Origin of the sequence: Pseudomonas frederiksbergensis (assembly GCF_900105495.1) — a bacterium.
GTDB classification, from domain to species: Bacteria; Pseudomonadota; Gammaproteobacteria; order Pseudomonadales; family Pseudomonadaceae; genus Aquipseudomonas; species Aquipseudomonas frederiksbergensis.
Genome location: NZ_FNTF01000001.1, coordinates 1 through 54,157, shown reverse-complemented (window position 1 = coordinate 54,157; position 54,157 = coordinate 1). Strand labels below are relative to the sequence as shown.

At 56.0% G+C, this 54,157-nt stretch carries 65 protein-coding genes and 3 pseudogenes (1 of these 68 cut by a window edge); 39 read left to right on the top strand and 29 right to left on the bottom strand.

Features of this window, described 5'->3' with window-relative positions:
• Positions 1–211, bottom strand: partial view of a naphthalene 1,2-dioxygenase system ferredoxin--NAD(P)(+) reductase NdoR gene (gene ndoR / locus BLW70_RS00340; RefSeq protein WP_011117469.1) — the start only. Its footprint begins 776 nt before the window's first position; 211 of the gene's 987 nt are visible here — the first part of the coding sequence; it begins with the start codon at positions 209–211; the stop codon falls past the left edge of the window.
• A gap of 382 nt (positions 212–593) precedes the next feature.
• Between ndoR and BLW70_RS00335 the strand changes: the two genes are divergently transcribed.
• The 3 genes from BLW70_RS00335 (at position 594) to BLW70_RS00325 (ending at position 2,229) form a co-directional block, all read left to right on the top strand.
• On the top strand, positions 594–1,340 hold the full coding sequence (locus BLW70_RS00335; RefSeq protein ID WP_080690697.1) for an ATP-dependent DNA ligase: 747 nt from the start codon (positions 594–596) through the stop codon (positions 1,338–1,340).
• Between the two features lie 118 nt (positions 1,341–1,458).
• A complete protein-coding gene (locus tag BLW70_RS00330; RefSeq protein ID WP_019694519.1) occupies positions 1,459–1,668 on the top strand; it encodes a hypothetical protein in 210 nt (69 codons plus the stop codon).
• A gap of 144 nt (positions 1,669–1,812) precedes the next feature.
• Positions 1,813–2,229, top strand: a complete 417-nt coding sequence (locus tag BLW70_RS00325) for a hypothetical protein (RefSeq protein WP_011117398.1) — start codon at positions 1,813–1,815, stop codon at positions 2,227–2,229.
• A 100-nt stretch (positions 2,230–2,329) separates the two neighbouring features.
• Here the strand turns inward: BLW70_RS00325 and BLW70_RS00320 are convergent, their stop codons facing one another.
• Together BLW70_RS00320 and BLW70_RS00315 are read right to left on the bottom strand one after the other, a co-directional pair.
• On the bottom strand, positions 2,330–3,589 hold the full coding sequence (locus BLW70_RS00320; RefSeq protein WP_011117397.1) for a tyrosine-type recombinase/integrase: 1,260 nt from the start codon (positions 3,587–3,589) through the stop codon (positions 2,330–2,332).
• Positions 3,586–3,993 (bottom strand): hypothetical protein, encoded by a 408-nt coding sequence (locus tag BLW70_RS00315; protein ID WP_011117396.1) that lies wholly within the window; start codon positions 3,991–3,993, stop codon positions 3,586–3,588. The genes BLW70_RS00320 and BLW70_RS00315 overlap by 4 nt, the downstream gene beginning before the upstream one ends.
• A 635-nt stretch (positions 3,994–4,628) precedes the next feature.
• Between BLW70_RS00315 and BLW70_RS30650 the strand changes: the two genes are divergently transcribed.
• Positions 4,629–6,239 carry a Y-family DNA polymerase gene (locus BLW70_RS30650; protein WP_228409389.1) on the top strand — a complete coding sequence of 537 codons (1,611 nt, stop codon included), beginning with the start codon at positions 4,629–4,631 and terminating at the stop codon, positions 6,237–6,239.
• Here the strand turns inward: BLW70_RS30650 and BLW70_RS00305 are convergent.
• The 12 genes from BLW70_RS00305 to BLW70_RS00255 all read right to left on the bottom strand — a co-directional run bounded on the left by BLW70_RS00305 (position 6,236) and on the right by BLW70_RS00255 (position 14,240).
• Positions 6,236–6,631 (bottom strand): hypothetical protein, encoded by a 396-nt coding sequence (locus BLW70_RS00305; RefSeq protein WP_011117394.1) that lies wholly within the window; start codon positions 6,629–6,631, stop codon positions 6,236–6,238. The genes BLW70_RS30650 and BLW70_RS00305 overlap by 4 nt on opposite strands.
• Before the next feature lie 43 nt (positions 6,632–6,674).
• The gene (locus BLW70_RS31390) at positions 6,675–7,139 is read right to left on the bottom strand and encodes a DUF1173 family protein (protein WP_080690698.1); all 465 of its coding nucleotides are present in this window, start codon (positions 7,137–7,139) and stop codon (positions 6,675–6,677) included.
• On the bottom strand, positions 7,140–7,943 hold the full coding sequence (locus BLW70_RS31385) for a DUF1173 family protein (RefSeq protein ID WP_011117392.1): 804 nt from the start codon (positions 7,941–7,943) through the stop codon (positions 7,140–7,142).
• 158 nt (positions 7,944–8,101) lie between these two features.
• Positions 8,102–8,599, bottom strand: coding sequence for a hypothetical protein (locus BLW70_RS30955; protein ID WP_011117391.1), 498 nt, complete (start codon positions 8,597–8,599; stop codon positions 8,102–8,104).
• 143 nt (positions 8,600–8,742) lie between these two features.
• The gene (locus BLW70_RS00290; RefSeq protein ID WP_011117390.1) at positions 8,743–9,504 is read right to left on the bottom strand and encodes a hypothetical protein; all 762 of its coding nucleotides are present in this window, start codon (positions 9,502–9,504) and stop codon (positions 8,743–8,745) included.
• A 39-nt stretch (positions 9,505–9,543) separates the two neighbouring features.
• A complete protein-coding gene (locus BLW70_RS00285; RefSeq protein WP_011117389.1) occupies positions 9,544–10,113 on the bottom strand; it encodes a helix-turn-helix domain-containing protein in 570 nt (189 codons plus the stop codon).
• Positions 10,114–10,560: 447 nt separating this feature from the next.
• Complete coding sequence (locus tag BLW70_RS00280) at positions 10,561–11,190, bottom strand: recombinase family protein (protein WP_011117388.1); 630 nt, start codon at positions 11,188–11,190, stop codon at positions 10,561–10,563.
• 267 nt (positions 11,191–11,457) lie between these two features.
• Positions 11,458–11,778: a hypothetical protein gene (locus BLW70_RS00275; protein ID WP_012727769.1), complete on the bottom strand. Its 321-nt coding sequence runs from the start codon at positions 11,776–11,778 to the stop codon at positions 11,458–11,460.
• Positions 11,779–11,878: 100 nt separating this feature from the next.
• On the bottom strand, positions 11,879–12,184 hold the full coding sequence (locus BLW70_RS00270) for a hypothetical protein (protein WP_011117387.1): 306 nt from the start codon (positions 12,182–12,184) through the stop codon (positions 11,879–11,881).
• A 4-nt stretch (positions 12,185–12,188) separates the two neighbouring features.
• The gene (locus tag BLW70_RS00265) at positions 12,189–12,530 is read right to left on the bottom strand and encodes a TrfB-related DNA-binding protein (protein WP_011117386.1); all 342 of its coding nucleotides are present in this window, start codon (positions 12,528–12,530) and stop codon (positions 12,189–12,191) included.
• On the bottom strand, positions 12,527–13,453 hold the full coding sequence (locus BLW70_RS00260) for a ParB/RepB/Spo0J family partition protein (protein WP_011117385.1): 927 nt from the start codon (positions 13,451–13,453) through the stop codon (positions 12,527–12,529). The genes BLW70_RS00265 and BLW70_RS00260 overlap by 4 nt, the downstream gene beginning before the upstream one ends.
• 13 nt (positions 13,454–13,466) lie before the next feature.
• A complete protein-coding gene (locus BLW70_RS00255) occupies positions 13,467–14,240 on the bottom strand; it encodes a ParA family protein (protein ID WP_019694514.1) in 774 nt (257 codons plus the stop codon).
• Positions 14,241–15,177: 937 nt separating this feature from the next.
• Here BLW70_RS00255 and BLW70_RS00245 point away from each other — a divergent pair.
• Genes BLW70_RS00245 through BLW70_RS00170 form a run of 16 tightly spaced genes read left to right on the top strand, consistent with a single transcriptional unit; the run spans position 15,178 to position 27,616 of the window.
• The gene (locus BLW70_RS00245) at positions 15,178–15,639 is read left to right on the top strand and encodes a TrbC/VirB2 family protein (protein WP_011117467.1); all 462 of its coding nucleotides are present in this window, start codon (positions 15,178–15,180) and stop codon (positions 15,637–15,639) included.
• Positions 15,640–15,642: 3 nt separating this feature from the next.
• Positions 15,643–15,936 carry a VirB3 family type IV secretion system protein gene (locus BLW70_RS00240; RefSeq protein ID WP_011117466.1) on the top strand — a complete coding sequence of 98 codons (294 nt, stop codon included), beginning with the start codon at positions 15,643–15,645 and terminating at the stop codon, positions 15,934–15,936.
• 28 nt (positions 15,937–15,964) lie between these two features.
• Positions 15,965–18,607 carry a VirB4 family type IV secretion/conjugal transfer ATPase gene (locus BLW70_RS00235; RefSeq protein ID WP_019694561.1) on the top strand — a complete coding sequence of 881 codons (2,643 nt, stop codon included), beginning with the start codon at positions 15,965–15,967 and terminating at the stop codon, positions 18,605–18,607.
• Positions 18,604–19,293, top strand: a complete 690-nt coding sequence (locus BLW70_RS00230) for a TrbJ/VirB5 family protein (protein ID WP_011117464.1) — start codon at positions 18,604–18,606, stop codon at positions 19,291–19,293. The genes BLW70_RS00235 and BLW70_RS00230 overlap by 4 nt, the downstream gene beginning before the upstream one ends.
• Positions 19,294–19,320: 27 nt before the next feature.
• Positions 19,321–19,533 carry a hypothetical protein gene (locus tag BLW70_RS00225; protein ID WP_011117463.1) on the top strand — a complete coding sequence of 71 codons (213 nt, stop codon included), beginning with the start codon at positions 19,321–19,323 and terminating at the stop codon, positions 19,531–19,533.
• On the top strand, positions 19,526–19,930 hold the full coding sequence (locus BLW70_RS00220) for a hypothetical protein (protein ID WP_011117462.1): 405 nt from the start codon (positions 19,526–19,528) through the stop codon (positions 19,928–19,930). Before BLW70_RS00225 ends, BLW70_RS00220 begins: the two co-directional genes overlap by 8 nt.
• On the top strand, positions 19,918–20,781 hold the full coding sequence (locus BLW70_RS00215; protein ID WP_011117461.1) for a TrbL/VirB6 family protein: 864 nt from the start codon (positions 19,918–19,920) through the stop codon (positions 20,779–20,781). The genes BLW70_RS00220 and BLW70_RS00215 overlap by 13 nt, the downstream gene beginning before the upstream one ends.
• A gap of 3 nt (positions 20,782–20,784) precedes the next feature.
• On the top strand, positions 20,785–21,450 hold the full coding sequence (locus BLW70_RS00210) for a VirB8 family type IV secretion system protein (RefSeq protein ID WP_011117460.1): 666 nt from the start codon (positions 20,785–20,787) through the stop codon (positions 21,448–21,450).
• Positions 21,451–21,474: 24 nt separating this feature from the next.
• Positions 21,475–22,266, top strand: coding sequence for a TrbG/VirB9 family P-type conjugative transfer protein (locus tag BLW70_RS00205; protein WP_011117459.1), 792 nt, complete (start codon positions 21,475–21,477; stop codon positions 22,264–22,266).
• Positions 22,267–22,268: 2 nt separating this feature from the next.
• Positions 22,269–23,552: a TraB/TrbI/VirB10 family type IV secretion system protein gene (locus tag BLW70_RS00200; protein ID WP_011117458.1), complete on the top strand. Its 1,284-nt coding sequence runs from the start codon at positions 22,269–22,271 to the stop codon at positions 23,550–23,552.
• Between the two features lie 9 nt (positions 23,553–23,561).
• A complete protein-coding gene (virB11, locus tag BLW70_RS00195; RefSeq protein WP_011117457.1) occupies positions 23,562–24,590 on the top strand; it encodes a P-type DNA transfer ATPase VirB11 in 1,029 nt (342 codons plus the stop codon).
• Positions 24,574–25,479 carry a lytic transglycosylase domain-containing protein gene (locus BLW70_RS00190; protein ID WP_011117456.1) on the top strand — a complete coding sequence of 302 codons (906 nt, stop codon included), beginning with the start codon at positions 24,574–24,576 and terminating at the stop codon, positions 25,477–25,479. Before virB11 ends, BLW70_RS00190 begins: the two co-directional genes overlap by 17 nt.
• Positions 25,480–25,508: 29 nt before the next feature.
• Positions 25,509–25,838, top strand: a complete 330-nt coding sequence (locus BLW70_RS00185; protein ID WP_011117455.1) for a TrbM/KikA/MpfK family conjugal transfer protein — start codon at positions 25,509–25,511, stop codon at positions 25,836–25,838.
• Entirely contained in the window at positions 25,828–26,433 is a 606-nt protein-coding gene (locus BLW70_RS00180; RefSeq protein ID WP_011117454.1) for a phospholipase D family nuclease, read from the top strand. The genes BLW70_RS00185 and BLW70_RS00180 overlap by 11 nt, the downstream gene beginning before the upstream one ends.
• Positions 26,434–26,447: 14 nt before the next feature.
• Positions 26,448–26,930, top strand: a complete 483-nt coding sequence (locus tag BLW70_RS00175) for a KfrB domain-containing protein (protein ID WP_011117453.1) — start codon at positions 26,448–26,450, stop codon at positions 26,928–26,930.
• 47 nt (positions 26,931–26,977) lie between these two features.
• Positions 26,978–27,616 (top strand): KfrB domain-containing protein, encoded by a 639-nt coding sequence (locus BLW70_RS00170; RefSeq protein ID WP_011117452.1) that lies wholly within the window; start codon positions 26,978–26,980, stop codon positions 27,614–27,616.
• Between the two features lie 328 nt (positions 27,617–27,944).
• On the opposite strand, the gene BLW70_RS00165 is transcribed toward BLW70_RS00170, so the two are convergent.
• The 4 genes from BLW70_RS00165 to BLW70_RS00150 form a co-directional block, all read right to left on the bottom strand.
• Complete coding sequence (locus BLW70_RS00165) at positions 27,945–28,373, bottom strand: hypothetical protein (RefSeq protein ID WP_128872254.1); 429 nt, start codon at positions 28,371–28,373, stop codon at positions 27,945–27,947.
• Positions 28,374–28,602: 229 nt separating this feature from the next.
• On the bottom strand, positions 28,603–31,548 hold the full coding sequence (gene mobF / locus BLW70_RS00160) for a MobF family relaxase (protein ID WP_011117450.1): 2,946 nt from the start codon (positions 31,546–31,548) through the stop codon (positions 28,603–28,605).
• 10 nt (positions 31,549–31,558) lie between these two features.
• Entirely contained in the window at positions 31,559–33,115 is a 1,557-nt protein-coding gene (locus BLW70_RS00155; protein WP_011117449.1) for a type IV secretion system DNA-binding domain-containing protein, read from the bottom strand.
• Entirely contained in the window at positions 33,108–33,500 is a 393-nt protein-coding gene (locus BLW70_RS00150) for a hypothetical protein (protein WP_011117448.1), read from the bottom strand. The genes BLW70_RS00155 and BLW70_RS00150 overlap by 8 nt, the downstream gene beginning before the upstream one ends.
• Before the next feature lie 428 nt (positions 33,501–33,928).
• Between BLW70_RS00150 and BLW70_RS00145 the strand changes: the two genes are divergently transcribed.
• From BLW70_RS00145 to BLW70_RS00130, 4 genes are all read left to right on the top strand, one after another.
• Positions 33,929–34,384, top strand: coding sequence for a hypothetical protein (locus BLW70_RS00145; protein ID WP_011117447.1), 456 nt, complete (start codon positions 33,929–33,931; stop codon positions 34,382–34,384).
• A complete protein-coding gene (stbB, locus tag BLW70_RS00140) occupies positions 34,381–35,100 on the top strand; it encodes a StbB family protein (protein WP_011117446.1) in 720 nt (239 codons plus the stop codon). Before BLW70_RS00145 ends, stbB begins: the two co-directional genes overlap by 4 nt.
• Positions 35,101–35,103: 3 nt before the next feature.
• The gene (locus BLW70_RS00135; protein WP_019694541.1) at positions 35,104–35,490 is read left to right on the top strand and encodes a hypothetical protein; all 387 of its coding nucleotides are present in this window, start codon (positions 35,104–35,106) and stop codon (positions 35,488–35,490) included.
• Positions 35,491–35,627: 137 nt separating this feature from the next.
• Entirely contained in the window at positions 35,628–36,413 is a 786-nt protein-coding gene (locus tag BLW70_RS00130; protein WP_011117444.1) for a SprT-like domain-containing protein, read from the top strand.
• Between the two features lie 510 nt (positions 36,414–36,923).
• Here the strand turns inward: BLW70_RS00130 and BLW70_RS00125 are convergent.
• The 7 genes from BLW70_RS00125 to BLW70_RS00095 form a co-directional block, all read right to left on the bottom strand.
• Positions 36,924–37,187 (bottom strand): hypothetical protein, encoded by a 264-nt coding sequence (locus tag BLW70_RS00125; RefSeq protein ID WP_019694540.1) that lies wholly within the window; start codon positions 37,185–37,187, stop codon positions 36,924–36,926.
• A gap of 266 nt (positions 37,188–37,453) precedes the next feature.
• Positions 37,454–37,726 carry a hypothetical protein gene (locus BLW70_RS00120; protein ID WP_019694539.1) on the bottom strand — a complete coding sequence of 91 codons (273 nt, stop codon included), beginning with the start codon at positions 37,724–37,726 and terminating at the stop codon, positions 37,454–37,456.
• Positions 37,719–38,048 (bottom strand): TrfB-related DNA-binding protein, encoded by a 330-nt coding sequence (locus BLW70_RS00115; protein ID WP_011117442.1) that lies wholly within the window; start codon positions 38,046–38,048, stop codon positions 37,719–37,721. The genes BLW70_RS00120 and BLW70_RS00115 overlap by 8 nt, the downstream gene beginning before the upstream one ends.
• 23 nt (positions 38,049–38,071) lie before the next feature.
• On the bottom strand, positions 38,072–38,494 hold the full coding sequence (locus BLW70_RS00110) for a hypothetical protein (RefSeq protein ID WP_011117441.1): 423 nt from the start codon (positions 38,492–38,494) through the stop codon (positions 38,072–38,074).
• A gap of 54 nt (positions 38,495–38,548) precedes the next feature.
• Positions 38,549–39,376: a DUF932 domain-containing protein gene (locus tag BLW70_RS00105; protein ID WP_011117440.1), complete on the bottom strand. Its 828-nt coding sequence runs from the start codon at positions 39,374–39,376 to the stop codon at positions 38,549–38,551.
• 194 nt (positions 39,377–39,570) lie between these two features.
• Positions 39,571–40,056 (bottom strand): single-stranded DNA-binding protein, encoded by a 486-nt coding sequence (locus BLW70_RS00100; protein WP_011117439.1) that lies wholly within the window; start codon positions 40,054–40,056, stop codon positions 39,571–39,573.
• A gap of 50 nt (positions 40,057–40,106) precedes the next feature.
• Positions 40,107–40,511, bottom strand: a complete 405-nt coding sequence (locus tag BLW70_RS00095; RefSeq protein WP_011117438.1) for a hypothetical protein — start codon at positions 40,509–40,511, stop codon at positions 40,107–40,109.
• 209 nt (positions 40,512–40,720) lie between these two features.
• Between BLW70_RS00095 and BLW70_RS00090 the strand changes: the two genes are divergently transcribed.
• From BLW70_RS00090 to BLW70_RS31260, 4 genes are all read left to right on the top strand, one after another.
• Positions 40,721–41,023, top strand: a complete 303-nt coding sequence (locus BLW70_RS00090; RefSeq protein ID WP_011117437.1) for a type II toxin-antitoxin system RelE/ParE family toxin — start codon at positions 40,721–40,723, stop codon at positions 41,021–41,023.
• Positions 41,020–41,316, top strand: a complete 297-nt coding sequence (locus BLW70_RS00085) for an addiction module antidote protein (RefSeq protein ID WP_011117436.1) — start codon at positions 41,020–41,022, stop codon at positions 41,314–41,316. The genes BLW70_RS00090 and BLW70_RS00085 overlap by 4 nt, the downstream gene beginning before the upstream one ends.
• A 585-nt stretch (positions 41,317–41,901) precedes the next feature.
• Complete coding sequence (locus tag BLW70_RS00080; RefSeq protein ID WP_011117435.1) at positions 41,902–42,297, top strand: LexA family protein; 396 nt, start codon at positions 41,902–41,904, stop codon at positions 42,295–42,297.
• An 18-nt stretch (positions 42,298–42,315) separates the two neighbouring features.
• The gene (locus tag BLW70_RS31260) at positions 42,316–42,855 is read left to right on the top strand and encodes a Y-family DNA polymerase (RefSeq protein ID WP_011117434.1); all 540 of its coding nucleotides are present in this window, start codon (positions 42,316–42,318) and stop codon (positions 42,853–42,855) included.
• 343 nt (positions 42,856–43,198) lie between these two features.
• On the opposite strand, the gene BLW70_RS00065 is transcribed toward BLW70_RS31260, so the two are convergent.
• The 3 genes and pseudogenes from BLW70_RS00065 to nahR all read right to left on the bottom strand — a co-directional run bounded on the left by BLW70_RS00065 (position 43,199) and on the right by nahR (position 45,685).
• Complete coding sequence (locus BLW70_RS00065; RefSeq protein ID WP_011154427.1) at positions 43,199–44,155, bottom strand: tyrosine-type recombinase/integrase; 957 nt, start codon at positions 44,153–44,155, stop codon at positions 43,199–43,201.
• A gap of 188 nt (positions 44,156–44,343) precedes the next feature.
• Positions 44,344–44,735, bottom strand: a pseudogene (locus BLW70_RS00055) (IS30 family transposase); the annotation flags it as partial.
• Positions 44,736–44,782: 47 nt separating this feature from the next.
• Positions 44,783–45,685 (bottom strand): HTH-type transcriptional activator NahR, encoded by a 903-nt coding sequence (gene nahR / locus BLW70_RS00050; protein WP_011117383.1) that lies wholly within the window; start codon positions 45,683–45,685, stop codon positions 44,783–44,785.
• Between the two features lie 151 nt (positions 45,686–45,836).
• Between nahR and salA the strand changes: the two genes are divergently transcribed.
• The 11 genes and pseudogenes from salA to BLW70_RS31330 form a co-directional block, all read left to right on the top strand.
• Entirely contained in the window at positions 45,837–47,141 is a 1,305-nt protein-coding gene (gene salA, locus BLW70_RS00045) for a salicylate 1-monooxygenase (RefSeq protein WP_011154425.1), read from the top strand.
• Positions 47,142–47,640: 499 nt separating this feature from the next.
• Entirely contained in the window at positions 47,641–47,958 is a 318-nt protein-coding gene (locus BLW70_RS00035) for a 2Fe-2S iron-sulfur cluster-binding protein (RefSeq protein ID WP_011117432.1), read from the top strand.
• A gap of 20 nt (positions 47,959–47,978) precedes the next feature.
• Positions 47,979–48,902: a catechol 2,3-dioxygenase gene (locus BLW70_RS00030; protein WP_011117431.1), complete on the top strand. Its 924-nt coding sequence runs from the start codon at positions 47,979–47,981 to the stop codon at positions 48,900–48,902.
• A 34-nt stretch (positions 48,903–48,936) separates the two neighbouring features.
• Positions 48,937–50,397 carry a 2-hydroxymuconic semialdehyde dehydrogenase gene (locus tag BLW70_RS00025; protein ID WP_011117430.1) on the top strand — a complete coding sequence of 487 codons (1,461 nt, stop codon included), beginning with the start codon at positions 48,937–48,939 and terminating at the stop codon, positions 50,395–50,397.
• 7 nt (positions 50,398–50,404) lie between these two features.
• Positions 50,405–51,286 carry an alpha/beta fold hydrolase gene (locus tag BLW70_RS00020; RefSeq protein ID WP_011117429.1) on the top strand — a complete coding sequence of 294 codons (882 nt, stop codon included), beginning with the start codon at positions 50,405–50,407 and terminating at the stop codon, positions 51,284–51,286.
• Between the two features lie 11 nt (positions 51,287–51,297).
• The gene (gene dmpE, locus BLW70_RS00015; protein ID WP_011117428.1) at positions 51,298–52,083 is read left to right on the top strand and encodes a 2-oxopent-4-enoate hydratase; all 786 of its coding nucleotides are present in this window, start codon (positions 51,298–51,300) and stop codon (positions 52,081–52,083) included.
• A gap of 19 nt (positions 52,084–52,102) precedes the next feature.
• Positions 52,103–53,025, top strand: a pseudogene (locus BLW70_RS00010) (acetaldehyde dehydrogenase (acetylating)).
• Between the two features lie 11 nt (positions 53,026–53,036).
• Positions 53,037–53,261, top strand: a complete 225-nt coding sequence (locus BLW70_RS30945; protein WP_083383318.1) for a hypothetical protein — start codon at positions 53,037–53,039, stop codon at positions 53,259–53,261.
• A 374-nt stretch (positions 53,262–53,635) separates the two neighbouring features.
• Positions 53,636–53,833 (top strand): hypothetical protein, encoded by a 198-nt coding sequence (locus BLW70_RS30940; RefSeq protein ID WP_235864978.1) that lies wholly within the window; start codon positions 53,636–53,638, stop codon positions 53,831–53,833.
• A 49-nt stretch (positions 53,834–53,882) separates the two neighbouring features.
• A complete protein-coding gene (locus BLW70_RS30935; RefSeq protein WP_268877098.1) occupies positions 53,883–54,056 on the top strand; it encodes a hypothetical protein in 174 nt (57 codons plus the stop codon).
• A pseudogene (locus BLW70_RS31330) lies at positions 54,053–54,157 on the top strand (4-oxalocrotonate decarboxylase); the annotation flags it as partial. The gene BLW70_RS30935 and the pseudogene BLW70_RS31330, both read left to right, overlap by 4 nt.

Here is a 54,157-nt window from a genome sequence, read left to right as displayed (position 1 = left end):
GCACATACTGCTTGTCGGTGAGGTTTGATTGCCCATTTTCCGCCCCAGAATCAATGACACTGCCATCTATAACCCGGCAGCGACAGGTTCCGCAACGCCCAGACAAGCAACTGTAGGAAATAGCTACACCGTTCTCGCGAAGCACTTCCAGAAGGTTGGCACCGGCACTGAAGGGAATTATGCGATTGTTCGGTTGTATGAGGAGTTCCATAATATGGCTTCGTTATTATAAGACTTATATGGTAAATAATCGTGAATACGACGTTATATGTCAATAACGCATAAGTGAGGTTGTTTATCACCAATGTGAATACTCATAACCTGGCTCCCCTTTCAGAAAATTACGCACTCCACCCTGAAGGAATGTTCCTGATAGCGAGGTGGCGATAGTGAAACCGCCCAAGGCACCAAACCCGTGTTGGATCGCGCCACAACTGGTTACTCTACTGACACTGTCGTCGGCAGGAGCATGGCGATACGAGATCAAGTACGACTGGTATCGTCTGTTAGCACGGATCGATGGTGACCAGGTGCAGCTTTTCACCAAAAACGGGTTTGACTAGATCGATCATATGCCACTCCTGGCCAAATAGCTGGGACGCCTAGCCGTCCATTCAGCCTGGCTCGACGGTGAGGTCGTATTCCAGGAAGACGACGGTCGACCAGCATTTCAAGCCCTGCAGTCAGCGTTCGCCGCACGGTGTACCGACAAATTTGTGTACGTGGCGTTCGACCTGCTCTACCTCGACGGTGCAGATCTGCGGGGAGAGGGCGTTGAACTGAGCCGCCAGGTACTTGAGGCGCTCCTCGAGCACTGCCCATTGGAGCGCGTACGCTTCAGCGATACCCTGGAAGCTTACCCAGTGCAGCTGCTGGCCAACGCTTGCCGGATGCAGCTGGAGGGAATCGTGGAGAAGCGTGATGGCCGCCGCTACAGCAGCGCAAGGAACGGCGCTTGGGTGAAATTGAAATGCGATAATCGCCAAGAATTTGTGATCTCAGGATTCACGCGCGCAGCTACCGGCGTCGGTTCGCTGTTACTGCGGGCTCCCCTTTACGAACTGATTACGGCCTTGCTGGCGCAGACGGCGTGGAATAATTGGTCGAAATCAGCGATCAAGGTTCCCCTTTCAATGAATGCTCTGTCGAAAGGCCTACTCGGGTTGGGAGCTATGCCCCTCACGCTGCTGGGCTCATTTGCTGTGTTTCCGGTTTTCAATGCGCCCAGCCAGGGAAACTGGATAGTCGCCGGCACCGTCGCTGCTGCTGGCGCTCTCGGGGCCTGGTTTATTGAGTGGACGGAGCGGAAAGTGGTGGCAATCGCGTCGTCATCGACCTGAAGCCGAATCAAGTGATCGTCGGCGGAGTGCCGATCGACTGCCCATTTTCCTCCATGACTCATTTTTCAGGAGCCGCGATGCGCTTGCCGAGGCTGTTGGTATCGCCGTCAACGAGGCCATGCTCAAACAGGAGAAATTCCTTGTCGCACGAAAATCGGCACTCATCAGGATCTGGCCGGGGAGCTTTCAGGTGACCGACTTCGAGCTGAAGGCGCTGTCCGCTGCCATTACGGCCGAGTTCATTTCACCGGCGTTTGAGCTGATGAGGCAACCGATGCCTCCCCAGGAACACCGCAACCTTTCCAGTGCTACGGCAGCGAATCGCTGAGCAACACAACGCCTTCCGGACAGAGGAATCGAACGGTGGCCATCAACGAAGAAATTCAGGCGGTACTCAGCAACCCTGGAACCAGTGCCTGAGTACGGGCAGGAAGAGTTCGCGGAGCTGCGATCGTATTACCCTGAGCTGTCCATGGTTTCGGACGGCTCTCTCTACTCGTTGTTCGATGTGTTCCAGATGGAGTGCCGCTTCGTTAACGGTTGGTCGGCAAACCGAGACGATGACTTCCTGTTCTACCTGCTCGGCAAGGTAGCAGACAGCAAGAACGACCACGAAACGGCCAAAGAGGTCGGTGAGTGGGTGGCCGACGCCCTGTTGCATGGCGCAACCTTGGATGCTGCCCTGGAGACCGGGCGAAGTGCAGACGGGTACAACCAGGCGATCGGCAAGCTCGCGCACCGGATTGCCGATGCCATGCGCTTCCTGGCTGATGACAAGAAGGCAACGGATCTCCGTGGTCGTCCCATTACGACCATGGGGGACACGATGCGGCTTGGCCGGAAGTTCAACGCCACAGCTATGGTGGTGGAGCAGAAACTTCCATTCTGATCGCACCTGCGAAATATAGGAACTGCGAGGGAGGGGGCAAAGTTCAGGCAAAATTGGTTGTTGTTAGGGCGCTTCTGGCAGAGCGCCCTCATCTCGGTGGTCAAGCGGCCGGCTGAACCTTGGCCAGATCTGACCCAGCATCAGGGGCAAGCTCCGAAACCAGATCCGATACTTCACCGTTCACCTGGGGAGCGTTAACGACAAGAAAGTCTCCCCAATCCTTCATCAGGGCGCGACGCTTATCCAGCAAGTCGCCGCGGTTATAAGCTGCTTCAACCTTACTGTTGAGGGTATGCGCGAGAGCCATTTCGCAAACCTCTCGCTGGTGATCGGTTTCTTCCGCGGCCCACGTCCGAAAAGTAGATCTGAACCCATGCGGTACGACGCCATCGACCTGGAGCTGATCGAGTACCCTTGCCATGGCATTGCCGGGAATAGGGCCTGTTCGCCAGGAGTTGAGAAATATCCATTTGTCATGCTTTCCGATCTGCTGCCGTAGCACCTCGAGCATTTGCTCCGTAAGGGGTACCCGGTGAGCCTTGCCCGCTTTCATGCGTTCTGCTGGGATGTACCAGACTTTCTCCTCCCAATCTATTTCCGGCCACTGGGCCCCGCTTACCTCTTGGTTACGGGTCGCAGTCAGAATTGCGAATTCAACAGCACGAGCTGCTGCCCCATCCAGGGAATCGAGCCTGGCCAACAGCTCGGCAGTGCGTGAAGGTGTCGGAGACGGGAAGGGGACTACCGTATGCGATTGCTTGGGCAAGAGCTTGTCGAGATGACCACGCCACCGTGCGGGGTTTTCACCTTGCCGAAGCTTCAGTGCCTTGGCTGCATCGAGCACGAGCTCTATGCGATTCCGGACGCGGTTCGCCGTGACGGGGATCTTGCTCCAGATCGGCGTTAGCACATCCAGGATATCGTCCGTGTCGACCTCGGCTATCCGAAATCCGCCTATGACAGGGTAGACATGCTTCGTGAGGGAATTCTGCCATTGCTGGTGGTGTCTCTTGGACCAGCTCGACGAATGCGTGCGTATGTACCTTTCTGCCGACGCCCGAAATGTGTGGCTCGTTGTGGCTCGCGAGGCTTTGGCAGCTTTGGCCTTCACGCGCTCAGCGACTGGATCGACGCCACGGGCGATATCGAGTCGGTACTTGTCAGCCTCCAGTCTTGCGTCTCTGAGGCTCAAAGCAGGGAATGTCCCCAGGGCAAGGTCGTGCCGTTGTTTCGCCAGCATATAGCGAAAGACCCAGCTTTTCCGCAGGGTAGCTGATACACGAAGAATCAACCCTCGGCCGTCCTGGTAGGAGCCGGGCTGGTCGACATCCTTGACGAACTTAGGGGTTAGTTTGCTCATGAGGTACCCCCGGTCTCCGGGCCGCTCTTTTCATCTGCCGGCACGTCATCCTGAAAAGCGAGAGAAATGTTCTCCGGCCGAATGAGGTGAGGGCACGCAAGCTCGTACCCACCATCTGAAACGAGGTGTAAACCGGAGCGATCGACGGCGAGAACGGAAATCGCTCCAGGCTCGTCATCGAGCGCTTCACCCAGCCAGTTACTGAGTGCGTCTTCAACTGCCAGCATCGACCCAAAGAAATAGACCATTTCCTTGGCCTCACCGAGTAGAGCGGAGCGAGGTCCAATCTGCGGCCGTAAACCGTCACGGAAGATGGAGTCAAGATTATGGGTTGGCGTGACGTGGTAAATCTCACCTGAAATAGGCTCGTTTTGAGCGTGCTCATTCGAATCATGGTTTTTCACTACGGATTCCTCGCGGCTCGTTTGTTCGCAGGCGCTGATACTGAAATCGCGCCAGATCTCGCCGCAATGTAGGAGGATAAGATATCCCCATACAAAACGGCTATAGGCCAAAATCTATAAGGAATTCCAGAAAACCGAAATATTACGTCCCACACCATAGCCCACAGTTGCTATCGAGCAGAATGACCCTTCCAGGAAGCAGAGGAGGCAGACCGGCGAGAGCATGAGTATCTGGACCAGGTGAGGTAGGGAGAGGAGAGGGGGGAATCGCCCACCCGGCAGCAGGTCTGAAGGCTTGGGTAACCAAAGGGTGCTGCCGCTGACCTAAAAATGACCCATTGGTCAGTTTTCAATCAGCGCCAACAGGCCAGGTCTTAGTAGTGCCTGAGGCATGATCAAAAACACAGCGAGCCCCGGCCGGTGACCCCACCAGCCGGGGCTTTGCTTTTTCAGGCGATTTTGTTGCCTGAAACCGCGCCATCATTTCTCACCCTTCCCATAGCATCGAAGCATCCCCATTTTTGGACATGCGATCGATGCGACAACCACTCAAAACAACCCTGAGACGGCTGGTCAACGTGACCGTGATCGGCCTGTATCTCAACAGCATGACCTTCAACGCCTAGGCCGACGCTGTGACCGCTGGATCTTCGGCCGGGCAATCTGTAGGCCAGCAGGTACTTCAGGTGTTCGATGGCGGGGACGCCTCGGTCACGCTTCAGGACCTGTTCCCTGAAACTGGAGACACTGCCTCGCTCGAGAACGTCTACGGCGACGATGTGAAGACGATCGATCTCGGGTTGCGAGCAAACACCCGTCTTCAATCGGAATCGTCCTCTGAGGGAGAGGCATACCGAACCCTGATCGACAGCGGCAACCGCATGTCGGTAGATCTCTCCAACGACCCTATGCTCAATCAGGCTGATCAAGTTCGTTCCCCTGACTTCATGGATGGGTTTAAGCAGAACTTCGCGGACTGCACCTCTACCGAAGTTTTTGAGAACGTGACGAAAAACGCCCATGTTGCCAATTACAAAACATGTGAGCGCGTCGTGGATCAAGGCGGAAACGTTGAGTTCCTGCATGACTACAAGGTAGGTGTAATCGAATACGTTTCCGGGCAGCCAAACTTTCAGTCGTGCGGACCAGGTTGCTTGTACATCTGGGTCGGCATGGTAGGGGACAACTACTGGAGCGGGAACTGCAAAATCTATGAGGAGTACACCCGATTCCGCGTGATAGCCAAGGACGCCATTATTTCAGCTACCGTCGACAGAGCTGTTTTCGACGAATCCTTCGTACGCTTAGAGGACCAGCGCGAACCATTGGTGGACGTGGGCCGAGCTATTCAGGCGCGCGTGCTGCAGTGGGTTGCGTTGCCGGTCGGTGTGGGCATCGGCCACACCAAAACCCTCGCCAAGGCAGCACAACATGCCTCGAAGATCTGGCGTGAGAAAACCGGTGGTGTTGTAGACCTGCGCAAGCCGGAGGCTGTTGAGTGGTTGTTGCGCCGGATGCCTGTCGAAGAAGTGTGGGGCATTGGCAGGCGTATGCGCGATAACCTGGCCGGTGAAGGCATTAAAACAGCGTGGGAGCTATCCCACGCTGAGCCGCGAACAATGGGCCGCAAATACTCAGTGGTCTTGGAACGAACGATCAGGGAGCTTCGCGGCGAGTCCTGCATCGACATGGAACAAAGCCCACCGGACACACAGACCATTTGCTCAAGCAAGATGTTTGGTCAGCGCGTCCACACAATCGAGGGGCTTGGCCAGGCGTTGGCCACCTATATCCACAAGGCCGCTGAGAAGCTGCGCAAGCAGCGATCTTTGTGCGGTGGCCTGCGGATCGGCATACAGACCTCGTTCCATGGCGACGGTCCGAAGTACGCCAATGCAGCCACGGTCATTCCCGACTACCCAACAGATGACGTGCGCGTGCTGACAAAGCACGCGCTGCGTGCGTTGGAAGGCATCTACAGGCCGGGCTTTGCGTACAGCAAAGCTGAGGTCATGTTAATGGATCTGCGAAAGCGTGGTGAGTACACGCAAGATCTGTTCACGCCGAGTCAACCGGCGCGCACTGACGCGCTCATGAGCGTTATGGACAAGATCAACAGACGGTGGGGACATGATTGCTTACGCACTGCAGCTGTTCCCCTGTCGCCGGACTGGGGCATGCGTAGGGCTCTGCTGAGCCCTAGTTACATGACCAGTTGGGATCAGATGTGGACGGTGCAATGCTAGTCGTCTAAGAATTCTTTGGCCGGGGCTGGAACATCAACCCAGTCAGCCTTTTTCATCCATTGCACGAATTCATCAACGGACTGCCCGCTTTTGGCGTGAAGATCCGCAAGCATTCCCGACAGCTTCCCATAAGACGTTTCAAAGGTTTCCTCGTCTTCAACCTCTGCGTAACTACCGTAGGGGTCATCAGAATTGAAGACCTGGCCAATGTGCTTGCCGTGAACCCAGCGGAGGTGTTCGTGTTCCCGCCAGTAGTGCGGAAACCGTGTGGCCACCTCGCTCCAGTCGGTGATGGTGTAGTGGTCGGGGTAGTTGCAACCGGCGTTTGACGTATACACCCAATACAACGCGCCAAGCGTTGGATGGACGGTGCTAACAAGGACTTCGCTCATGCGCAGCCTCCTAATCAGGGCATTCTCGCGTGCGAGAATTGTCTTAGTTTCTGGCTGGGGGAAATGCGGGGATCGCCTCTCCCTTGGGGTCGGTGCTTGCGTCCCATGCCCACCACCTGGTCCCGTAGTGGGTCCGGTAGTAATCAGCCTTTACCTCTTTTCGTGCCAGATACTTGGGATCAGCACGGCCATATACCTCCATCGGATACTCAGTGCCGGCACTGGCGTCCATCAACCAGAAATCGGGGAATACCTGGTCTTCGCTTGAGTCGAACCGCAAGGGTTTGACGAACCTGCGTGATTCCTCACGCAACCTCGCCTCGATCACCGCTTCATAGGACGATTCCACCGGGATCCACTCGTCACTGACCACCATCAACGCGACATTGAGCGCCTGTGCTTTACCCGGTTCTGTGGGTTGATCGGTCTGAACAATCGCTATAACCCGCCGTCCTTGCCTCCAGGCCGACAGCTCACGCTTGAATCGGCGAGCAACGGTCGACCAGATCTAGTCATCGAGGAACATGCGAGGTACGCCATTGAAACCCGTGATGGTCAGGTAGCGAGCTGCGGTCTTTTCTCGGTCTTCGGTATGGCCTGCAAGTGGAGCGATCACCAGTAAGCGACGGTTGTTCTTGATCGCGCTCTTGACCTTCCGCTCGTTGGCCTCGGATTGAAACCCCTTCGAGCCCGCCGCAATGACAAGCGCATCGCCGATCCGCATTCTCGACGCAAGCATTCGATCTGCTGCGTCCTGTAGCCTGCTATGAACGAGGCCCAACCCGCGTTTACCTGCCATGCCCCGCGACCATGTATTGAGCCCGGCTTCATTCCAAAGCAGGTGCAACAAGCCCAACAGGGTCAAGGCCGGTTTGGTGGCTTTGCCGCTGCCCGAGCTGCTGCCGGTGGCTTCGGGTGCCTGTCCAGTGTCTGCGGGCTCTTTCTTGCGTAACGAGAGGGTGAGCTTGATCTTTAGATCACCCTCGGACGTTTCTTCAACCACGCCTTTGCTGTACGAGCCAAGGCCCGATTTATCGGGATCTGGCGAGTAGTAAACGCAATCCAAGGCGTGTTCGGCGCCGGTGCGTGGATACCGCGAAAGGTGGAATGAGTCGCTATCCGACATATGCCGTACAGCAAGAAGACGGCAACCGGTGCCAGGGCATTGGCAACTGACGGTCGCCTGCTTGTGCGCTTTCTTCAGTACAGCTTTCCACTGAGGTGCATAGCTGGCCTGAGTTTGAAACTGTTCGCTGTAGGTTTTGATTGATGGCCCGTGCGCAATGCACACGGTATATCTCTGATCAGACATAGTGATTTACTCCGTCTTATCAGAGCGGCTTGCAAGCTCCAGTACCGCGAAATACGCAAGCACGACCACGATAACGGATGCTGCGCCTTGAAAAAATCCCGGATACGCTGCGTATAAAGATTGCAACCTGGCTAACAAATCAATCGGATCAATTGGCATCATTCTTCACCCCAATTTGCTTCGCTGGCCAGTGAGAGTGCGTTGGTCCGCCGCGTCAGCAAGTCACACAGGTACTCGGCGTCATTCGTTGCGTCGGTCGAATCACGATCCAATGCGCTGTTCAGCGCATCGCAAAGCCAGCGACTGGTATCCGGTGCGCTCAAGACCTTCTGGATTTCAAGCTCTATCGCTGCCGGTGTAGTGTCGCCATGCGCTTGAACACCGATCCAATAGGCGTTTTCCCAAAGACTTTTCGGGTAGCCACCCATGAAGTCCCGGTGGAACGGGGCTTGTTCCCGACTGCCAATACGGTTCTGATTGGCGTCATTAATGCCCTGACGGTGGCCTTCTTCTTCGCAAAATTGGAATAGCTCGATCAGCTCAAACCCGCTGAATTCTGAGTCATACCTTGCGCTCCAAGGCATTCTGCCGCAATGATTAAACGAGATAGTCGGCGCATATTCTGCGGGGTTTTCGTGGAATCTGATGATGGTCATAGTAAGTACCGTTCCGGTTGTGAACGCATATCCGTTCGCTGTAAAACCTCACGTACCCGGTGTATACTCAGGCCGTGGATTTTTGCTCCTTCGCAAAAAACCTAGAAACCCGCAAGCATTGCCGTGCTGCGGGTTTCGTCATTTCAGTGCCTAGATCCATCGGTAGTAGGCATAGCGCTGGTCATGAATGCTGCGCTCTTTAGCTCATCGTTCCAAATGCGCAGAGTTTCTACGCACATAGGTCTGGCCAGAATTTCAGCGCGGGCTGCATCTAGGCTACGCTCCAGCTCTTTCAACCGCTCGCCGGGAGTCATGTTCAGATCCCAGCTTAGGTAAGAACGAAGGGCATATTGCATATCTGCCAAGAGGCTTGACACCTCACTACGACGCCATTGCGCTACAGAATGATTGCCCCACTTCGGGGGTTCGTCTTGCATCAATTTGCGAAGTTGCAAATGATCCTTGATATAGATTGATTGCCCCAAAACCTCCTGAGCGATCAGGGATAGTTCAAGTACCCGTAATTGCTCGGTTACTGTGTTCATTGGCAGCGTGAAATGGGTTTTTACCAATTGCTCGGCTTCTCGTTCCCATAACTGACGTTTTTTGGCCGTCGCTTTCTCAGTGCGGTCCTTGCGCTCTTTAGCGTGCTCCACGTTGTATTTAATGGAATCCAGAAGTGCAGCAGCATTGTTCAGCAGTTCATGCTGCTCTAGGGAAAGCTTGGCGCCCAGCCGTCCACGCAGTGAATTGTTCTGTGTAAAAGCACGTAGCTCGCGGGCTGCGCTGCTAAGCCCAGTCTGCACGCCACGCATGTCTTTGGCGCTGTAATAGGTGCCTATCTCCATGACAAGATCGGCTGTAATGCCTTTTGCCTTCGTAATCTCATCGCGTGTGTCTGCCATGATAAGTTTCCGCCGAATTGCCGTTAGTGGGTCAGATGCTTAAAGATCGTTTTTGTCGTGATGCGGAATAGAGGGCATATCAGGAAGATCTACGCCATCTAATGAATCTTGGGCCGGTGGTTCCATACCTGGACCAGCTGGCAATTGGATTTCCCCGTCGCTCATGGTCGGCAGTTGCTTTAGCTTGTTACTGCCGAGATCTGCTTGGTCTTCAGACGAAATAAGCACCCTTGCGTTGAAGCGGGCGTACTGCAGGTTTTCGCGCTTGTCTGCCCATGCGATTCGGCTATTCACCACATACGCAAGCGTTCCACCACGTTGGCCACCAACACTGATGGTTTGAATCCAGTTGTGCTTGGACAGGACGCTGATAGCGCGCTTCGTGGTCGCAATGGAAGTGTCCATCATCTTGGCCAAGGTCGACTGGCTGACGATCAATGCACCGGACTTGTCCATATGCTGGACAATGATGTGCATTAGTTGCCCGGCCCTCGGTGCCTGAGCGATCAGAGCCGCCCATGCTTCGTGCCCAGCTCGTTCCGTCTGAACCCATGTGCCGCGTTGTGTCGGTTGGACCAGTGCGCGGACTTCCCCTTCATCATCAATCATCGTGCCTCCGACAAGCTGTGTTAGCGTGTTTGATATCCTGCAAATTTGGAAGATATCGAACAAGGCAGGCTTATCTTAGCTCATGCTGTGAGCGATAGGTAGTGCATCCATGCACGTTATCTCTCACAAAATGAAGGATATCGTTCAAGGATGAACGAGGGGTAGCTCATGGGGGGGGTAGCTCATGCAGTGAGCTAACGTAGCTCACACCTAGTGAGCTATGGTGGTGCAAAGTAGGTGAACTGAGGTTCGCTCATGTTCTGAGCTAGGTAATGCCCTGGAAGCCCCGTAATTCAAGGGCCTCTATCTCCTGGTTCTAATGATCTCTAACCACTCCAACTCATGCAGTGGCTGTTAGGCACTCAAAGTCGCCTGCCGGCGGCGGCCAGTCGGGAATGAATGACAGACTACGGCTACGCCTTCGCTAGTCACTCATTCCCGACCGGCTCAACTGGATAAGCTTTCAACCAGTTCGTCTCGGATACGCATTACAGTCGTGGTTGAACAAACGGCATGACGGGCGATTGCTCGGATACCCAAGCCAGCGGCCAGAAGCTCACTAACACGCTTACGCAGCGCCAGATCTGCCGGTCTGCCTTTGTAAACACCTGCAGCTTTTGCTTTGGTGATGCCTTGCGACTGCCGGTGCCGACGCTGCAGATAATCCTTCCGGGCGATTGCCGCCATCATATCCGTCATCATTGAATTGATTGAGGCCAACATTCGATCAGTGAACTCGTCACCAGACGGCAATGTGAGACCCTGGTAACTAGTCGGAAGGTCGACGGCTACGATTCGCAGACCTCTGCTGTCTATCGCGGTTATCAGTGCCCGCCAGTCCTGGTCATTCATACGAGACAGCCGGTCAATAGCTTCAACCAGAATTATGTCACCCCGGCGCGCATCGTTCAGAAGGCGTTGAAGCTCTGGCCGATCAGCTAGCGTGCCGCTGATGTTCTCCATGTAACTGGCAGCGATAACCTTTCCGTGGCTCGCAACGAATTCTTCCAGTTGATCACGGGCGCGACTGGCGTCCTGATCCTCGGTGGAGGCTCGGAGATAAGCACGCACGAACATGGAAGCCTCTCTGTATCATTTTGGGTGTGTTTATCAAAGTGTATCAGAAAGGCTATCACTTAATATGAATCGTTCGGGCAGATCGAGAGCGCCGCCGTGTCTTACTTGAGATATACCCAAATATGACAAGGTGATCACACCTCGCAGGGGCCCCCCGTCATATTGATTACTCGCTTTTTCGTGCAGGCGCTGCGGTGGGTGTGGATGTCGCTAGGCTCGGACGTTATGCCCCTGTGCCGTTCGATACAGGGGCACCATGTTGCTGTTTCAGCGCTTCCAAGCTTCACGAAGCCTTGTCAGTACCGGCGCAGCATTTTCAACTGCCGTGCGGTGATCAGATGCCGCTGATATCTGCGCGATAGCATCAATCACGGGTTTGTACTGTTTGTCAGCCTTCTCCTTCCCGGCCAGTTTCACCAGCTCGGTGTGGCCAACATCAGGTAAAGGCAATGGTTTGTTGTTCAGCGCTTCGGTCCGAGCTTCGCGTGCGCTCTTATAATTCAGTTCGGCGGTGGCTAATTTTTGATAGTGCTTCTGCCGTTCGATTTGCTCTGGCTCGAACTCAGCGGCAAGTTGAAGCTGAGCCATCAGCTACAACGATTGGTCGATTCTGCTCACAGCTTCGGATAGAGGGCGTAGGATTTCGGACAGCTCTTTCATGGTGACTGGTTTGTCATTGCTCATGGTTTCAATTCCTTGTTGTCGACTTTTCTGATTCCTTAATCGGGAAACAATCAATGGTGAATGTGGTTCCTTTCTCAAGGTTGAGCTGGTTAGGTTGCGAACCCTTGAAAATCCGGTTCATTAGTTCGCCTTTCGGTGATCGAATTTCGCAACCTGGTGCGTCGTCAATAACGGGCTGATCAAATGTTCTGAAATCGAACGCTTTGTACTGTGCTGGATCCTGCTTATGGCCAATAAACGCAACTGTCAGAGCTGACAGGGCTCCCAGAACGCAGCCTATTACCAACACGCCTAAAAGGATTCGCTTCATGGGTCTACTCCCTGTGATTCATTGAATTCTTCTGCCAATAGCGCACGCGTGCCGCATCGGCTTCCTTGACGAAGCGATCGATCATGTCCGTGGGTGCGCAGATCTGCGCGCACTTCCAACCTTCAGGTGTCTTCATCAAGTAAGCCGAATAAATCTTGTCGCGAATGGCAAGTGCCCGTTGCTTGGTGAGCCCATGAGCATTTGCAACGGCTACAAGGCCCTTGCCTTCGACCAGCAGCTCATAAGCCACATCGAGGTTGCGCGCATGCATCTTTGACGTTGAACGGATCCGCTCGAATTCATCGGGCGGGATCCGTAGGTCCTGGTCAGCAACTCGGCTACTCATTCCGGTGCTTTCCAGTTCTCGGCCTGGGCGGCTCGGGCTTTGTCCAGCTCGGCTTTGAGATATTCGATTTCGGATTCCAGGGTTTCAACCTGTGCTGACAGGACGGTATTAGCCTCGCGTAGCTTGTCGAGTTCATCATCCAGAAGGGCAGGGCCAGCGGGTTTTGCTTTAGTTTTAGACCCGCCGTGAACGCGCAGCGCTTTAGTGCTGCGCAGCGCAGTTCTTACCTCTGTCCGCAGGTTCATATCTGGATTTGCGTCTGCACGCTGTAGCAGGTCAGCAGCTGCAGCGCTGTCCAAGCGATCAAGGCGACCAAGATCATTGACGGTCGATATATCCGCCGTGATGCCCTTGGTAACAGCCTCACGGCTGGCCCCGTCACTGGTTACGTTTTCCAGATAAGCGATGCGTTCCGCTACCCAATTGAGGCTTTTATTCCATTCGTCAGCAACCGCCTGCAGGGTTCCCAGCTCGTCCTTGTCGGCTTTAAGAGCGAGTGCAATGTCCAGCTGACTGAGGTTTTCGCTGTGTACGTTCTCTGAACGCTGGATGCGCTTGGCCTGTGCGTCTGTTAGTTCACGCACAACCGCTTTCAGCAACATGCCTTTCAGTTCGCAAGCCAGGTAACGGCGTTCACCTGCAACCATCAGGTATTTGAAACCTGACTCGGGTTTGGGGTGGGGACGGAGAATTGCAGGCTCGATCTGTCCGTTCTGTTCTATGTCGTCGCCCAGCTCCTCAAGCGACTCCTTGGAAAAGCCGGGGTTATTACGGTTTCGAATCTGCTTGATGCATTGGATTTCACCGGTGCTGACGCCGATGATGGTTTCACCATCATTGAGCGCCGGTTTCTTCTGAAAATCCGAAAGTTTTTTGGCAGTCGCAGAAACTGCCCTGCCAAAAGGATTTGGTGTCTTCGTCATGTTGTGATCTACCTCAGATTGACCAGACCTTCTCAAGAACAGCGGTACAGGCAGATTTCATTTCCCGTCCTGCAGCACGCTGACTACCGGATTTCGCCTTCCACCAAACCGGATTGCCGCTAGCGAGTGCCGAGTTGATGCATGGCCGGTGAACGATATGGACCGGAAACATGGCATCGCCATAGCTCTCCTGAAGGCTTGGCAACAGGTCAATTTCATTGGTTGATCGGCTGTTGATCTGGTTTGGAAGAAAACCGAGGAACTGCAAGTTCGGGTTGTACTGCTCACGCACAGCTTCGATAGTGGACAGAAGCTTGGGCATGCGAGCGAGTGTGAAGCCGCTGATATTGAAGGGTGACACTACCGCGTCAGATGCTGCGAGCGCGGCGATCATCCGGCGTTGCAGGTTGGGCGGTGTGTCAATCATGCAGAGGTCAAAATCAGCGGAGAAGTGATCGAGCGCTTCTTTCAACCTGGTCACGATGCTGAGATCCATGTCGTCAACATCCAGCAATGGAACATCGGCCTCGATTAGCCAGATGTTTGCCGCGACCTGGCGAGGGTACAAGCCCTTATATTCGTCGCTGAATAGCATGCTTGATTGGACATAGGTTGTGTCGTCACCGTCTTCGAGAGGCGGGTAGAACTGCGACAGATCGCCTTCATCGAGGTCGACGACAAGAACGCGTTTACCTTGCTCGGCTGCGAGACTGACAAGATGGACTTCAATAGTCGTTTTGCCGACGCCGCCTTTCTGGTTCGCCACGGTTGTGACTTTCATCGCCATGGGTATTCTCCGGTGAGCGCTGATTTGTGTAGGCACATCCTTGCATGGGTAAACCCATTGGTCAATACATATATAGGGTTTACTTTTCGCTATTTCTCGCATGCGAGAAAAAGGCAGACTGCTAAAATCGGCGCCGGGTCGGGGTTCTATAGAGCGGGGTGTTTCCTTGCGCATCTATGGGCACCGATCAAGGGTGGCGGATCAGGGCGGCTCCTGTCCGCCGCCCGACCTCTCTAGATCGGGCATTCTGACCGTCCGTCCTCTATTCGTAACAAAATCTCATTTCCGTTGTCATTAGGGCGTGAAGCACTGTCACGGTGCCACATCCGCTCTTAGGCAAGGCGCAGCCTTGCACCACTCGATGACGTGAATATGGAAATTCGCAGACCTTTTAAACACTTATAGAACCATAACCGTAGCCGGGCTAATGCCTGGGGCTAGGCCTTACGTTTTTTTCTGCACTGATCCAATTTTATTAAAATGAAAAATTGATTTTGTTTAATTAAATACTTATTATGTGTAACGAAATGTCGATTTCATGTAATAAAACCCGATAGAGGGAAGAAATGAGAGGTGGGATCTAGATCAAAGACGTGTAGGACTCCAGTATCGCCCCTGTATCTAGTGAACGGTTGCCCTGGGGAAATGATGCAGAGCCTAGACAAAAGAGAGTTGGCGGTTTTCGCCGTCGCACAGCCTGACTACCGGGTCGTTCTTGAGGAACGAATCGACAGCGACGGACGAAAGTGGGCATTAATTATTGAAAGTCCATCGACGGGACAGGTTTACAACGTTGTAACCGCGTTAGGGAAAACCAGGTTATTCAAGAATGCCGATACTGCTATCGACTTCATAAAGGAAACCTGCCCTAACAATCCTTTTAGAGTAATAACAGTAACGTACGGGGGTTCCCCGTCATGATGAAAGAGGCAATGGTATGCAATCTCAAACTTCCAAAGTTGGACGCACCGTAGAAGGACTGCACAAAGAAAGTTGGCGTACTTGGCTCAAGGCCAAGGCATCACAAACCCTGCAAAGCGTAATCTCGCAAAAGACCCCGTCGCACAAAGCGCTGATGCGTAATGACCGTATGGCCAAGGCCACCAAGTTAGCGACGCTGGGGTCGATTCTCTCGCTGGCCCTGATCCCTGAATTCGCAAATGCGGCACTGGACTTCAGTGGTTTGAAGAGCATGGCCAAGGACTTCGTATCCTTCCTCATCTTTGACGTTGGTTACTACCTGGGTATCGCAGCCATTGCGTTCTGCGGATTCCAGGCGAAGTCCGGTCGTATGTCGTGGGGCCAGTTCGGCTGGGCGGTATTCGGTATCTTCCTGGTGTTTTTTGCCCCGAACTTTGTCGACACGATCAAAGAAGGCGCTCAATCAAGCTTGAGGTAAACCATGGCCGAGCAAGATCCTGATGAAGGTGAAGTGCTCGTAGTGGCGATGGCCCGGCCATCAATGGTGGGGCCGTTTACCTTATCGAGTATTTTGATCAGCCTCATAACCCCAGTGTTGGCAGCACTGTTACTTCGATCACTTTATGTGCTCGTTACGATGCCAATACTGTTTGCCGCTGCGTACTGGATCTGTAGCAAAGACGTGTACTTGTTTGGTGTGCTTAGAGCGGCATTCAAGTTGAGAGCATCACGGCTACGTAAACTGTGGGGATATAGAAGTTATGCGCCTCGTTGATAAAGCTTTTAATAAGCTAGTGCGAAATATGGATCTTTCGCTTGGTGTCCAACATCCAGAAGGGTCCGATCAGGATCTCGATGAGTTGGTGGTCAGCGAGATGGTGCCGTATGACGTGCATTATGACGATCAAACAGTCATCACCGGCGAGGATTCACTGGTGCAGGTCATCAAGATTGATGGCCTGATGTTCGACTCGCTCACTAGCACGCAAATCAAGCTGTTCGAAGAACGCCGCAATACCGTGCTACGCACAGTGGCAAGCAGTGATTTTGCCATTTACGTTCATGTCATCCGCCGTAAGGTGATCGACTTTCCCGAAGGGCAGGGCGGTACTTGGTTCTCCAAGTATTTCAATGCCCGGTTGCGCAAGCGCTATGTGAACAGAGGTTTCTACGTCAACGAGATCTATATCTCGCTGGTTCGGAATCGCTTTCGCTCTGGCGTTCCAGGGCTCATGGATCGGGCAATTGCGCTGGTCACTGGTAACTCAGCTGCAGATGAAGCAGGCGAGACACATGAAGCCATGGCGGACTCGCTCTACAAGGCCGCAAACCTTGTACTGCGAGGCTTGTCCGACTACGGCGCTACTCGTCTGTGCATCCAGCGTCATCCGACCGCAACCAATGGTGTAGTTGATCGCGAAGCTGCATATCAAGCAGTGTCCCGCTTCCAGTGGAAATGGGACGACTTCAAGGTGCAGCTTGGTGATCACGCTGAGTACGACGCAGAAGCTGTTTACGATTACCTGGGCGAGGAATACTGCGAGCTGAGCAGCTTCTTCAACTACTTGATCAACCTTGAGTTCCGGAAGATCCCCGTCACTGAACTGAAAATCAAGGAGGCTTTGCCCTACGCCCGGTTGAATTTCCGCATCCTTGCAAACATGTGTGAGATTCGAGGCAGTACGTCAGCACGCATCGGTTCCATGTTGAGCATGGCCGAATGGCCGCGTCGTACACCGTCGCGCATGATGAACAAATTCCTTCAGCAGCCAGTTGAATTCATCATCACTCAGTCGTTTTTCTTCGAAAACCGTATTGAAGCTGAATCCGCGATGATGGATGAAACCCGGCGTCTCAAGGTTGCAGATCCACACAAAATCTCGGAGGACGATGCAAAGGAACTGGCAGAGGGTATTCGTGCTTTGCGCCGTGGCGATACGGTCAATGGAAAACATCACCTGACCATTTTCATTCACGTTCCATCAGACGCAAACACTACCGCCGAGAGCCGCAAAGCGAATGTGAAGCGACTGGATGATGCAGTTGGTTTGATCGAAGGGTGCTTTGTCGACCTGAACGTCAAGTCGGTTCGTGAGTGGTTGGCTCTTGAGACGTTCTTCTGGTCGCAGCTACCTGGTCAACAAGAAGCTCTTATCGGTCGCCGGGGAAAGATCAAGTCAACCAACTTTGCGGGCTTCGCATCGTTGCACAACTTTGCTCGCGGACGTCGTGACGGCAACCTGTGGGGCCCTGCAATCACTGCTTTCGAAACCGAAAGTGGCACTCAATACAACTTCAACTACCACCGTGAATTGGAAGGGATGGTCGCTGGCCACACTGGCGTGGCTGCAGGCACCGGCTCGGGTAAAACCGCATTGATCGCTGAAACCGTCAGTGAAGCGGACAAAGCCTTGCCGGTTGTGTACTGGTTTGACATGCGCTACGGGGCCACCGTTTTCATGATGGCCATGGGCGGCGTCCATTCGATCCTTTCCCCACACAACAGCATGGGTTGGAACCCCTTCAAATTGCCTGACACGGCTGAGAACCGTGCCTACCTCATTGATCTGCAGATCCAGATGCGGGAGTGCTACGCAAGCACCGCAACTGAGGCCGACGATATCAAGCGGTTCAAGGATGCAGTGAACGAGAACTACGAGCTGCCATTCGAAAATCGCCGGTTGCGCAATGTCGTATGGACCTACGGGCACGGCGCCTTAGCTGACGTTATGGCTATTTGGCATGGTGCCAAAGGAATCGAAGGTGCAAACGCCGGCGTTTTTGATAACGAAAATGACACTTTCGATCTCAGTAAGTCGCGGCATTACTGCTTTGAAATGTCGGAGCTGATGAAGGGCGGCGATGCACGCCCGGAATTGCCAGTAGTGATGAGCTACCCATTGCACTGCATTGAGCAGGCTATGGATGGCAGACCTTTCATTCTGGTTTTGGATGAAGGTCAGAACCTGGTCAAAAACGATTTTTGGCGCAATCGAATTGACAATTTCATCATGCAGATCCGCCGTAAAAACGGGATTTTGATCTTCATCACCCCGGACGCGAAGTACTTCCACAGTGAAACCGACTCCATCGACAAGCAGACCGTAACCAAGATCTACCTGGCCAGCGACTCGGTGAAAGACGAAGACCATAAGAACCTGACGGAGGAAGAAAAGAAGTGGTTGCGCGAGCTGAACCCAAAGGATCGCAAGTTCTTGATTCGTCGCGGCCAGGAATCGATTCGTGCGTGCTTCGACCTGTCCTCCGATAACCCTGACGAAGACCTGTCCGATTTCATTCCGGTCCTGTCTTCAAACGATGTTGGTGTGGCCTTGATGTACTCAATCATTGAGCGCCTGGGCACCAATGACCCCGAGGTCTGGGTGCCAGTTTTCATGGCAGAAGCCAAGGCCAATAACACCCACAACTTGAAGGCAATTCGATGATGAAGACGATAAAGAAACTGAGTTTGGCCATTGCCGTATCCATGGCAATTACCGGTCAGGCAGGCGCAACAGGCGTGCCAACTGGCGACGCGGGCACCTGGGCTGGACTGGCTCAAAACCTTGCGGAGCTGCGTGAGCAATACAAGGTGCTGAAACAGCAGTACGAAACGCAAACCGACATTATGAACAACATGCGCGGTTCCTATGGCCGTGGCGCTATCGGCCTGAGCGATTCGATCAACTCTGCATCGGTGGTTCCCGGTTCCTGGCAAGAAGTGGTTTCGCGTCAGAACTCTGGTGCCTACGGCAGCAAGCAGTCGTATTACGAGGAACTGGTCAACACCTTGCCGCAAGAGCTGTTCGCCAATCCTGACAGCAACCGGGCACGGGGCTACCAGCTCAGCTCTAACTCTGTCGTTGCCGCCATGTCTGCCGGTGAGGCGCTGTACAGCGAGGTACAGGTTCACTTGAACAACCTGACCACCCTTTCAATGCAAGTGGATAACACCACCAACGCGAAGGATGCCGCCGATCTGCAAAACCGGATCGCCACTGAAAACGGGATGCTCACTTCGGCCCAGTCAAAGCTGCAGGCGTTGAACATGAACCTGCAGACGAACCTGGCTAATCAGGAAAACCAAGCAACGTCGCAGAACGAACAGTTCTTCCGTTGGAAAAAAGACTAATTCTCGCGTGCGAGAAAAGGAGATCACATGAAAACTCTTTGGCTGATTCTCAAGATCCTCACCGTACCGGCCTGGGGGCCTCTGTGGCTGTTCTACCGGTTTGGCAAGTTCATGCTGCTGCTAGTCATCGTATCGGCCGCGTCGGGCTGTGTAACCAACACCGGCAAGATCGAAAAGTCGCCATGCGCGTGTGAGTTCAAGCCTTTCGTTATTCAGGCCAAGGAGGCCCGCAATGTCTAAGTTCTTCACCGTCACCAACACCGTGTGCGTGATCGTCGCCGGTTTTGTTGTGGGGACCATCATCTACGTCAACACCACCACCTTTCAGTTCGGTAGTGAGGCTCCTGCGGCTTCCAATGGCGATGCTCCAGTACGGATCGAAGCGTCCTCTGGCAACCCGTTGTTGAAAGCCACTAAAGCTGATGTGGCCAGGTGGTTTCCGGGGACATGCTTCGCCGAGATCTACATGAAGAGCCCATCGTATAAAGGGGGCCTGGTCGCTGGCTGCATCGACAAAACGTCGAAAGAGATCAAAGCCGAAACGGGTGTGGCACTTGGCGCTGATGACTTCCGTTCTTCCGAGGTCATCACGCACTTCAAGTCTGTGTACGGGGCATCGAATCCATGGCGGACCTAACCCTCAAGGGCCTGATTGGGGCGACCGATGAGGTGACAACTAGCTTTGTCGCCGAGGTCTTCCCAAATCTCGCTGGCTTGGTAGAGCCTCTGGTCTGGACAATCGCCGTCGCATATTGGGCAGTCCTGGGTATTCAGACCTATAACGGCAAAATCTCTGTTGCGCCGTGGGACATTGTTAAACGGGCAATGCTCACGTTTATGGTCTTCCTGACGCTTAATTGGTCAACGGGTGGGTCGGCGCTCTATCAGATTTGGGGTACTTGGACTGAAACCATTGCGGCACAAATCATGAGCCGAGGTGTTGATAGCACTTCAATGCTTGACGCGCTTTATGTGAATGTCGGACAGGTTGCAAGCACGCTGATGAACGTTAGCTGGCGTCAGTTTGGCATGATCATCATGGGTTCCGGTTTGTTTATGGTGAACTGCATTCTGTTTATCGCTGCAATCCTGAATATGCTGATTGCCAAGTTTGGCGCAGCAATAATTATGTGCATATTGCCAATACTGCTCGGTTTCATATTTTTCGAACAAACGCGGCAATGGACAATGAGCTGGTTTAGCAAAATGCTGAACTTATCGCTGATCTACATATTGTCCATCGCGATTGTTCGTTTTGGTTATGCGATTTTCGGCCAAGCAATTGATGAGATCGCCAATACAGCCACCATTTCGGATGCTGCATTGATCACCGCTCAACAATGGGGAACTCTTATCATCGTTGAAGGCGTGTTGATCATCTGCTTGTTGCAAGTTCGTGGGTGGGCAGCTGCGATTGCTACCAGCGCAACAGTCGGTGGTTCTTCACTGGCGATGATGGCATTGCGAACCGTAGGATTGGGGAAATAAGCAATGGACAAGACATTAAAGAAAGATGAGATTGCGCGCCGTCAGCGTCAACTCGAACACAAGAAGGTAAAACAAGAACGTAACCGTAGTTACTTTCTGAACGGTGCCTTCGCACTAGCCCTGGTGGGGTCGACCATAGCCATCGCGTTCCTGGCTGAAACAAAGACGTTCGTCAATGTGGTGACGGTGATCGGCGCCGATAATGAAGTGCTCAAGCAGCGCACGGTTACGGCGGAAAACGTCGACAAAGAGCAGGCTGTCATCGAAGGCGTTCTGTTTGATTTCATTCGTGCTTGTAACACCTTTGACCCTCGGCGCAAGCAACAGCTGTCCGATACCTGCCACACGTACATGACCCGCAATGTCGCTGTCGAATATGAGAAGGAGATCAGCCCCGATAACGCGCGCAATCCATACGCATCGCTCGGGGAAAACGACTGGATCGAAGCCCAACCCAAGCGCATGAACAAGATTGGCGATGAGTATCAGGTGATATTCATTTCAACCAATCACAAGTGGGGTGACAAAGAGCCAAGGGTTACTTCCTACCTGGCAACTATAAAGGTTGCACACACGATGATCCCTAGAGCCTTGGGTGATCGTTGGGAAAACCCGTTTGGCACCTTGGCAACTTTATACCGTAAGAGTGAAGAACTGAGCCGCCAGTAATTCATTCCCACAAGGAAACTAATCATGAAAAAACAGTTCGTTCTACCGACAGCTATTACCCTGAGTTTGGCTTTGTGTGCATTTAATGCACTAGCTGCAAAGTTGCCGAGGGCTCTGTCCTCTGACAACCGTGTCAAACAAGTGCCCTATGACCCAAACCAAATTTACGAACTGGTCGGCACTTACGGATACCAAACATCCATTGAGTTCGAAGCGGATGAAATGGTCAAGGTCGTAGCACTTGGTGACACGATTTCCTGGCAGAGCATGCCATTCCGTAACCGGGTTTTCTTGAAGCCCGTGGAAGACAATGCAGACACAAACATGACGGTGATTACATCCAAGCGGACGTATTACTTTCAGCTCAACAGTACGAAGGCGAAAACAAGTCAGTCGTACTTGATCCGATTCGTTTATCCGACCAGCCGTGTCACATCGTTTAACGATGCAGCGGAAACCCCAGCGCCTGCGGCTACTGGGCCAGTCACCAGCACCGGTACTCCTTCTTCCCCGAACATCAACTACGGCTATTCGGGTGACAAAGAAGCCATCGGCCTGCAGGGCGTTATGGATGATGGTCAGTTCACCAAGTTTTTGATGAAGAAGGGTGCGGATCTCCCGCAGTTTTACCGCGTGCTGCCTGATGGCACCGAGGCGATGGTCAATGCTCGCCGCGAGGGTGAGTATTGGGTGGTTCAGCGCCTGGCCAGCATGTTCGTGGTGCGCAGCGGCAATTCCTACATCTGCGTTGAAAACCTTTCGAATCCGTATAAACGCACTGTTACTCGGGGTGCGCGTGATGGGGGAGGGGCATAACCATGGCGAAGGAACCTATCAAACCAACTGATCAGCAAGCGGACAAAACCCGCGAAGAAGAAATGGCCGAGTGGAACGAGTCGCAATCGAACTCGATGCTAAAGGCTGGTTCTGGTGGAAAGCGCAGCGGCGTTCTTATGATTGGCGCAGCAGTTGTGGCGTGTGGTTTCGTTTACTGGCTCAAGCATGACAGTGGTGAACCAGCTGCCCCAGCAAAAAACGATGAGATTGTCGCTGCTGAGCGCCGGAAGGTCCAAGACCCTACTCCCAAGCGCGAAGCGGCGAAGGTAAAGCCAGTTAGCAACGATGGGGAGCCGGGCGCCCCAGCTGACACACCCCGTTCAACAGCTGAGCGTCAGACCAACCAAGAGGGTTTGAGCGAAGCTGAAAAGCAGCGGCAAGCGTTGGAATTTCAAGAAGAAGTTGCGCGCAAAAAGATGCTCGCTGCGCGTCAACGCTCGGCGATCTTTGCAACTGCAAAGGACGATGGTTTTGCGCAAGGTCGTGACGATCAAGATCCAGCTCAACCACCAGCCGGTGGGTCGTTGCTGGGCGGTAACTCGGGTAATTCCGGGCGCGTCTCCCGCAATGCAAACGAGAATTTCGCATCGTCGACTTACTCCACCGGCGTGCCGGTGGCGAAAGCTCGGGCTCTGGAGAATTTGCAGTACAAGGTTCTGCAGGGCGCTGCAATCGAGGCGACTTTGCAGCCCCGTGCGCAGAGTCAATTGCCAGGTCAGATTTGCGTAACCACTGCACAGGACGTTTATGCAGCGGAGGGTCGCCGCGTAATGATCCCTTGGGGGTCTTCGGTATGCGGAAGCTACAACGCCAGTCTTTCACCTGGTCAAGAGCGCCTGTTCACCGTTTGGAACTGGTTGCGTATGCCCAAGTTGCCGGGGCGTCGTGCAATGGAAATTGCTTTGGATAGCGCTGGCTCTGATCAGCTGGGCTCCGCTGGCCAGGGTGGTGTCGTTGATAACCACTGGGCGCAGATCTTCGGTGTTGCTGCTGCTGTCTCGATCATCGGCGCGGGTGCCTCCAACTCCGGCGTTTCCTCTGGTGATCAAGAAAACTCGGCCTCTCAGTACCGTACTGAAGTGCAACAGGCTGCTGCTGAGTCCTCGCAAACCATTCTTAGCCGGTACGCAAACATTCAACCAACAGTCACCGTTCCTCATGGCTCACGCGTGGTGATCTACCTGCAGCGTGATTTGGACTTCACCGAACAGTTCGCCGAGGAAGCCAAAGAGGCTGACAACGGCGGCGTGAAATTCATTAACTGAGGTTTTTCCATGTCTGAGATTGCTTCGTTCCGCCAAAAGCTGCGCAGTTTTGATTTCCTGCTCGATGACCCAGCGGTATCCGAGATCGCTATTAATGGTCCAGGCAACGTATGGGCCGCGTATCGCGGTAGCCGGTTCATGCGCCCAGTCGTTGTGGATGGCGTCACCCTTCCGCTGATCAAGTCGCTGGCCGAGTTGATTGCGGCGCATACAGAGCAAGAGGTCAACGCTTATGCGCCGATCCTGTCCGGTCGCATCCCTATGGACATGAGCGACCACGTAGCGGACTCGGAACGTGGCGACTATCGGGTCCAGTGCGTGCTTGCGCCTGCCGTTGAGCAACATATCGGCGGCATCGTCTGTATTCGTAAACCTGGCCGCGTTCAGCTGACGATGGACCAATACATCGCTTCGGGAGCGTTTGACCAGATCAACGAGGCACGCACGCCAGATCAGTACAGCGATGATCACCTGGTCGAGTTGTACCGCGCCAAGCGCTGGTCGGAATTTTTCATTGGGTGCGTCAAGGCCCACAAAAACATCATGATTTCGGCAGGGACAAACGCGGGCAAAAGCACCTTCCTCAACATGCTGTTGCAGCATGTAGACCCTAATGAGCGGATCGTCACAATCGAAGATACCCGCGAGATCCGTCTCAAAAGCGAGAACGTGGTTCATTTGATCTATTCCCGTGGTGGCCAAGGCAAAGCGCGGGTCACGCCGTTTGATCACCTTGAGTCGATTCTTCGTCTTACGCCTGACCGCGCAATCATGGGCGAGCTTCGCGGTGCTGAGGCTTACCCCTATCTTGAATTGCTGAACACCGGCCATAGCGGTTCATTCAGCACTATCCACTCGGACAGCCCCGACCTGATGTTTGACCGGCTTGCGTCGATGGCATCGCGTGGCGGCTCTGACATGACCAAAAACCAACTTGTGGAATTCTCACGTCACCTGATCGACGTAGTGATCCAGTGGGAATACGGCTTTGATGGCCGTCGTTTCATCACGGAGGTGCAATATGCAAAAGCTGCCTAAATTCGCGCTGGCCATCCTTGCATCGGCCTGCCTTGTCGGCCACGTTGCCGCAGAAGAAACCCAGCAACAACGCTTTTCAGATTTGGCCGCTAAGTGCGCGCCAAACGTCCATGCGTCGACGCTAAAAGCCTTGATCGGTAATGAGTCGTCATTCAACCCATATGCCATTGGTGTGGTTGGTACTCGCCTTGAGCGTCAGCCCAAGTCCCTGAGTGAAGCAATTGCCACAGCGGAGAAATTGGAACGTGACGGCCATCGCTACGCGATGGGCCTGGGCCAATTGTTGATGACCAACATGCGAGCCCGGGGCCTGAGCTATCAGGATGTGTTCGAACCGTGCCGTAACCTGCAGGCCATCAGCAAGTTGTTCACTGAGTATTACACCCAAGCGCTCAAAACAAGTGCTACTGAACAAGAAGCTCTTTTGAAAGCGACTTCCATGTATTACAGCGGTAACGAGCGGCTTGGCTTCGATGCTGATAGCCCTGGTGGAATGTCCTACGTCGAAAGGGTGGTCGACCGTGCAAGTAAACCAACGGCTGATGATCCGATTGTGCCCGCGTTCGACGTACAGGAAGCCACGCAAGCCATTCCTGTAATCGCTAGCACCAAGTCACCCTCTAAAGCGCGCAAGCGCGCTCAGGGAGCCTCTGAGCAGCCTGCAGGGCCGTGGTTGACCTTCACGGATGGAAACGGTCAGGCGATAGCACAGGCACAGCCTCAAGCGCAGCAGAAGTCGCAGATTCAGGTCCAGTTGGATACCGGTGATGCGCCCGATGAGAAACGGAAGTTCACAGCCTTCGACGCTCCGACAGCTAATGCTGAGCCAGCGGCAGTGCCCGTGCAGCAGGAACAAACGGCCCCTTCATTCGTACAGATAATCAACTGATTTCTCGCATGCGAGAAAAGGAGATCCTAATGCGCAAAAAATTCTTAGCTCTCTTGGCGACTTTGGCATTTGCCGGTGTTGCCCAAGCAGGCGCGCAACCCCCTACTGACTTTTCGTATGGGCAAAACAGTGATGAGGATGCTTGCGGGGCAACTCTCTGTCTGCTTGGCATGTCCCGCGACGGTGATTGCGACAAATATCTCAAGCGCTATTTCAGCATCGTGAAATTCAAACACGGCAACTTCAGTCCTTCACGCACTGCCGCTGCTCGCGGTGATTTCGTGGCGCAATGTGTTGATGATCAGGCTGGGGCCAAACAAGCAAACGATAAGTGGGGAGGCTCGCGCTATGGTTTCTAAGTTGCACGCCGTCCGCATTTTTGCCTTCTCCTCGTTCTTAGGCTTGGTGTCTCCAATTGCCTGGGCGGACCAGTCAACGGACGCCCAGCCTTCAGCGGCGGCGGTCGATGTTGACGGTGCACGTCGCATCGAGGTGGGGTTTTCTCCGGAAGGATCTGCCCGCGACCTGGTACTGCGAACCATCGATTCAGCCTCCAGCTCGATCAGGCTCTCGGCCTACGTGTTTACCAGTCCTGATGTAGCGAAAGCATTGATCACAGCGAAACAGCGCGGGGTCGATGTGGCGGTGGTTGCTGATTACCAGGGCAACCTGCAGGGCAACGGCTCGCGGGCGGGGAAACACGCGCTGTCACTCCTGGTACGTGCTGGCATACCGACGCGCACGATCAGCACTTACGCAATTCACCATGACAAGTTCATCGTTGTGGATGGCAAAGCGGTAGAAACCGGAAGCTTCAACTACTCCGCTGCCGCCGCCAAAAGCAACAGCGAGAACGCATTGGTGGTTTGGAATGATGCCGATCTCGCCGAGCAATACCTGAACCACTGGCAAAGCCGGTGGGATCAGGGCAAAGCTTTCAAACCACAGTATTGAGCGAGGGTCTACCAATGGACAAAGACGAAAACCCAATGGACAAGGATCGAACGCAACAGGGTGAACGTGGTGCTTATCAGCTGACTGGAGGCAAGCGACCTGGTGAGAACGTGGCGGAGCATGTGAACGCTTCGCCACGGAATGCCGAAGACTGGGCAACCGATCACAAGCGCAGTAGTGAGCCCTCCTTCGAACTGTTTCAAAAGTACGGTCCAGCTATTCAGCCTGACATTGGCAGGGCCTACGAGGGCCCAATCGTTCACCGCGACTCCCAGTCGTTTTATCAAGCATCGCGGGTCAATGGTTACGATGTTTTGATTGAACACAAGCGCACGTCGCTCAACAGCGTGCAAGCCAACGTGTTCACCAGTGACAGGTCAGTGAGCATTCGTTATGTGTCTGAAAGCGTCGGCATAGCGAAGCCTGCCATGGAGCTGGATGGGCAAAGATCACCGGAACACCTGCCGAAAGGCGCCGCTGGAATAGGGCGGGTTTAAACCGCGTTCAATAGCTGCAGATCTAAGACAGATAAGAGGATTAGGACATGGCCAAAGAAGACGTTACTCAGACCACCTACACCATCAATCAGGAAGGCAAAGAGCGTCAGGTATTCACTGACGCAAAGGCCGCTGGAGAAGCGTGGTTCAAGGCTGACTTGAGCAATAAACCGATGATCCTGGTACAGGAGCCCGGTGATCGTGCGAAAATGTACGCTGGCACCGGTGTGCATGAAGGTAAGCCATACAAGGATTTGCCGTTTGATAATGCACCTGGTGCAGCTGATTTCAAGGCGTCGTTCAAAGGCGCTCTTGAGCTGAGCAAAAAGGAGCATGCCGGTGCTGCAGCTGGTAAGCCTGCAGAACCAGAACTTGCCAATTCAAAACCGAAGGATATGCCTGCGTACGAGCGCGCTGTCGCTGGCAAAACCTACGAAGGCAAGGTGGTTGGGTTCAAGGAGAACCAAGTCATACAGCAGATCGTGAACGGTGATCGCGTCACGCACATTGCGCATGATCGCTCCGCGCTGAGCAGTGCAAAGTCCGGCCTTGTCCACCCTGGCAAAGACTTGTCCATTCGTTACCCTTTCGCCGGTGTGGGCATCGTCAAAGATCGTCAGCTGCAGCATGAACAAAAGGTGCCTTCGCACCAGCCCAAGGGACTTGGCGGAATGGGCCGAGATTGAACCTAGGTAGATTTTAAGAAAAGGGGGCTTTGCCCCCTTTTTGCTGCCTTCGATAAATGCGATTCCGCGCCATGCTGTCAGAACGTAGCGCGGTCAAGTGGAATGGCGGGGGCCCCGCCGAAGGTGGGTCCCGCCTCCGCAGGACCGCCGCAGGCGTATTCTGCTTGACGGTGCGCAGTGACCCCCAGTCTGCGCCGGGGTGTGTGGGGTAGCTTCACCACCCCGCGCACCTGAGGCCTGGGCGACCCCAGCGAGTTGACAAGGGCAGCGCCCTTGGTGTTGCTTTGTTCTGCCGTCCAGGGGGCACCCCTGGCTGCCAGCGGCGATCCTAGCTCTGCTCGGCAATCACCTTGTTTCGGAATTCGATAGCGCGACTGATGGAAACGCCGGACAATGATTCGTAACCCAGCCACGGACCGACATAGTTTTTTAGCTGTGCCGTGGTTGGCTGCTTCGGTAATGGATCAGCAGGCGCACGCCCCAACGCTTCGCGCCAGTTACGAACCGTTGTTCTTGAAACGCCTGCAAGATCTGCCACGTCCTGGTCATGCACTATGCCCAAGAGCGGCTTGTAGCGACGTAACGGATGGTTGACCGGGAAACGCTTCGGCTTTGGGAGTGGGGGCGGTCCCGGCTTGGCCTTGACCCCTAAAGATTTGCGGTATTGATCAACGCTGTAGGCAGAAACCCCGCAAAGGCGCGCTACAGTTCGAGTTGATTCTATGCCCAACAAATGCCGGTAGGGCTCGATGGCCATTCTTACATTCCAAGCTTCGATATCGAATAGCTGACGCCGGTAACGAATTACGTTTTTTGTCGTACCGACAAGCTGAGCCAAGTCCTCGTCTCTCATGGTCCCCAGCTTGCAGTCATACCACCTGGCCTGGCCTATATTCTTCCAATCAGCCATAAAATCCTGTCATCTAAATGCGAAAGGTTCCGGCAATACCGGAACCCCATATTCTCATCACAATTCAAAAAATCATCTACACGCCTGATTTACCTGCGCTCGGTCCGTCCAGAGCGGAACGCTGTTTGCGTTCCAGCGCCTTACCGTCCAACACCGTGCGCGGCTTGATGGACTCGTTACGCTGACGCTCTCGCGCCTGCTGCAATGACAGGGCTGTAGTTTTGTCGTATCGGTTTGCAATGGCGGCAGGCAATCCGGCTATTGAGTCGGTATAGATGCGCGCTTCGTGTCTTGCCCGGCTGATGGCCACGTACCAAAGGTTTTGTGAGGTTGTCCGGCTTTTCGTGTTGATGGAGATCATCACTCGATCATTTGTAAGACCTTGGGCGCTGTGGACGGTAGCGGAATAGGCGTGCTCTAGATGCAATGGTCGGTTAGTTGGAAGGGCCACTACTCGTTCTGGCGTGCCGTCTTTCTCTTTGAGGGATGCCAGCTCGATGACGCCATTGGCGTTCCCAACAACCCGCATTCGGTCGCCGTTGGTGAGATCCAGTTTCTGATCATTACGGGTGATCCGCACCAGATCGCCAACGGAAAATTCAGGTTTCTCAAGGTTGTACACGCTGAGCTTGGTCAGCTTCCGAGGATTAAACTCGACGCGGTTCCCGTTCTTGTCTTTTACCACCAGCACGTTTCCGGGCAGGGCCTGGTCAACGGTATACAGCTCCCCTCGGGACAAGCCAGTTCTTATGTAATCCTTCTCGGGCTGTACGATCATTCCCTTTTTGTAGCTTGGAGCGTACCGTCGTTCGGCTTGTGTGGTGTCGACGCGGTTGAGCGTCGGCAGCTCTTTCCCGTTGCCTACGAGGCCAAGCGACTCCCTTGTCATTGCGTTGATCTGTTTGCGGTCCTTGTTCGTACCGGCGACGATCAATACTTCTTTGCGTTCTTCCGGCGTCAACGACATGTAGTCACGAACGATGGCTTGGTGCCGTTGGCCAGGCTCCCGGAATTCTTCAACATGATTGACATGCTCAAGTGACTTTCCCGGGTTGCCATCAGCCGCATGCTGAACAGCAATTTTTAGTTCCTGGTTCTTCTGTCGCTGAATTTCCTTGATCCGCGCAGTTTGCATACCGTTCTGCTGCAACTGGGCGAATGGTTTGCCAGCCTCGATAGCTTCCGTTTGTTTGGTGTCGCCCAGCTGGACCAGTCGGGCGCCGGACTGCTCGATGATTCGCATCAGATGCTCCATCTGGCGTGCGCCGACTACACCTGCCTCATCGAGTACGACGATTGTCCGCTCGTCCAGCTTCTTGTCTTTGGTATGGAAAAAGCTGGCGAGTGTGTGAGCGTCCAACCCTTCGTTTTTCAGTGCGGTTACTTGGTTGCCGTAGGGTGCCAAAGCAACGACACGGAAAACCGCATCGGTCGTTGTAGTCCGCTCGGTCATGGCGTTGTTGACTGACTCGATCAGCTTAACAGCGCGATCAACTGAGTAAGTTTTGCCGGTTCCTGCGTCGCCCTGGATGCCAACAAATCGGTTGCTCGTACTGACGATCACTTCCACGGCCTGGTACTGGCCTGCAGATAGTGTTGAGCCCTCAAGTGCTTTTGCTACCTGCTCCTTGCTCAACAGCGGCGCGACTAGGCCACGTCCGCTGCGCTCGATAGCGAGGATCGCCTTTTCTCGTTTCAACGCCCGTTGAGTGGTGTACCGTTTTTCAGCTTCAACCAAAGAGCCACGGGTGATCGCCATCTTGACGTACTGCTGGGCTTCCTTGTCAGTCCAGCCCTTTTGTTCTTTCAGCAATGCGCGCCACCCAGCAGGTGACAGCGCCGTCCCATCCTTACCTGTGGCCATCGTGTAGGTTGGTGGAGATTCGATAAGCGTTCCCTGTTTCACCAGACGCTTGATTTCATCGTCGACTTCGGATGGCGATGCCAAGCCAACAGCGCGCCGTAGCGCAGCTGTGCGCAGATCAGACTCGCCGACAACCTGCTCACGTTCGGTCAAGTGGTTTATGGCGTATTGCACCACTGCTTGGCCAGCGGTGATGCCTTCCGGCAGGTTGTGTTCTGCATGGATGCTCTCTGAGCGCCTACCGTACTCGCGGTTATCAAGCTGACTGCGGCCGCCGAACTCGATACCTAGATCTCGCGCCTTGATGACCCAGTATTCTTTGACCAAATGACGGTCGCGCTCGTCTTTGCGTGGCCTGGTGGCCATCGCAATAATTTGTTTCTCCAAGGCCGTGGCGTTGCTTCGTGTTTTCCCGTCCTTGGCCAACGCTTCCTCGATCACCTTGGACCGGCTCGAAAACGCCTCGATCTGGTCCCTCGAAATATGGGCCAGCTCGAAATTCCCGTCTTTGTCCAACACCCGAATTTCATAGCCCAGCTCGCGCAGCTCCTTGGCCAGCTCGCCCTTGTACATGGCGTCGATCTGCGGTTGGATCTTGAAAATATCGTCGTTGTGTATTGCTCGCCATTTACCGTCTGCACGCCGTGTCGCGTTCATGACTACGGCGTGGGTGTGCAACTGAGGATCTTTGGCGCGGCTGAGTTCATGGCGAAACTTACCGATGATCAGGTTGCCCGTTCGTTCGAGCATGGACTTGCCATGTTCCTTTCGGCGGGTCTGCGCCAGTTTCTCGACATGCTCCATCGCTTTGGTTACTGCGCGGTCGTGCGCAGCTACCACGTCCTTGTCACCGGCGATCAGGGCTTGCATAGACACAGATTTCGGAGCTGAGAACGTCAGATCCAAACCCATCCGACGATTAACTATTTGACCTGTTTCCTTGTTGACGGGCTTGGGCATCAGCTCGCCGTTCGGAAGCTTGCCGTCAAAAAGCTTGGCCAGCTCCTTCTGGTCGATTGGCCCATCCAGGCCTAAAAGCTCGGCGCCGATTCCCTGCCACTCGCCGGGGGACTCTTTTGCGTAGTAGTCGTCTGCAGCTGTGTAGTAGCCAGCTGCAGCGTACTGGTTGCTCCCCTTGATAGAGGTAACATTGAACATGGCTACCTCGTTACGCGGCTTGACCGGTTATCATGATTGCCTGGGCGCGCTCTTTGTAATCAATGTACGGCGTCTTTACCTTGGTGATCGGGAAGTCTTCACCGAATTTCACGTAGGCGACCAGATCTGGAAGGTTGGAGATTTCAGAAGCCTGAACCACCGGCTCATCCCGCGTGACTTCCTCGGTCCTGGTCAACTTGCCCGCGGTGTAGGATTTCCGCCAACGCTTAACATCGTGAGAGCCGAGGATTTCGCTGGCCATGCCTGCGTTCTTGGCGTTCGCTGCAGCAAGAATGACGTAATTTCGGAAGCACGAAAGCAGCGTTTCCGCATCGTCACGGCCATAACTGGCGTTGAGTTGCGACCAATCCTGCAGGCTGCCGACCATACGCAGACCATGTTTCCGCCCTTTGGTCGCCGCAGGAACGAAGCTTTCCAGTTTGCCGAGGGACTGCAGCTCGTCGAGGAACAGCCATAGCCGTTTGCCTGTCATCGGCTCTGAGCTGAGGATCGTTGCACAGATGGTGTCAATCCACGTGGCCACCAGTGGTTTCATGGTGTCCCGCATGTCCTCCCGCCAAGTGATGAACAGATTGCCGGCATTAGGATCGTTCACCCATTGGTAGATGGAAAAATCGCCCTTGCTCATGTAGCGCAGCGGACGAATGTATTTGTTCATCATGAACTGGATGCTGGCGATTGCCTTCTCTGCGTTGTCGCGGAAGTAGCCCTCGGAGTCCGTGTTGGCCAGGAAAGCGCGGATGGTGTCGCCATCCTCCCGCACCAGCAAATTCACCAGCGTGTCTTGGTTCGGGTTGTTGGTTTCTTTCAGCTTGCGCATGGTGTCGGACAATACGTCGCGAGCGTACGCGCACCATTGCTCGTCACTCGGGTCGACCTGGGGCGGGATTATCGACTTGGCCATCCGGTTGAAGTCATGGATGCCACGGATCTCGTTGAAGATGGTCCAGCCAGCGGAGCGGGCGTCGAATGGGTTGAGAATGTAATCGCCTTTGAAACTGAATTTCGAATAGAACGTGCCGTTTGGGTCGACAACGGCCATGCGATCACCACGCTTCAATGCCGAGGCGATCATGCCTTCCATGGTCACCGACTTACCGGCACCGATAGACGCGCAGATCATCGTGTTTCGATCTTCAAGGTGCAGAGGCATAGGCAGCTTGCCAATCATGACCGGCTCAGACTTGGCCAACCCTCGCTTTTTCCGCTCGCGATTCGTCTTCTCGTTACGGCGGCGCACCTTTGCCTTGACGGTATGCCAGTTTTTTATCTCCGAGCCCCGCAAAAATTCCTGGTACTGCTCGCCCCGGAACCCATCGTCACAATACTCGTACAGGTAATAAACCAGCGAAGCGGCGACCGCTGACGTGGCAATTGTGGCCCCCAGTACAATCGGGTTCTGCCAGCCGTTGTGAAGCGTTTCCTTGAACGCTGCAGGGAATGGCGTCAACGGCATCTGTGCCAAATAAACGCCTGCTGCCCATCCAGCGATCGGCAAACCGAAACCCGCTGTCATCACTGCAGAATCGACTTCTCTTTTATGCATTGTCCTCTCCTGATAGACGTTCGATATCGCTGGCCAGCTCTGGCAACAGCGTACTGATCAACTGATCGGTATCGACCAGATGGCTGAGTTCGGCACGCAATTGGTTGACCTTTCCTTGCTGTAAACCTTGGCGCAGCAAGTAGACAGCAATGGTCAAAAGGGTGCGATTTTGCGCCTGAGCCTGGCTGACGTTTTCGAGCAAACCAAGCATGCGTTGCTGATCTGCCCAGCTGTCCAAATCGGTCTGTCGGCTCCCCGATTTTTCGTTGGCCAGAGCCTTGTCACGCACGTAGGTGGACAGGTGTTTGTAGCCTGCCAACGCTGCCGCTTGCTCAAGGCGAGCCTCTTGGTCGTCGTTTAAACGTATTGGAAGTGTCTTCGCCACGGTGGTCCTCTCTGAGCCAAATATGGGACTAATTCAGGATAACGATAACTTCCGAAATAGCGTATAGCAAATGCAATACATAAAATGCTTGATTTTATTGGTCTAAATGATAATTTTGTAATACATATGTATAGCGCATGAAATTCATGAATTTGCTCTGTAAGCCGCTCCCAGCGCGGCTTTAACCTACCGCTAGGGGGGTGCGTGTTGTGTATTGAGACTTTGACCCTGTTAAGGGGAAAAGTTGAAGCTCTTGTTAAGGGCGTATCCACTAGTCAGGCCGCAGGCCGTAGGGGGGTAGCACAGATGGTATGCAGAAAGGGTGCAGGAAGGGTGCTAAGAGAGTGCAAGAGGGGTGCAACTTGACTACAGGTAGGGGGCGATTAAGATGCACCTAGAGTGCAATAGGGGTGCAGATAGGGTGCAAAATGGGCGACAAAGATCTAACGAATGCACTGATGGCGGTAGGGCCTGAGTCAAAGGCAGCGAAAATACGCCAGGTGATGCCATTGATTGAGCAACAACTGAGCGCGGGTGTACGTCGCCAAGTGATCCTGGATGTGTTGAAACAACAGGGGATCGAGCTGAGCATGGAGACGCTGAAAAGTTACCTGTATCGGTATCGAAAAACGCAACGACAGAAGCCCACGCAATCGAACCAAACTACGAACCCAGCGCCAAGCATGCAGCCAGTGGTTGAGCGAGGGGAGCCAGAAATAGAAGGAGGTGTATCGTACGATACAGATGGAGAAACGAAGGTCAGTCAAGCGGCCCCGTTGGGGCCGCTTGAGCTGAGCAAGATTATGAATCCTGGGGATGATCAGAACGCCTCAGATCTGGCCATGTATGAGAATGCAGGCCGTCGAAAAAGGACGCCAAAATGAAAATCGCAGTAGTCAATTTCAGCGGTAACACCGGCAAGACAACCTTGTCCGATTCGCTGCTGTCGCCACGCATGGGCGGCGTACGTTTCGCGGTAGAAACGATCAATGCCGGCGCATCGGATGATGCCGCCGAGATCGAGCTGCTCAAGGGTCGCCGGTTCGGTGAGTTGTCGGAAATTCTCATGACGGAAGACAACGCCGTGGTCGACGTTGGAGCATCCAACGTCGAGGATTTTTTCAAGTACATGGGCCAGTTTGCAGGCTCGCACGAAGAATTCGATTTCTTCCTGGTGCCCACGGTATCCGAGAAAAAACAGCAAGCGGACACCATCAACACGATCAAGACGCTGGCCACGCTGGGCGTTCCGCGCAGCCGGATTCTGGTGGTCTTCAACAAGGTCGAGATCGACGACGCGGACGACTTGCCGCACACCTTCGCAGCGTTGATGGGTTTCCACGAGCTGGAGAAGAAATTCATGCTCAAGCGTGATGCGGTGATTTACTCGAACGAAGTGTTCGAACGCCTCCGGGCTTTGAAAACCAGCATCGCCGCTGTGGTGCAGGACACCACGGATTACCGCGAGCAACTGCGAGCCGCGCAAGACGATGCCGCAAAGGAACAGGCCAAACGGATGATCTCTGTGCAGCGCCTGGCAAAGTCGGCCTGGCAGAACCTCGATCAGGTGTACGCCACGCTGTTTGGAAAGGGGAAGTAAGCGATGGCCAAGGACGCTACGACAGCGCGTGAAGCGATGGTCGGGCAGATGATGGAAGATTTCGACGCGCTCGTCCGTCGCCTGGAACAGGTAGACGGCGAGTTGGCGGCGAAGATCTCCGAGGCGGTGCGCGATGGCTCGGGTAAGGCTCTGCTCCAGTCGCAGATGAACTTCGAATCCATGATGGAAAAGGAGCGCAATGCCCTGATCCTTGCCGGACGCGAAGCGGTCGCAAGGATTGGTAACGAGATTAACCGGAGTTCGGCCAATCTGATCACGGCGCAAGCGCAGCGCCGCGCCGTAGGATTTTGCGCAATGCTCATCGGCGCCGGTGTGGTTATCGGCGCACTTCTCATGGTTGTAGGCCAGCAGCTCAGGCTGTTCGGTTGATCGAGGGGGCACGCCCCCTTTTTTTGGGGTGTATCCTGTATCGTACGATACAGGATATGCTTTCCTACGAATTACACCCGCCCCGCCGCTGGTAATCAGGCTTTGGGGTTTTTCTCGCATGCGAGAAAGGAGTCCTTATGTCCGCTACACCAAGTCAGCAGCTTTACGAAGAAATTGAAGGGGCCTATGACTGGTTCAATGAAAAGTTGTTTGGCGGGCAGCTGCCCGGCTGCATTTTCACCCTGCAGCGAAAAGCCAATACGTTTGGGTATTTCTCGCCGTCGCGTTTCCTGCGCCGGAACGGCGCGGGAAAAAGCGATGAGATTGCGCTCAACTGTGCGTACTTCGCGCATCGTCGGATCGATCAGACGCTTTCCACGCTTGCACATGAACAGGTTCATCAGTGGCAAGACCACTTCGGCACGCGATCACGAAGCGGCTACCACAACCGCGAGTGGGCCAACAAAATGAAGTCCATCGGACTGATGCCGTCCGATACAGGTGAGCCAGGTGGTAAGCAATGCGGCCAGCAGATGACGCACTACATCATTGATGGTGGGCCATTCGCTGTTGCATGCCAGGAACTGATTGAACAGGGCGGCATGCTTTCTTGGATTGACGTGGTTACCCAACGGGTGGCCATGTCAGCGACCCAGCTTTACGGGCCTGATGGAAAACCCGTCGAACAGCCTGTGGCTGATCCGACGATAGACATACTGGCGCTAACTTCGGCGGGGTTGCTGACTCCTGCCACAAACCCCGAGGATCCGAAGAACAAGCGCAAATACACATGCCCGAGCTGCCATTTGAATTTGTGGGGTAAGCCAGGTTTGAGCGGTCGCGTGCAATGCGTCGACTGCAATGTGCCGTTCGTGGATTCAAAAGAACTGGTGGAAGTCCCAGCAGATCCATCACCCAGTTGAGCCGGTCGCAAATGTCTGACGTTTCAGGATGAACGTCAGTTGATTGCGGCTGGCCGCTGCCGGTCAGGCGACGTATGAGCTGCGGATCCAAGGGCGCAGCTCTTGGTCGCCGAAGGCTGCTTTTTCGCTGCAGGAGCTCACGCACGAAAAATCGTCCAGCGAGCGAGGCCCAACAAAGGCCAGAGCGAGCGGAGCAGTTGTCCACGGGCTGGACGTGCTGTTTGCCCGGGCGGTGGGCAACTGCAGGACGATTTCCTGAGCCGTGCAAAGATCTTGAACGTGAGTTGCTGCAGCGTCCGGCCGCCAGGCCGGAAGGTTTTAAATCCGACCGGGAGGTCGGCCAAGGTAAAACCCTGTGCCGTTACAAAGCAAGCGGAGCGCGCAGGCCGAAGGCCGGAGGCGTGAGGATGGAAGCCCGAAGGGCCAAGACCTGGCGCGCTTTTGGCCAGGGCTTGGTTCACGACAGCCGCCCCCCGAAGGGGGCACGCACAGGGAAATTAGGGGGTAGATCTAGGCTGGATTCTTGTTTGCAGCGGGGGCAATCGCCGCCCACTGTTTGGCACCGTTTGAATAATCACCACCTTCGGCAATGAACACTTGGCCATCTTCTAAAACCGCGTACACACCTGGTCTTTCATGGTCAGGGTCGCGCAGTTCATTTTTCCAGCAGTAGGCAGACTGCTCCCAAATACACACGATCCCACCAGACTGTTCTTGGTTATTTTTACGCCATACCTGGGCGATCTGTCGAAGGTCAGCAATTTGGTGTTGCATGCGGCACCTCATTTTTGGAATCAGTTGATGTTACGCAACGAGCATTCTAACCCTGGGCTGGCAATGGAATATTAGGCGACGTTGGGGTAACGCATGGCATCCGGGCCGGGTTTTTCGCAATCTCCGCGCAGTGACTTTCATAGTCAGCTTGGGCGCGGTCCTTGGCGTATTTTTGTTGAATCCATCCGGCTACCAAAAAGATGGCCAACCCAACGAATAGGATTTTATGGCGTCGTGATGTGGCGGTTTTCATTGGTGAGTTCCATTCATTTTGATTCGGGATAAACGATGCCTTGCAGCGTCCAGCTTACAAAGCGGTGAGCCTGTTCAATCTCGCTTTCCAACGCTTGCCGATCCGGGCAGTTGTGATCATCGGCGGCGTCTTGCAACAGGCGCACGCGGTCGAGCTGGTGCAGCAACTCAGGCGTGAGGGTCACAGTTTGAGGCGCGAACGTGTACGCCACCGGGTCATCTTCAAACAGCACCGGCAGGGCCATGCCGTTGTTTTTGAGCCATGATTTAAAATCGGTCTTACGCATCCTTGCCTCCCTTTTTCGTTGCCGGTTTGGCATCCATGTAGGGCTTGGCCATCTCCATGACTTGCGCGGCCAGCTCGGGCGGTAACCAGACCATAACGGGCACCAGCTCACTGGCCCCGTGCTCGTCTAGGATTGCCCGAACTCGCTTTACTGCTGCGTGAACGGTCTGTTTAGACATGTCCCTAGCGTTGGCCACGTCTTGCGGTCGCTGGCCATCTACCAAGATGGCCTTGGCGATCTCTACCGTAGAGACCGCCAAGCGACGCGAGGCGAATACCGGCGATATTCTTTTCCAGTCCTCGGCGGTGTAAATCGACTGCATGTAGTAACTCCGTTTTTCAGTGGTCAATGATTCGTGGCCACCGCTGTGCAGATCCGGGAACGGATCTCGCTATGGGTGATGATCGACAGACACAGGAACGACCAGCAATGACCGAAACAACGGGCATACACGCGCACCAAATCGCCGACCTCGGGGGCCTGCAGTATGAATGAATCGCCGGTGTCATCGGCGAAGTAGTCCAACACCTGGCCATGACTGACCGCAAAATCAAAGCGCGCCTCAGTGATGCGCGCAGGCTTGGTGCCGTTGGCCGATTCCTGCGCCTGCAGGAAAGCGGTTTGATCGTCCAGCACTGCGCCGGGGTGACGCACGCGAATCTCCGGCAACATTAGCCAGCTGCAGCGAGCGGCCCACATGTTGGGGCCAATCTCGCGGGCGTAATCAATGATTGTGGTTTGACCTGGTACAAAGAAAACTTTCGGCATGGCGGCTATCTCCTTGCGAGGTAGGCCGGGCGTGTAGCGCCCGGCCTGAACTTGTTAGGCGGCTTCGCGAATGTGCTGAGCCAGAACCCAAAGGGCGCGATTTAGCTTCACGTCCTGGTCAATGCCGGTGACGGCGCGGGTACTGGTGCGGCGACCTTGCTTGTTGCGACCTGTAAGCCCTCCCTTGATGGAGTTTTCCTGTACGCGGTTGAATGTGGTCCAGAGATCATCGGTGCGATCTTCACGGCGGCGAGGCATGAGCAGCTGTGAAGCTGTCACAGGCGCCGGGCCTTCGGCTGGGTCGTAGCGGTACGCTAATGCAGCTTCGGCGAAAGCGTGTTGCAGCTCGGGGCGAATCTGGATTTGCTTCATGGTTTCGCGCTGATCCTCGATCAGTGCGAATTGGTCCAGCACCTCATATGCCCCCTCGATGACTTCGCCGATTACGTCTTGTCGACCGCTGTGACGGACTTTCTGATCCATCGCGGCTTCGCCCAGGACAAGGCCGTTGGCGCACACAAAGCGGAAGCACCCGCCCATCATTTGATAACTGCTGGTGCCATCGTGGCTGTTGAGCAGGATGATTTCGTTGGCTTCCTTGTCCATGATGTTGGACGCATGGCGCAGGCGGATCATGTGTTTGGTGTGCTGGATCTTGTCGGAGTTACGCACGCGGGTTTGGCAAGCCATGAAGGGTTCGAACCCTTCTGCGCGCAGCGCGGTAAGCACGTCGACGGTTGGGATGTAGCGGTAGCGATCGGAGCGGCTGTCGTGCGCTTCGACGGCAAAGATGGACGGCGCGACACGCGCGATTTCGTCGTTAGTCAAAGGGGTGTTGCTGCGAACCATGCAAGGGTTGCGGAAGCTGCTGGATAGACGCATTTTTGAATCTCCTTCGCGATGTGCCTGGGCGGTTGCCGCCGCTGGTTCCAGGCTGTCTTAGCGGTATTGCTTCGACATAGAAATTATCGCAAAAGATCGTTACCAAGTCAACTAAAGGTATAATCTAATTGTACTATTTTGTCTGTAAAAAAGCCCGGCGCTGGGCCGGGCTCTAGTTGCACAGACCGTCACGTCTACTGCAGCAGGCAAGAAAAACGATAGGGGTCCATGAAGGGAATGTCGTCATCCATGGGGTCATATGCGGGCTGCGGTTGCGGGGCCGGTTGTTGTGGTCGCCGCTGTTGCTGCGCCTGGTTGGTGCCGTCCTGGTTCTGCGGTCTACCCCCCAGCAGCTGCATGGTGCCTTGCATGTCTACGACAATTTCTGTCGTGTAACGCTTGATACCGTCCTTCTCCCATTCGCGGGTTTGCAGCTTGCCTTCGATGTAGACCTGTGAACCTTTGCGCAGATACTCGCCGGCAATCTCGGCCACCTTGCCGAACAGGGATACCCGGTGCCGCTCGGTTTTTTCGACCTTCTGCCCGGTTTGCTTATCTGTCCATTGCTCACTGGTGGCCAAGCTCAAATTGGTCACGGCGTTACCGTTGGGAAGGTAACGAACCTCGGGATCCTGACCGCAAGTCCCTATTAGAATCACTTTGTTTACGCCACGGGCCATGATGGAAACTCCTTTTAGATGCCCCGGCGTACAGGGGCGGCGGGGTGGTTTTAGTATGCGTCGCCTTCGAAGCAACCGCACGGGCACGTCTGTTCATCAAGGCCGTGTTGGCAATAGCCGTTCTCGGCGTCCTCCTGTTCGCGTGCGGCATTTTCGCTTGCATTCATGTAGCCATATTCGCGGGCATACACGAAAACTTCCGCGAACTCGGGGGCTGTTTCGTCTGTGCCGAACTCGGCCTCGACACCCGCGCAAAAGAAGTTATGCACGACAGTTTCGTACGTCGAACCACGCTTGCAAGCGTCAGAGAAGATCGCGTCGAACTTGGCTTTCATGTCGTCGATATTGGAAGTCATCGGCTTAGAAATACCTTTGGCAAAAGCCAGGAAGTCATCAGTGGTCAGCCAGTTGTGAAAGATCGGGGCGGTGGTTTGAAACTGGGTATGAGTGTTCATTGAAAGCTCCTTCGCGATTTGCCTGGGCGGTTGCCGCCGCTGGTTCCAAGCTGCCGAAGCAGGATTGCTTCGACGGAGAAATTATCTCAACAAACACAAACATAGTAAACTATAAGTATCATCCAATATGACTATTTATTTACTTTTTCGCATGCGAGAATAGGCCATTCCGCTCGACTATGTGTCATATATATAATACACTTATACCCATGAAAACGATTATCCAAACCGCCACTTACATGACTTGGGAACGCAAACTGCGTGACAAGAAGGCCAAACTGATTATCGCGGCGCGGGTGCTGCGGGTAGCCCACGGGTTGGTCGGTGACGTGCAGCCAGTAGGTCAAGGCGTCAGTGAGTTGCGAATTCATCATGGCCCCGGTTACCGGGTGTATTTCCAGCAGCGCGGCGATCAGCTGGTCCTATTGCTCTGCGGTGGGGATAAAAGCAGTCAGGCGCGGGATATAGAAACCGCTAAAACTCTGGCAAGCCAGTGGAGTGCAGACGAATGAAAGAACCAATTTACGAATACGATCCAGCGGAATTACTCACTGACGCGGAATCTATCGCCATCTTTATGGCTGATGCTTTCGAATCGGGGGATGCCTCCTTTATCGCGCAAGCGCTGAGCGTGGTAGCTCGCGCCAAAGGCATGACCTCAATTGCAGAAGAGGCAGGCGTCACCCGCGCACACCTCTACAATCTGAAAAACGGCAATCCGACATTGAAAACCATGATCGGCGTGATGCGTGCGGTAGGCCTGGACATGACAGCAAAACAGCACGTCGACCTAGCCAACGGGTAAACGTTGCGCTGACTCAAACCCGCCGTTGTGCGGTTTTTTTTCAAAATGTCTTGCCGACGCCGCTCTGCCGGGCTGCTCAGAGGCCGAGTGTTGGGCGCGGGAAATAAACGCTTTTCAAAGCAGCAGCCGCAGGCTGCATCAAAACTCTTGGGACTGGAGCGCGCTGCCGGTGGTGGGTCTGCTCGTCAGCTTCGGAAGGTCGCGGTAAGCCCGGACTATCCAGAGCCTGGCCGCGTGCAAGGGGTCGTGGAATACCGCAGGCGCGAAGCGACAAGGATATGCCGCGAAAGCCCCTTGTAGGCAAGGCCGGGCGGCGGATAGGCCATTGGGGCGATCCGCTACCTTCCGATGATGATGAGCCTACCTGGTGATGCGGAAGGACCGGCAAGCGGAGCGCGCAGGCCGGAGACGTGAGGATCGAAGCCCGAAGGGCCAAGACCTGGCGCGCTTTTGGCCAAGGCTTGGTTCACGAGAGCCGCCCCCCGAAGGGGGCACGCCTGCAGGTTGTCGTTCCTTCCATCACTTCCCGCTGGCTGTCGCGTAAAGGCTGGATTACTGTACATGCAAACAGTATTCCGGTGATTTATGAAAGTCGTAGCAATCCAGCCTCTCTTGGGATCTGGCGTCCCGCTTCAACTGTTGTCCTGCACCGCTGCCGGTGGATTTCCCAGCCCAGCGGCTGATTATTACGAACCGCCCATTTCGCTCGACGAACTGTTGAACATTCGCGCACCACATATCTGGATCGTGAAAGTCGAAGGCGAGAGCATGCGCGATGCCGGAATTTTCACCGGAACCCGTTTGATCATCGACCGGACAGTGACGGCGTGTTCCGGACACATTGTGATGGCGTACGTCGACAACCAACCCGTGGTAAAGCGGCTGGCCAAGTCAGCTGCAGGGTGGACACTCGAATCAGCAACCCCGACATACAAGGCCGTCACTCCCGACGAATACAGTACGAAGTGTTTGGCGTCGTGACTTGGAGTCTGTCGCCTCATGAACTTTGAACCCCGGCGACCTGTGTTCAGCCTGGTCGACGCGAACAAGTTTTACTGCAGCTGCGAGCGCATTTTCCGGCCCGAGCTGAGGGGTAAACCAGTGGTGGTTCTTTCGAACTCGGATGGCTGCATCGTTGCTTGCACCAATGAGGCCAAGGAGCTTGGTTTGAAGATGGGAGATCCTTATTTCAAGATCCGGGCATTTCTGGAGCGCAACGGTGTTGCAGCGTTCAGCAGCAATTACACGCTCTACGGCGAGTTATCGCACAGGATGGCAATGGCTACAGCGTCCCTGGTCAGTGCCGTGGAACAGTATTCAATTGATGATGCCCTGGGTTATGTCCTCTCTCTGAACCTCTATCGACGGCAGCTCACCGTGGCACAACGGGCTTTGATCGCTGCCGAGCTGTCCTCACTGCGCGGGAGTAGCACTATCACTGTTGACCTGGAGAAGGCCGCCGGGCAGGAGCTGTGCCTTTGTTGTGGATGTAGCAAAGAGGCTGGAGAATCGGGTGAAGGCAAAAATGCAGGCCCGTGATGCTGAGGAGACGTGAGGGTTGGGATTTTCTGGAAGGGTGATTTCATAGGTTAAAGCCCGAACAGAAAAGGAGTACCCAACATGCAAACACCTCAGGACGACACCGTAATGGATTTTGGCCCGAACCTCTTCGGTGGCGAGGGTGGCTCCGCGTCCATCCCTTCCGCTGATGATGCAGATGCTACGAACGAGGCCCTGGAGGGTGCGGCGAGTGTTTCTCATCAGATGACTGAAGGTTGTATCGAAGAGAAGACAGCCGAGGCCGGCAGCGTCCAGGCTGGTGGTAACAGCGCTCCCTCGAGCAGCGATGTTGCACCTGGCGTGAACACTCAACAGGCGCCACTCAAACCAAGGCAGGGAAGTCCGAAGTATATGCTGCTTCAACCTTACTGTTGAGGGTATGCGCGAGAGCCATTTCGCAAACCTCTCGCTGGTGATCGGTTTCTTCCGCAGCCCACGTCCGAAAAGTAGATCTGAACCCATGCGGTACGACGCCATCGACCTGGAGCTGAGCGAGCACCCTGGCCATGGCATTGCCGGGAATGGGGCCTGTTCGCCAGGAGTTGAGAAATATCCACTTGTCATGCTTTCCGACCTGCTGCCGTAGCACCTCGAGCATTTGCTCGGTAAGGGGTACCCGGTGAGCCTTGCCCGCTTTCATGCGTTCTGCTGGGATGTACCAGATTTTCTCTTCCCAATCTATTTCCGGCCACTGGGCCCCGCTCACCTCTTGGTTACGGGTCGCAGTCAGAATTGCGAATTCAACAGCACGAGCTGCTGCCCCATCCAGGGAATCGAGCCTAGCCAACAGCTCGGCAGTGCGTAAAGGTGTCGGAGACGGGAAGGGGACTACCGTATGCGATTGCTTGGGCAAGAGCTTGTCGAGATGACCACGCCACCGTGCGGGGTTTTCACCTTGCCGAAGCTTCAGTGCCTTCGCTGCATCGAGCACGAGCTCTATGCGATTCCGGACGCGGTCAGCCGTGACGGGGGTCTTGCTCCAGATCGGCGTCAGCACATCCAGGATATCGTCCGTGTCGACCTCGGCTATCCGAAATCCGCCTATGACAGGGTAGACATGCTTCGTGAGTGAATTCTGCCATTGCTGGTGATGCTTCTTAGACCAACTCGACGAATGCGTGCGTATGTACCTTTCCGCCGAAGACCGAAACGTGTGGCTCGTTGTCGTTCGTGAGGCTTTGGCGGCTTTGGCCTTCGCACGCTCAGCGGCTGGATCGACGCCACGGGCGATATCGAGCCGGTACTTGTCAGCCTCCAGCCGTGCGTCTCTGAGGCTCAAAGCAGGGAATGTCCCCAGGCGCTATCAGGGTTTTCCTGACCCTACTGCCAGCGCCACGGTACGCAAGACATTGCGGGGTATTGAGCGGGTGCACGGGCGGCCACGGCAAAAAGCCAAAGCCTTACTGTTGGAGGATCTCGAGCTCATCGGAGCGTTCCGGCGCAGCGACCGTGGCAGCCAGGGCGAATTCAACCGGTCGTCGCAACACTGGATTGTTGGATAGATTTTAGATACTCATTCAGTGCTTCGGCAGGTGTTTTCCAACCGAGTGTTTTCCGGGGTCTCGTGTTCAGCACACGAGCTACGGATTGGATCTCCTGGGCTCCCCATCGAGACAGATCGGTACCTTTCGGGAAGTATTGCCGTAGAAGACCATTCGTATTTTCGTTCGTACCGCGCTGCTATGGACTATGGGGGTCGGCAAAGAAAACCTTTACTCCGGATTCGATTGTAAATCGAGCGTTATCTGATAGCTCTTTACCTCGATCCCATGTCAAAGATCGCCACAGTTCGACAGGAAGGTCACTGTTTTCTTCAGTGCGCTGGACATGCTAACAGCCCCGTAGCCAGGTGCAAGCGGGCTGCGTAAGATCACTGTCGACCGTATTGATCAGCTCGGATTTCTTCTCAATCAGAAAACAGGTCGAACATCAGTTGCCGCAACCAGATATTGGCGAGGTCCTGGTGGTATTTCGCATGCCAGAACATGTTGATGGCGATTTCCGGCAAGGCGACTGGGTGCGGCAAGACGCTCAGACCGAAGGGCTCTACGCAGCAGTCGGCGAAACGTATCGGCACAGTGGCGAGCAGCTCGGTGCGCTGGAGTATGTGGCCAACGGCGACGAAGTGCGGCACCTCCAGGCGGATGTCGCGCCGGATGCCGGCCTTCGTCAAGTATGTGTCCACCTCGCCGTGGCCTGTGCCAGCGGCGATGACACGCACGTGGCCATAGGAACAGAAGCGCTCAAGAGTCAGGGGTTCGCGGGTGGCCGGATGGTCCTTGCGACACAGGCACACGTAGTGATTGTGGAGCAGCCGGCGCTGGAAGAAGCCAGTCTGCAGGTTGGGCAGCAGGCCCACGGCTAGGTCCACTGTGCCGTTCTGCAAGGCTTGCATCAGGCTCATCGAACTGTCGCGCACGGTGCTGATCGCGCAATTGGGGGCTTGAAGAGTAATCGCATCCATCAGCCGCGGCATGAAGTAGATCTCGCCGATGTCGGTCATGGCCAGGGTGAAAGTACGCTCGCTGGTCAGCGGATCGAAGCGCTCATGGTGCTGCAGGGCTTCGCGCAGGGCGTGCATGGCCAAGGCGACGGGCTCGGCCAAGTTCGCGGCGTAGGGTGTGGGTTCCATACCCTGGTAGGTGCGCACGAAAAGTTGGTCCTGTAGCGCTGTGCGCAGGCGTTTCAGCGCATTGCTGACAGCAGGCTGGGTCAGGCCCAGGTTCTCGGCAACGATAGAGACGCGTCTGCAGACCAGCAGCTCGTTGAACACCACCAGCAGGTTTAAATCCAGATCACGCAGTTCCATGGAGCCTCGCTCGGGTTATGCCGGCGTCCCGCCTGGCAGGCAGCAATATTCACGCTTATAATATATTGTATAGTGGTCGGTGTCTTTATCAATATTCTTTACTCCGTTATGGTTATTAACAGTCAACTGTAAAACCATCATGAGTACCAGCATGAAAAACAATAAACCTGGCTTGCGCATCGGTATCATCGGCGGCGGGATTTCCGGCGTTGCCTTGGCTCTGGAGCTCTGTCGCTACTCCCATCTCCAAGTACAGCTGTTCGAGTGCGCGCCGGCTTTTGGTGAGGTCGGTGCAGGAGTTTCCTTTGGCCCCAACGCGGTGCGCGCCATTGTCGGCCTAGGCTTGGGCGAGGCCTACTTGCAGGTCGCCGACCGTACCTCGGAGCCCTGGGAGGACGTGTGGTTCGAGTGGCGGCGCGGCAGGGATGCCAGCTATCTGGGAGCGACCATCGCTCCGGGCGTGGGCCAGTCCTCGGTACACCGGGCGGATTTCCTCGATGCCCTAGTAAATCACCTCCCAAAAGGTATCGCCCAATTCAGGAAGCGCGCCACACAGGTCGAGCAAAAGGGGGGCGAAGTGCAAGTGCTATTCGCCGACGGCACAGAGCACCGCTGTGACCTTCTAATCGGTGCCGACGGAATCAAGTCAGCGCTGCGTAGTCATGTGCTGGAAGGTCAGGGGCTGGCCCCACAGGTACCGCGCTTCAGCGGCACCTGTGCCTATCGGGGGATGGTCGACAGCCTACACCTGCGCGAAGCCTATCGAGCCCAGGGCATCGACGAGCACTTGGTGGACGTACCGCAGATGTACCTAGGGCTTGACGGCCATATCCTCACTTTTCCGGTGAGGAATGGCCGCCTCATCAACGTTGTGGCCTTCATTTCCGACCGTAGTGAGCCGAAGCCGAACTGGCCCGCGGATGCCCCTTGGGTGCGCGATGTGAGCCAGCGAGAGATGCTCGATGCCTTCGCGGGTTGGGGTGATGCCGCGCGCACCCTGCTGGAGTGCATCCCGGCACCAACTCTCTGGGCACTGCACGACCTGGCGGAGCTGCCGGGCTACGTGCACGGGCGGGTCGTCCTGATCGGCGACGCAGCTCACGCCATGCTGCCGCACCAAGGCGCCGGTGCCGCCCAAGGACTTGAGGACGCCTACTTCCTCGCCCGCCTGTTGGGCGATACCCAAGTCGATGCAGACAACCTCGCCGAGCTGCTTGAAGCCTACGACGACCTGCGCCGCCCTCGTGCCTGTCGCGTGCAGCGAACCTCCCGGGAGACCGGCGAGTTATACGAGTTTCGCGACCCCGTCGTAGGTGCGAACGAGCATCTGCTGGGGGAAAACCTGGCGACCCGCTTCGACTGGCTGTGGAGCCACGACCTCGACGCCGACCTGGCCGAGGCACGTGCGCGCCTGGGTTGGGAAAATGGTAGCCGGGGTGTGCTACGTCAAGGGTGACAACGTTGATAACGGTCGCGGATTCGAGGGCAAACAATTCGATTGCGTCCTGGACGTCGGCTATGTGGTGGAGAGGGGCTCGCTTAAGGGGCTGAGCGTCAGGAGTGGAATGTCACTACGGGTTCCAACCACCAGGCTGACGTCGATGAGAACCGCTTGATCTTTAACTACACGTGGAAGCTTCTAAGCATGGGCGGCCTACCGGCCCTAGCGTCAGTGGGCCGATACCACAACCGCATCCTAAACCTAATATAGTTTCCTTGCATGCTGCGCCGCTGAGCGCCGCTGGACGTGACAATGCACAACAGTAACAAGATGCCTTGCTCGTTCCGTTCCACCTTCACCGTCAGTGCTCTGGCATTGGCCCTCAGCATTTCACTGGCGAGGGCGGTCAAGGCGGCCGAACCGATCAAGATTTGTCTTTTGATGTCCTACATCGGCACCGTCGCGGCCCAAAGTGAAGCTACTCCGGCTCTGCCTTGGTTGAACGGAGGAAGATATGTCAGAGGCCTTTGAAATCACTGTGCAGCCTGGCGGAGAGCGATTTGCCTGTCAGCCGCTGCAATCAGTGTTAAGTGCAATGGAGACGCAGGGTAAGCAATGCTTACCAGTGGGCTGTCGTGGTGGCGGTTGTGGCTTGTGCAAGGTGAGGGTTCTTGCCGGTGACTACGAGTGCGGGCGTGTGAGCTGCAAGCACCTGCCGGTAGAAGCCCGCGAACAAGGCTACGCCTTGGCCTGCCGACTGTTTGCCCGGAGCGATCTATGTATCGAGCGTTATTCAAAGCCTGGCAGTGAAAACACGGTCGATCCACAATAATAAAGAGAATAGGTGATGTCATGAAGAAAGGTGTAATGCGCCCAGGGCACGTGCAACTGCGTGTACTGGACATGGGTAAGGCGTTGGAACACTACATCGAATTGTTGGGCCTGATCGAGATGGATCGTGACGACCAGGGCCGTGTCTATCTGAAGGCCTGGAGTGAGGTTGACAAATTTTCTGTAGTGCTACGCGAAGCTGATGAGCCAGGTATGGATTTCATGGGTTTCAAGGTGGTAGATGAGGTGTCTCTCCAGCAACTTGAGCAGGATCTGCAGGCACATGGCTGTTCCGTCGAACAGGTACCGGCGGGGGAGCTCAATAGTTGCGGTCGGCGTGTGCGCTTCCAAGCCCCCTCAGGGCATCACTTCGAGTTGTATGCTGACAAGGAATACACTGGCAAATGGGGTGTGAATGAGGTCAATCCCGAAGCCTGGCCACGCGATCTGAAAGGTATGTCGGCGGTGCGTTTCGATCATTGCCTGCTGTATGGTGATGAACTACAAGCCACTTATGAGTTGTTTACCGAGGTACTCGGCTTTTACCTGGCCGAGCAAGTGGTCGATGCCGAGGGTATACGCCTAGCACAGTTTCTAAGCTTGTCGACCAAGGCCCACGATGTGGCTTTTATCCAGCATGCGGAGAAGGGTAAGTTCCATCATGCCTCATTCCTCCTCGATACCTGGGAGGACGTGTTGCGCGCTGCCGACCTGATCAGCATGACCGACACCTCGATCGATATCGGCCCGACCAGGCACGGCCTGACCCACGGCAAGACCATTTATTTCTTCGACCCGTCCGGCAACCGCTGCGAGGTGTTCTGCGGCGGGAACTACAACTATCCGGATCACAAGCCGGTGACTTGGTTGGCCAAGGATGTGGGCAAGGCGATCTTCTATCACGACCGGGTGCTCAACGAACGATTCATGACCGTTATGACCTAAAGGCCCAGCTCGACTTATTGCAGAGATTACGCAGATGAAAGAGATCAAGCATTTCATTAACGGTGCCTTTGTCGGCTCGGCCAGCGGCCGCACCTTCGAGGACATCAACCCGGTCAATGGCCAGGTGATCGGCCGCGTCCACGAGGCCGGCCGCGCCGAGGTCGACGCTGCGGTCAAAGCTGCCCGTGCCGCGCTCAAGGGGCCCTGGGGGAAGATGACGGTGGCCGAGCGCGCTGACATTCTGCATCGCGTGGCCGATGGCATCACGGCCCGTTTCGACGAGTTTCTCGAGGCCGAATGCCTCGACACCGGAAAGCCAAAATCCCTGGCCAGCCATATCGACATCCCGCGTGGGGCGGCCAATTTCAAGGTGTTCGCCGACCTGCTGAAGAATGTCGCCAACGAAGCCTTCGAGATGGCCACCCCGGATGGCGCCGGTGCGCTCAACTACGGCGTGCGCCGGCCCAAGGGGGTGATCGGGGTCATCAGCCCGTGGAACCTGCCGCTGCTGCTGATGACCTGGAAAGTCGGACCGGCCCTGGCCTGCGGCAACTGCGTGGTGGTCAAGCCATCCGAGGAAACTCCGCTGACCGCCACCCTGCTCGGCGAGGTGATGCAGGCCGCCGGCGTACCGGCGGGCGTGTACAACGTGGTGCATGGCTTCGGCGGCGATTCGGCCGGGGCCTTCCTCACCGAGCACTCGGACGTCGACGCCTACACCTTCACCGGTGAGACCGGCACCGGCGAAACCATCATGCGCGCTGCGGCCAAGGGCGTGCGCCAGGTGTCGCTGGAACTGGGCGGGAAGAACGCCGGCATCGTGTTCGCCGACTGCGATATGGACAAGGCCATCGAGGGCACCCTGCGCTCGGCCTTCGCCAACTGCGGCCAGGTCTGCCTCGGTACCGAGCGACTGTATATCGAGCGGCCGATCTTCGACGCGTTCGTCGCCCGACTCAAGGCCGGTGCCGAAAGCCTGGTGATCGGGCCGCCGGACGACGCCAGCAGCAACTTCGGCCCGCTGGTCAGCCTCAAGCACCGCGAAAAAGTCCTCAGCTATTACCAGCAGGCAGTCGATGACGGCGCCACCGTTGTCACCGGCGGCGGCGTGCCGGAGATGCCGGCGCACCTGGCCGGCGGCGCCTGGGTGCAGCCGACTATCTGGACTGGCCTCTCCGACAATTCGGCGGTGGTCACCGAGGAAATCTTCGGCCCCTGCTGCCATATCCGCCCGTTCGATACGGAAGAGGAGGCCATCGAACTGGCCAACAGCCTGCCCTATGGCCTGGCGTCGGCGATCTGGACCGAGAGCAGCTCGCGCGCCCACCGCGTCGCCGGGCAGATCGAGGCCGGCATCGTCTGGGTCAACAGCTGGTTCCTCCGCGATCTACGCACCGCCTTCGGCGGCAGCAAGCAGTCGGGCATCGGCCGCGAAGGGGGTGTGCACTCGCTGGAGTTCTACACCGAGCTGAAAAACATCTGCGTGAAACTCTGAGGCGGCCATGACTGCATCCCTGAAGGCACCCCCGCAAGCAGCGGAGCAGGCTCCGGAACCTAGCCCCGAGCTGGGTCGCGAGATCCTCGCCGCAGGCTGGCGCACCAACTTGCTGGAGCAGGGCAGCGGCTTTCCGCTGCTGCTGATCCACGGCTCCGGCCCTGGCGTCACCGCCTGGGCCAACTGGCGCCTGGTCATGCCGCAGCTGGCCCAGAATCACCGGGTGCTCGCCCCGGACATGCTCGGCTTCGGTTACAGCGAGCGCCCGGCAGATGCTCACTACAGCCTCGACACCTGGGTGCTGCATGCCCTCGGCGTGCTGGATGCCCAGGGCATCGCCCAGGCCGACCTGGTCGGCAATTCCTTCGGCGGCGCCATCGCCTTGGCCCTGGCCGTGCGTCACCCCGAGCGGGTGCGCCGGCTGGTGCTGATGGGCAGCGTCGGCGTGCCCTTCGAGCTCACGTCGGGGCTGGACGCAGCCTGGGGCTACAGGCCATCGCTAGCTAATATGCGCGCGCTGCTCGACCTGTTCGCCTTCGATCGCGGCCTGGTCAGCGAAGACCTGGCCGAACTGCGTTACCAGGCCAGCATACGCCCGGGCTTCCAGGAATCCTTCGCCGCCATGTTCCCGGCCCCGCGCCAGCGATGGATCGAGGAGCTGTGCAGCGACGAGCGGGCGATCCGCGCGTTGCCCCACCCGACCCTGGTGGTGCATGGCCGCGAAGACCAGATCATCCCGCTGCAGGCTTCGCTGACCCTAGCGCAGTGGATTCCCAACGCCCAGCTACACGTCTTCGACCAGTGTGGCCACTGGACCCAGATCGAACACGCCGAGCGTTTCGCCCGCCTGGTCGAGGATTTCCTCGCCGAGGCCGCCCCCCTTTCCTGAGAGAGACAAGCATGGACCAGATATTGATCAACGAGCTCGGCGACGAGCTGTATCAGGCGATGCTCAACCGTGAAGCGGTCAGCCCGCTGACCGAGCGCGGTTTCGCCATCGGCATCGACGACGCCTACCACATTTCCCTGCGCATGCTCGAACGCCGGCTGGCCGCCGGCGAGAAGATCATCGGCAAGAAGATCGGCGTCACCAGCAAGGCGGTGCAGAACATGCTCGGCGTGTATCAGCCAGACTTCGGCTACCTGACCGATGCCATGGTGTTCAACAGCGGCGAGGCCGTGCCGATCAGCCAGCGGCTGATGCAGCCCAAGGCCGAGGGCGAAATCGCCTTCATCCTCAAGAAGGACCTGATCGGCCCCGGCGTGACCAACGCCGACGTGCTGGCCGCCACCGAGTGCGTGATGCCCTGTTTCGAGATCGTCGATTCGCGCATCCGCGACTGGAAAATCAAGATCGAAGACACAGTAGCGGACAATGCATCCTGCGGCCTGTTCGTGCTCGGCGACACGGCAGTGTCGCCACGCCAGGTCGACCTGGTTACCTGCGGCATGCTGGTGGAGAAGAACGGCCAGTTGCTCAGCACCGGCGCCGGTGCCGCGGCCCTGGGTTCGCCGGTCAACTGCGTGGCCTGGCTGGCCAACACCTTGGGCCGCTTCGGTATCCCGCTGAAGGCTGGCGAAGTGATCCTCTCCGGCTCGCTGGTACCCCTGGAGCCGGTCAAGGCCGGCGACTTCATGCGCGTCGAGATCGGCGGCATCGGCAGCGCCTCCGTGCGCTTCACCTGATCGAACAGAGGACAAACCCATGAGCAAGAAACTCAAGGCGGCCATCATAGGCCCCGGCAATATCGGTACCGATCTGGTGATGAAGATGCTCCGTTCCGAGTGGATTGAGCCGGTGTGGATGGTCGGCATCGACCCCAACTCCGACGGCCTCAAACGCGCCCGCGATTTCGGCATGAAGACCACAGCCGAAGGCGTCGACGGCCTGCTCCCGCACGTGCTGGACGACGACATCCGCATCGCCTTCGACGCCACCTCGGCCTATGTGCATGCCGAGAATAGCCGCAAGCTCAACGCGCTTGGCGTGCTGATGGTCGACCTGACCCCGGCGGCCATCGGCCCCTACTGCGTGCCGCCGGTCAACCTCAAGCAGCATGTCGGCCGCCTGGAAATGAACGTCAACATGGTCACCTGCGGCGGCCAGGCCACCATCCCCATGTCGCCGCGGTGTCCCGCGTGCAGCCGGTGGCCTACGCCGAGATCGTCGCCACCGTCTCCTCGCGCTCGGTCGGCCCGGGCACGCGCAAGAACATCGACGAGTTCACCCGCACCACCGCCGGCGCCATCGAGCAGGTCGGCGGCGCCAGGGAAGGCAAGGCGATCATCGTCATCAACCCGGCCGAGCCGCCGCTGATGATGCGCGACACCATCCACTGCCTGACCGACAGCGAGCCGGACCAGGCTGCGATCACCGCTTCGGTTCACGCGATGATCGCCGAGGTGCAGAAATACGTGCCCGGCTACCGCCTGAAGAACGGCCCGGTGTTCGACGGCAACCGCGTGTCGATCTTCATGGAAGTCGAAGGCCTGGGCGACTACCTGCCCAAGTACGCCGGCAACCTCGACATCATGACCGCCGCCGCGCTGCGTACCGGCGAGATGTTCGCCGAGGAAATCGCCGCCGGCACCATTCAACTGCCGCGTCGCGACATCGCGCTGGCTTGAGGAGTAGCACCATGAATTTGCACGGCAAGAGCGTCATCCTGCACGACATGAGCCTGCGCGACGGCATGCACGCCAAGCGCCACCAGATCAGCCTGGAGCAGATGGTCGCGGTCGCCACCGGCCTCGATCAAGCCGGTATGCCGCTGATCGAGATCACCCACGGCGACGGCCTCGGCGGTCGTTCGATCAACTACGGCTTCCGGCCCACAGTGACGAGGAGTACCTGCGCGCGGTGATCCCGCAGCTCAAGCAGGCCAAAGTCTCGGCGCTGCTGCTGCCCGGCATCGGCACCGTCGACCACCTGAAGATGGCCCTGGACTGCGGCGTCTCGACTATTCGCTGGCCACCCACTGTACCGAGGCGGATGTCTCCGAGCAGCACATCGGCATGGCGCGCAAGCTGGGGTCGACACCGTCGGCTTCCTGATGATGGCGCACATGATCAGCGCCGAGAAGTCCTGGAGCAGGCCAGCTGATGGAAAGCTATGGTCCAACTGCATCTACTGACCGACTCGGCGGCTACATGCTGCCTGATGAAGTCAGCGAGAAAATCGGCCTCCTGCGCGCGAGCTGAACCCGGCCACCGAAGTCGGCTTCCACGGCCACACAACATGGCATGGCTATCGCCAACTCGCTGGCGCCATCGAAGCCGGTGCCGCGCGCATCGACGGCTCGGTGCGCCGGCCTCGGCGCCGGTGCGGCAACACCCGCTGGAAGTGTTCGTCGCAGTGTGCAAACGCATGGGCGTGGAGACCGGCATCGACCTGTACAAGATCATGGACGTGGCCGAGACCTGGTGGTGCCGATGATGGATCAGCCGATCCGCGTCGACCGCGACCCCTGACCTGGCTAGCCGGGGTGTACAGCTCGTTCCTGCTGTTCGCCCAGCGGCCGAGAAGAAATATGGCGTGTCGGCCCGCGACATCCTGGTCGAACTGGGCCGGCGGCACCGTCGGTGGCCAGGAAGACATGATCGAAGACCTCGCCCTGGACATGGCCCGGGCCCGTCAGCAGCAGAAGGTGAGCGCATGAACCGTACCCTGACCCGCGAACAGGTGCTGGCCCTGGCCGAGCACATCGAAAACGCCGAGCTGAATGTCCACGACATCGGCAAGGTGACCAACGATTTTCCC

Excerpts from the sequence above, each read along its gene's own strand:
- BLW70_RS00330 (WP_019694519.1), top strand. The coding sequence starts at position 1,459 with ATGCTCAAACAGGAGAAATTCCTTGTCGCACGAAAATCGGCACTCATC.
- BLW70_RS00325 (WP_011117398.1), top strand. The coding sequence starts at position 1,813 with ATGGTTTCGGACGGCTCTCTCTACTCGTTGTTCGATGTGTTCCAGATG.
- BLW70_RS00320 (WP_011117397.1), bottom strand. The coding sequence starts at position 3,589 with ATGAGCAAACTAACCCCTAAGTTCGTCAAGGATGTCGACCAGCCCGGC.
- BLW70_RS00305 (WP_011117394.1), bottom strand. The coding sequence starts at position 6,631 with ATGAGCGAAGTCCTTGTTAGCACCGTCCATCCAACGCTTGGCGCGTTG.
- BLW70_RS31385 (WP_011117392.1), bottom strand. The coding sequence starts at position 7,943 with ATGTCTGATCAGAGATATACCGTGTGCATTGCGCACGGGCCATCAATC.
- BLW70_RS30955 (WP_011117391.1), bottom strand. The coding sequence starts at position 8,599 with ATGACCATCATCAGATTCCACGAAAACCCCGCAGAATATGCGCCGACT.
- BLW70_RS00290 (WP_011117390.1), bottom strand. The coding sequence starts at position 9,504 with ATGGCAGACACACGCGATGAGATTACGAAGGCAAAAGGCATTACAGCC.
- BLW70_RS00285 (WP_011117389.1), bottom strand. The coding sequence starts at position 10,113 with ATGATTGATGATGAAGGGGAAGTCCGCGCACTGGTCCAACCGACACAA.
- BLW70_RS00280 (WP_011117388.1), bottom strand. The coding sequence starts at position 11,190 with ATGTTCGTGCGTGCTTATCTCCGAGCCTCCACCGAGGATCAGGACGCC.
- BLW70_RS00275 (WP_012727769.1), bottom strand. The coding sequence starts at position 11,778 with ATGGCTCAGCTTCAACTTGCCGCTGAGTTCGAGCCAGAGCAAATCGAA.
- BLW70_RS00270 (WP_011117387.1), bottom strand. The coding sequence starts at position 12,184 with ATGAAGCGAATCCTTTTAGGCGTGTTGGTAATAGGCTGCGTTCTGGGA.
- BLW70_RS00265 (WP_011117386.1), bottom strand. The coding sequence starts at position 12,530 with ATGAGTAGCCGAGTTGCTGACCAGGACCTACGGATCCCGCCCGATGAA.
- BLW70_RS00260 (WP_011117385.1), bottom strand. The coding sequence starts at position 13,453 with ATGACGAAGACACCAAATCCTTTTGGCAGGGCAGTTTCTGCGACTGCC.
- BLW70_RS00255 (WP_019694514.1), bottom strand. The coding sequence starts at position 14,240 with ATGGCGATGAAAGTCACAACCGTGGCGAACCAGAAAGGCGGCGTCGGC.
- BLW70_RS00245 (WP_011117467.1), top strand. The coding sequence starts at position 15,178 with ATGCAATCTCAAACTTCCAAAGTTGGACGCACCGTAGAAGGACTGCAC.
- BLW70_RS00240 (WP_011117466.1), top strand. The coding sequence starts at position 15,643 with ATGGCCGAGCAAGATCCTGATGAAGGTGAAGTGCTCGTAGTGGCGATG.
- BLW70_RS00235 (WP_019694561.1), top strand. The coding sequence starts at position 15,965 with ATGGATCTTTCGCTTGGTGTCCAACATCCAGAAGGGTCCGATCAGGAT.
- BLW70_RS00230 (WP_011117464.1), top strand. The coding sequence starts at position 18,604 with ATGATGAAGACGATAAAGAAACTGAGTTTGGCCATTGCCGTATCCATG.
- BLW70_RS00225 (WP_011117463.1), top strand. The coding sequence starts at position 19,321 with ATGAAAACTCTTTGGCTGATTCTCAAGATCCTCACCGTACCGGCCTGG.
- BLW70_RS00220 (WP_011117462.1), top strand. The coding sequence starts at position 19,526 with ATGTCTAAGTTCTTCACCGTCACCAACACCGTGTGCGTGATCGTCGCC.
- BLW70_RS00215 (WP_011117461.1), top strand. The coding sequence starts at position 19,918 with ATGGCGGACCTAACCCTCAAGGGCCTGATTGGGGCGACCGATGAGGTG.
- BLW70_RS00210 (WP_011117460.1), top strand. The coding sequence starts at position 20,785 with ATGGACAAGACATTAAAGAAAGATGAGATTGCGCGCCGTCAGCGTCAA.
- BLW70_RS00205 (WP_011117459.1), top strand. The coding sequence starts at position 21,475 with ATGAAAAAACAGTTCGTTCTACCGACAGCTATTACCCTGAGTTTGGCT.
- BLW70_RS00200 (WP_011117458.1), top strand. The coding sequence starts at position 22,269 with ATGGCGAAGGAACCTATCAAACCAACTGATCAGCAAGCGGACAAAACC.
- virB11 (WP_011117457.1), top strand. The coding sequence starts at position 23,562 with ATGTCTGAGATTGCTTCGTTCCGCCAAAAGCTGCGCAGTTTTGATTTC.
- BLW70_RS00190 (WP_011117456.1), top strand. The coding sequence starts at position 24,574 with ATGCAAAAGCTGCCTAAATTCGCGCTGGCCATCCTTGCATCGGCCTGC.
- BLW70_RS00185 (WP_011117455.1), top strand. The coding sequence starts at position 25,509 with ATGCGCAAAAAATTCTTAGCTCTCTTGGCGACTTTGGCATTTGCCGGT.
- BLW70_RS00180 (WP_011117454.1), top strand. The coding sequence starts at position 25,828 with ATGGTTTCTAAGTTGCACGCCGTCCGCATTTTTGCCTTCTCCTCGTTC.
- BLW70_RS00175 (WP_011117453.1), top strand. The coding sequence starts at position 26,448 with ATGGACAAAGACGAAAACCCAATGGACAAGGATCGAACGCAACAGGGT.
- BLW70_RS00170 (WP_011117452.1), top strand. The coding sequence starts at position 26,978 with ATGGCCAAAGAAGACGTTACTCAGACCACCTACACCATCAATCAGGAA.
- BLW70_RS00165 (WP_128872254.1), bottom strand. The coding sequence starts at position 28,373 with ATGGCCATCGAGCCCTACCGGCATTTGTTGGGCATAGAATCAACTCGA.
- mobF (WP_011117450.1), bottom strand. The coding sequence starts at position 31,548 with ATGTTCAATGTTACCTCTATCAAGGGGAGCAACCAGTACGCTGCAGCT.
- BLW70_RS00155 (WP_011117449.1), bottom strand. The coding sequence starts at position 33,115 with ATGCATAAAAGAGAAGTCGATTCTGCAGTGATGACAGCGGGTTTCGGT.
- BLW70_RS00145 (WP_011117447.1), top strand. The coding sequence starts at position 33,929 with ATGGGCGACAAAGATCTAACGAATGCACTGATGGCGGTAGGGCCTGAG.
- stbB (WP_011117446.1), top strand. The coding sequence starts at position 34,381 with ATGAAAATCGCAGTAGTCAATTTCAGCGGTAACACCGGCAAGACAACC.
- BLW70_RS00135 (WP_019694541.1), top strand. The coding sequence starts at position 35,104 with ATGGCCAAGGACGCTACGACAGCGCGTGAAGCGATGGTCGGGCAGATG.
- BLW70_RS00130 (WP_011117444.1), top strand. The coding sequence starts at position 35,628 with ATGTCCGCTACACCAAGTCAGCAGCTTTACGAAGAAATTGAAGGGGCC.
- BLW70_RS00125 (WP_019694540.1), bottom strand. The coding sequence starts at position 37,187 with ATGCAACACCAAATTGCTGACCTTCGACAGATCGCCCAGGTATGGCGT.
- BLW70_RS00120 (WP_019694539.1), bottom strand. The coding sequence starts at position 37,726 with ATGCGTAAGACCGATTTTAAATCATGGCTCAAAAACAACGGCATGGCC.
- BLW70_RS00115 (WP_011117442.1), bottom strand. The coding sequence starts at position 38,048 with ATGCAGTCGATTTACACCGCCGAGGACTGGAAAAGAATATCGCCGGTA.
- BLW70_RS00110 (WP_011117441.1), bottom strand. The coding sequence starts at position 38,494 with ATGCCGAAAGTTTTCTTTGTACCAGGTCAAACCACAATCATTGATTAC.
- BLW70_RS00105 (WP_011117440.1), bottom strand. The coding sequence starts at position 39,376 with ATGCGTCTATCCAGCAGCTTCCGCAACCCTTGCATGGTTCGCAGCAAC.
- BLW70_RS00100 (WP_011117439.1), bottom strand. The coding sequence starts at position 40,056 with ATGGCCCGTGGCGTAAACAAAGTGATTCTAATAGGGACTTGCGGTCAG.
- BLW70_RS00095 (WP_011117438.1), bottom strand. The coding sequence starts at position 40,511 with ATGAACACTCATACCCAGTTTCAAACCACCGCCCCGATCTTTCACAAC.
- BLW70_RS00090 (WP_011117437.1), top strand. The coding sequence starts at position 40,721 with ATGAAAACGATTATCCAAACCGCCACTTACATGACTTGGGAACGCAAA.
- BLW70_RS00085 (WP_011117436.1), top strand. The coding sequence starts at position 41,020 with ATGAAAGAACCAATTTACGAATACGATCCAGCGGAATTACTCACTGAC.
- BLW70_RS00080 (WP_011117435.1), top strand. The coding sequence starts at position 41,902 with ATGAAAGTCGTAGCAATCCAGCCTCTCTTGGGATCTGGCGTCCCGCTT.
- BLW70_RS31260 (WP_011117434.1), top strand. The coding sequence starts at position 42,316 with ATGAACTTTGAACCCCGGCGACCTGTGTTCAGCCTGGTCGACGCGAAC.
- nahR (WP_011117383.1), bottom strand. The coding sequence starts at position 45,685 with ATGGAACTGCGTGATCTGGATTTAAACCTGCTGGTGGTGTTCAACGAG.
- salA (WP_011154425.1), top strand. The coding sequence starts at position 45,837 with ATGAAAAACAATAAACCTGGCTTGCGCATCGGTATCATCGGCGGCGGG.
- BLW70_RS00035 (WP_011117432.1), top strand. The coding sequence starts at position 47,641 with ATGTCAGAGGCCTTTGAAATCACTGTGCAGCCTGGCGGAGAGCGATTT.
- BLW70_RS00030 (WP_011117431.1), top strand. The coding sequence starts at position 47,979 with ATGAAGAAAGGTGTAATGCGCCCAGGGCACGTGCAACTGCGTGTACTG.
- BLW70_RS00025 (WP_011117430.1), top strand. The coding sequence starts at position 48,937 with ATGAAAGAGATCAAGCATTTCATTAACGGTGCCTTTGTCGGCTCGGCC.
- BLW70_RS00020 (WP_011117429.1), top strand. The coding sequence starts at position 50,405 with ATGACTGCATCCCTGAAGGCACCCCCGCAAGCAGCGGAGCAGGCTCCG.
- dmpE (WP_011117428.1), top strand. The coding sequence starts at position 51,298 with ATGGACCAGATATTGATCAACGAGCTCGGCGACGAGCTGTATCAGGCG.
- BLW70_RS30945 (WP_083383318.1), top strand. The coding sequence starts at position 53,037 with ATGAATTTGCACGGCAAGAGCGTCATCCTGCACGACATGAGCCTGCGC.
- BLW70_RS30940 (WP_235864978.1), top strand. The coding sequence starts at position 53,636 with ATGGCATGGCTATCGCCAACTCGCTGGCGCCATCGAAGCCGGTGCCGC.